Source organism: Streptomyces sp. CA-111067 (assembly GCF_050956065.1).
Taxonomy (GTDB): Bacteria; Actinomycetota; Actinomycetes; order Streptomycetales; family Streptomycetaceae; genus Actinacidiphila.
The window spans coordinates 4,933,718-4,988,934 of the sequence record NZ_CP192103.1; the positions used below are offsets into that span (position 1 = coordinate 4,933,718).

Annotated in this window: 55 protein-coding genes, 1 tRNA gene and 1 pseudogene (2 of these 57 running past the window's edge); 37 read left to right on the forward strand and 20 right to left on the reverse strand. The window is 70.9% G+C overall.

Annotated elements, in window-relative coordinates; all coding sequences use genetic code 11:
* A protein-coding gene (locus tag ACQPW6_RS21550; RefSeq protein WP_433891301.1) for a tyrosine-type recombinase/integrase crosses the window boundary here: on the forward strand, window positions 1–1,058 show its 3' portion. The gene continues 106 nt to the left of window position 1, outside the view; only the last 1,058 of its 1,164 coding nucleotides appear in the window; its start codon lies off the left edge, out of view; its stop codon occupies window positions 1,056–1,058.
* Between the two features lie 51 nt (window positions 1,059–1,109).
* On the opposite strand, the gene ACQPW6_RS21555 is transcribed toward ACQPW6_RS21550, so the two are convergent.
* Window positions 1,110–1,183: transfer RNA gene (locus ACQPW6_RS21555), tRNA-Gly, on the reverse strand.
* Window positions 1,184–1,510: 327 nt separating this feature from the next.
* On the opposite strand from ACQPW6_RS21555, the gene dcd reads away from it, so the two are divergent.
* On the forward strand, window positions 1,511–2,086 hold the full coding sequence (gene dcd, locus ACQPW6_RS21560) for a dCTP deaminase (protein WP_433891302.1): 576 nt from the start codon (window positions 1,511–1,513) through the stop codon (window positions 2,084–2,086).
* Window positions 2,087–2,118: 32 nt separating this feature from the next.
* On the opposite strand, the gene ACQPW6_RS21565 is transcribed toward dcd, so the two are convergent.
* Window positions 2,119–3,138, reverse strand: a complete 1,020-nt coding sequence (locus tag ACQPW6_RS21565; protein WP_433891303.1) for a Yip1 family protein — start codon at window positions 3,136–3,138, stop codon at window positions 2,119–2,121.
* A 150-nt stretch (window positions 3,139–3,288) separates the two neighbouring features.
* On the opposite strand from ACQPW6_RS21565, the gene ACQPW6_RS21570 reads away from it, so the two are divergent.
* Window positions 3,289–4,164 carry a DsbA family protein gene (locus ACQPW6_RS21570; protein WP_433891304.1) on the forward strand — a complete coding sequence of 292 codons (876 nt, stop codon included), beginning with the start codon at window positions 3,289–3,291 and terminating at the stop codon, window positions 4,162–4,164.
* A gap of 91 nt (window positions 4,165–4,255) precedes the next feature.
* Here the strand turns inward: ACQPW6_RS21570 and ACQPW6_RS21575 are convergent, their stop codons facing one another.
* On the reverse strand, window positions 4,256–6,601 hold the full coding sequence (locus ACQPW6_RS21575; RefSeq protein ID WP_433891305.1) for a (Fe-S)-binding protein: 2,346 nt from the start codon (window positions 6,599–6,601) through the stop codon (window positions 4,256–4,258).
* 252 nt (window positions 6,602–6,853) lie between these two features.
* On the opposite strand from ACQPW6_RS21575, the gene ACQPW6_RS21580 reads away from it, so the two are divergent.
* The 8 genes from ACQPW6_RS21580 to ACQPW6_RS21615 all read left to right on the forward strand — a co-directional run bounded on the left by ACQPW6_RS21580 (window position 6,854) and on the right by ACQPW6_RS21615 (window position 14,442).
* Window positions 6,854–7,681, forward strand: coding sequence for an LCP family protein (locus ACQPW6_RS21580; RefSeq protein WP_433891306.1), 828 nt, complete (start codon window positions 6,854–6,856; stop codon window positions 7,679–7,681).
* Between the two features lie 119 nt (window positions 7,682–7,800).
* Window positions 7,801–9,681: a molecular chaperone DnaK gene (gene dnaK, locus ACQPW6_RS21585; RefSeq protein ID WP_433891307.1), complete on the forward strand. Its 1,881-nt coding sequence runs from the start codon at window positions 7,801–7,803 to the stop codon at window positions 9,679–9,681.
* Entirely contained in the window at window positions 9,678–10,352 is a 675-nt protein-coding gene (grpE, locus tag ACQPW6_RS21590) for a nucleotide exchange factor GrpE (RefSeq protein ID WP_433891308.1), read from the forward strand. Before dnaK ends, grpE begins: the two co-directional genes overlap by 4 nt.
* Before the next feature lie 38 nt (window positions 10,353–10,390).
* Window positions 10,391–11,584 (forward strand): molecular chaperone DnaJ, encoded by a 1,194-nt coding sequence (gene dnaJ, locus ACQPW6_RS21595; RefSeq protein WP_433891309.1) that lies wholly within the window; start codon window positions 10,391–10,393, stop codon window positions 11,582–11,584.
* A 4-nt stretch (window positions 11,585–11,588) separates the two neighbouring features.
* Entirely contained in the window at window positions 11,589–12,083 is a 495-nt protein-coding gene (locus tag ACQPW6_RS21600) for a heat shock protein transcriptional repressor HspR (RefSeq protein ID WP_433891310.1), read from the forward strand.
* 153 nt (window positions 12,084–12,236) lie between these two features.
* The gene (locus ACQPW6_RS21605; RefSeq protein ID WP_433891311.1) at window positions 12,237–13,523 is read left to right on the forward strand and encodes an AAA family ATPase; all 1,287 of its coding nucleotides are present in this window, start codon (window positions 12,237–12,239) and stop codon (window positions 13,521–13,523) included.
* The gene (locus ACQPW6_RS21610; RefSeq protein WP_433891312.1) at window positions 13,501–13,896 is read left to right on the forward strand and encodes an RloB family protein; all 396 of its coding nucleotides are present in this window, start codon (window positions 13,501–13,503) and stop codon (window positions 13,894–13,896) included. Before ACQPW6_RS21605 ends, ACQPW6_RS21610 begins: the two co-directional genes overlap by 23 nt.
* A 138-nt stretch (window positions 13,897–14,034) precedes the next feature.
* Window positions 14,035–14,442 carry a hypothetical protein gene (locus ACQPW6_RS21615; RefSeq protein ID WP_433891313.1) on the forward strand — a complete coding sequence of 136 codons (408 nt, stop codon included), beginning with the start codon at window positions 14,035–14,037 and terminating at the stop codon, window positions 14,440–14,442.
* A gap of 10 nt (window positions 14,443–14,452) precedes the next feature.
* Here ACQPW6_RS21615 and ACQPW6_RS21620 read toward each other — a convergent pair whose 3' ends face one another.
* A complete protein-coding gene (locus ACQPW6_RS21620; RefSeq protein WP_433891314.1) occupies window positions 14,453–14,863 on the reverse strand; it encodes a pyridoxamine 5'-phosphate oxidase family protein in 411 nt (136 codons plus the stop codon).
* A gap of 138 nt (window positions 14,864–15,001) precedes the next feature.
* Complete coding sequence (locus ACQPW6_RS21625) at window positions 15,002–16,234, reverse strand: cytochrome P450 family protein (RefSeq protein ID WP_433891315.1); 1,233 nt, start codon at window positions 16,232–16,234, stop codon at window positions 15,002–15,004.
* A 259-nt stretch (window positions 16,235–16,493) separates the two neighbouring features.
* Here ACQPW6_RS21625 and clpB point away from each other — a divergent pair, with 259 nt between their 5' ends.
* On the forward strand, window positions 16,494–19,148 hold the full coding sequence (gene clpB, locus ACQPW6_RS21630) for an ATP-dependent chaperone ClpB (protein ID WP_433891316.1): 2,655 nt from the start codon (window positions 16,494–16,496) through the stop codon (window positions 19,146–19,148).
* A 68-nt stretch (window positions 19,149–19,216) separates the two neighbouring features.
* Entirely contained in the window at window positions 19,217–19,756 is a 540-nt protein-coding gene (locus ACQPW6_RS21635; protein ID WP_433891317.1) for a YbjN domain-containing protein, read from the forward strand.
* Window positions 19,757–19,795: 39 nt separating this feature from the next.
* Here the strand turns inward: ACQPW6_RS21635 and ACQPW6_RS21640 are convergent, their stop codons facing one another.
* Together ACQPW6_RS21640 and ACQPW6_RS21645 are read right to left on the reverse strand one after the other, a co-directional pair.
* Window positions 19,796–21,049 (reverse strand): glycosyltransferase family 39 protein, encoded by a 1,254-nt coding sequence (locus ACQPW6_RS21640; RefSeq protein ID WP_433891318.1) that lies wholly within the window; start codon window positions 21,047–21,049, stop codon window positions 19,796–19,798.
* A 127-nt stretch (window positions 21,050–21,176) separates the two neighbouring features.
* On the reverse strand, window positions 21,177–21,788 hold the full coding sequence (locus tag ACQPW6_RS21645; RefSeq protein WP_433891319.1) for a TetR/AcrR family transcriptional regulator: 612 nt from the start codon (window positions 21,786–21,788) through the stop codon (window positions 21,177–21,179).
* 494 nt (window positions 21,789–22,282) lie between these two features.
* Between ACQPW6_RS21645 and asnB the strand changes: the two genes are divergently transcribed.
* On the forward strand, window positions 22,283–24,124 hold the full coding sequence (gene asnB, locus ACQPW6_RS21650; protein ID WP_433891320.1) for an asparagine synthase (glutamine-hydrolyzing): 1,842 nt from the start codon (window positions 22,283–22,285) through the stop codon (window positions 24,122–24,124).
* A gap of 72 nt (window positions 24,125–24,196) precedes the next feature.
* Here the strand turns inward: asnB and ACQPW6_RS21655 are convergent, their stop codons facing one another.
* Complete coding sequence (locus ACQPW6_RS21655; RefSeq protein ID WP_433891321.1) at window positions 24,197–24,571, reverse strand: VOC family protein; 375 nt, start codon at window positions 24,569–24,571, stop codon at window positions 24,197–24,199.
* Between the two features lie 141 nt (window positions 24,572–24,712).
* On the opposite strand from ACQPW6_RS21655, the gene ACQPW6_RS21660 reads away from it, so the two are divergent.
* Window positions 24,713–25,162 carry a hypothetical protein gene (locus ACQPW6_RS21660; protein ID WP_433891322.1) on the forward strand — a complete coding sequence of 150 codons (450 nt, stop codon included), beginning with the start codon at window positions 24,713–24,715 and terminating at the stop codon, window positions 25,160–25,162.
* An 82-nt stretch (window positions 25,163–25,244) separates the two neighbouring features.
* Here the strand turns inward: ACQPW6_RS21660 and ACQPW6_RS21665 are convergent, their stop codons facing one another.
* Window positions 25,245–25,799, reverse strand: a complete 555-nt coding sequence (locus ACQPW6_RS21665; protein ID WP_433891323.1) for a hypothetical protein — start codon at window positions 25,797–25,799, stop codon at window positions 25,245–25,247.
* A 488-nt stretch (window positions 25,800–26,287) separates the two neighbouring features.
* Here ACQPW6_RS21665 and ACQPW6_RS21670 point away from each other — a divergent pair, with 488 nt between their 5' ends.
* Together ACQPW6_RS21670 and ACQPW6_RS21675 are read left to right on the forward strand one after the other, a co-directional pair.
* Window positions 26,288–29,671, forward strand: coding sequence for an ALF repeat-containing protein (locus tag ACQPW6_RS21670; protein ID WP_433891324.1), 3,384 nt, complete (start codon window positions 26,288–26,290; stop codon window positions 29,669–29,671).
* 225 nt (window positions 29,672–29,896) lie between these two features.
* Window positions 29,897–30,670, forward strand: a complete 774-nt coding sequence (locus ACQPW6_RS21675) for a vWA domain-containing protein (RefSeq protein ID WP_433891325.1) — start codon at window positions 29,897–29,899, stop codon at window positions 30,668–30,670.
* A 32-nt stretch (window positions 30,671–30,702) separates the two neighbouring features.
* Here the strand turns inward: ACQPW6_RS21675 and ACQPW6_RS21680 are convergent, their stop codons facing one another.
* The 5 genes from ACQPW6_RS21680 to ACQPW6_RS21700 form a co-directional block, all read right to left on the reverse strand.
* A complete protein-coding gene (locus tag ACQPW6_RS21680) occupies window positions 30,703–31,497 on the reverse strand; it encodes a hypothetical protein (RefSeq protein WP_433891326.1) in 795 nt (264 codons plus the stop codon).
* A gap of 3 nt (window positions 31,498–31,500) precedes the next feature.
* Window positions 31,501–31,788, reverse strand: a complete 288-nt coding sequence (locus ACQPW6_RS21685) for a hypothetical protein (protein WP_433891327.1) — start codon at window positions 31,786–31,788, stop codon at window positions 31,501–31,503.
* Between the two features lie 197 nt (window positions 31,789–31,985).
* Window positions 31,986–32,429, reverse strand: coding sequence for a type II toxin-antitoxin system VapC family toxin (locus ACQPW6_RS21690; protein ID WP_433891328.1), 444 nt, complete (start codon window positions 32,427–32,429; stop codon window positions 31,986–31,988).
* Window positions 32,426–32,686, reverse strand: a complete 261-nt coding sequence (locus tag ACQPW6_RS21695) for a CopG family transcriptional regulator (protein WP_433891329.1) — start codon at window positions 32,684–32,686, stop codon at window positions 32,426–32,428. Before ACQPW6_RS21695 ends, ACQPW6_RS21690 begins: the two co-directional genes overlap by 4 nt.
* Window positions 32,687–32,742: 56 nt before the next feature.
* Complete coding sequence (locus ACQPW6_RS21700; protein WP_433891330.1) at window positions 32,743–33,723, reverse strand: LuxR C-terminal-related transcriptional regulator; 981 nt, start codon at window positions 33,721–33,723, stop codon at window positions 32,743–32,745.
* A gap of 395 nt (window positions 33,724–34,118) precedes the next feature.
* Between ACQPW6_RS21700 and ACQPW6_RS21705 the strand changes: the two genes are divergently transcribed.
* From ACQPW6_RS21705 to ACQPW6_RS21780, 16 genes are all read left to right on the forward strand, one after another.
* On the forward strand, window positions 34,119–34,271 hold the full coding sequence (locus ACQPW6_RS21705; protein WP_433891331.1) for a hypothetical protein: 153 nt from the start codon (window positions 34,119–34,121) through the stop codon (window positions 34,269–34,271).
* A 54-nt stretch (window positions 34,272–34,325) separates the two neighbouring features.
* Window positions 34,326–34,610 carry a hypothetical protein gene (locus ACQPW6_RS21710; RefSeq protein WP_433891332.1) on the forward strand — a complete coding sequence of 95 codons (285 nt, stop codon included), beginning with the start codon at window positions 34,326–34,328 and terminating at the stop codon, window positions 34,608–34,610.
* Window positions 34,611–34,713: 103 nt separating this feature from the next.
* Window positions 34,714–35,943 (forward strand): ATP-grasp domain-containing protein, encoded by a 1,230-nt coding sequence (locus ACQPW6_RS21715; RefSeq protein WP_433891333.1) that lies wholly within the window; start codon window positions 34,714–34,716, stop codon window positions 35,941–35,943.
* Window positions 35,940–37,133, forward strand: coding sequence for an ATP-grasp domain-containing protein (locus tag ACQPW6_RS21720; RefSeq protein ID WP_433891334.1), 1,194 nt, complete (start codon window positions 35,940–35,942; stop codon window positions 37,131–37,133). Before ACQPW6_RS21715 ends, ACQPW6_RS21720 begins: the two co-directional genes overlap by 4 nt.
* 3 nt (window positions 37,134–37,136) lie before the next feature.
* Entirely contained in the window at window positions 37,137–37,550 is a 414-nt protein-coding gene (gene speD / locus ACQPW6_RS21725; RefSeq protein ID WP_433891335.1) for an adenosylmethionine decarboxylase, read from the forward strand.
* 39 nt (window positions 37,551–37,589) lie between these two features.
* A complete protein-coding gene (locus tag ACQPW6_RS21730; RefSeq protein WP_433891336.1) occupies window positions 37,590–39,011 on the forward strand; it encodes a coproporphyrinogen-III oxidase family protein in 1,422 nt (473 codons plus the stop codon).
* Window positions 39,008–40,201, forward strand: a complete 1,194-nt coding sequence (locus ACQPW6_RS21735) for an MFS transporter (RefSeq protein ID WP_433891337.1) — start codon at window positions 39,008–39,010, stop codon at window positions 40,199–40,201. Before ACQPW6_RS21730 ends, ACQPW6_RS21735 begins: the two co-directional genes overlap by 4 nt.
* A 47-nt stretch (window positions 40,202–40,248) precedes the next feature.
* Window positions 40,249–41,844 (forward strand): tryptophan halogenase family protein, encoded by a 1,596-nt coding sequence (locus ACQPW6_RS21740; RefSeq protein ID WP_433891338.1) that lies wholly within the window; start codon window positions 40,249–40,251, stop codon window positions 41,842–41,844.
* A gap of 3 nt (window positions 41,845–41,847) precedes the next feature.
* Window positions 41,848–42,345: a flavin reductase family protein gene (locus ACQPW6_RS21745; RefSeq protein ID WP_433891339.1), complete on the forward strand. Its 498-nt coding sequence runs from the start codon at window positions 41,848–41,850 to the stop codon at window positions 42,343–42,345.
* A 121-nt stretch (window positions 42,346–42,466) separates the two neighbouring features.
* Window positions 42,467–43,498, forward strand: coding sequence for an S-methyl-5-thioribose-1-phosphate isomerase (gene mtnA / locus ACQPW6_RS21750; RefSeq protein ID WP_433891340.1), 1,032 nt, complete (start codon window positions 42,467–42,469; stop codon window positions 43,496–43,498).
* Window positions 43,495–44,139 carry a methylthioribulose 1-phosphate dehydratase gene (gene mtnB / locus ACQPW6_RS21755; protein ID WP_433891341.1) on the forward strand — a complete coding sequence of 215 codons (645 nt, stop codon included), beginning with the start codon at window positions 43,495–43,497 and terminating at the stop codon, window positions 44,137–44,139. Before mtnA ends, mtnB begins: the two co-directional genes overlap by 4 nt.
* 18 nt (window positions 44,140–44,157) lie before the next feature.
* On the forward strand, window positions 44,158–44,784 hold the full coding sequence (locus ACQPW6_RS21760) for a 1,2-dihydroxy-3-keto-5-methylthiopentene dioxygenase (RefSeq protein ID WP_433891342.1): 627 nt from the start codon (window positions 44,158–44,160) through the stop codon (window positions 44,782–44,784).
* Window positions 44,784–45,491 carry an acireductone synthase gene (mtnC, locus tag ACQPW6_RS21765; protein WP_433891343.1) on the forward strand — a complete coding sequence of 236 codons (708 nt, stop codon included), beginning with the start codon at window positions 44,784–44,786 and terminating at the stop codon, window positions 45,489–45,491. Before ACQPW6_RS21760 ends, mtnC begins: the two co-directional genes overlap by 1 nt.
* A complete protein-coding gene (locus ACQPW6_RS21770) occupies window positions 45,488–46,324 on the forward strand; it encodes an S-methyl-5'-thioadenosine phosphorylase (RefSeq protein WP_433891344.1) in 837 nt (278 codons plus the stop codon). Before mtnC ends, ACQPW6_RS21770 begins: the two co-directional genes overlap by 4 nt.
* A gap of 104 nt (window positions 46,325–46,428) precedes the next feature.
* The gene (locus ACQPW6_RS21775) at window positions 46,429–47,190 is read left to right on the forward strand and encodes a class I SAM-dependent methyltransferase (RefSeq protein WP_433891345.1); all 762 of its coding nucleotides are present in this window, start codon (window positions 46,429–46,431) and stop codon (window positions 47,188–47,190) included.
* Window positions 47,191–47,287: 97 nt separating this feature from the next.
* On the forward strand, window positions 47,288–47,632 hold the full coding sequence (locus tag ACQPW6_RS21780) for a hypothetical protein (RefSeq protein ID WP_433891346.1): 345 nt from the start codon (window positions 47,288–47,290) through the stop codon (window positions 47,630–47,632).
* Between the two features lie 117 nt (window positions 47,633–47,749).
* Here the strand turns inward: ACQPW6_RS21780 and ACQPW6_RS21785 are convergent.
* Window positions 47,750–48,054: pseudogene (locus ACQPW6_RS21785) on the reverse strand (aminotransferase class I/II-fold pyridoxal phosphate-dependent enzyme); the annotation flags it as partial.
* A gap of 176 nt (window positions 48,055–48,230) precedes the next feature.
* Between ACQPW6_RS21785 and ACQPW6_RS21790 the strand changes: the two are divergent.
* From ACQPW6_RS21790 to ACQPW6_RS21805, 4 genes are all read left to right on the forward strand, one after another.
* Window positions 48,231–48,674 carry a DUF6416 domain-containing protein gene (locus ACQPW6_RS21790; protein WP_433891347.1) on the forward strand — a complete coding sequence of 148 codons (444 nt, stop codon included), beginning with the start codon at window positions 48,231–48,233 and terminating at the stop codon, window positions 48,672–48,674.
* A 146-nt stretch (window positions 48,675–48,820) separates the two neighbouring features.
* Entirely contained in the window at window positions 48,821–49,369 is a 549-nt protein-coding gene (locus ACQPW6_RS21795) for a Uma2 family endonuclease (RefSeq protein ID WP_433891348.1), read from the forward strand.
* Window positions 49,370–49,811: 442 nt separating this feature from the next.
* A complete protein-coding gene (locus tag ACQPW6_RS21800; RefSeq protein ID WP_433891349.1) occupies window positions 49,812–50,351 on the forward strand; it encodes a hypothetical protein in 540 nt (179 codons plus the stop codon).
* A gap of 371 nt (window positions 50,352–50,722) precedes the next feature.
* Window positions 50,723–51,844 (forward strand): DNA gyrase subunit B, encoded by a 1,122-nt coding sequence (locus ACQPW6_RS21805; RefSeq protein WP_433891350.1) that lies wholly within the window; start codon window positions 50,723–50,725, stop codon window positions 51,842–51,844.
* A 144-nt stretch (window positions 51,845–51,988) separates the two neighbouring features.
* Here ACQPW6_RS21805 and ACQPW6_RS21810 read toward each other — a convergent pair whose 3' ends face one another.
* From ACQPW6_RS21810 to ACQPW6_RS21830, 5 genes are all read right to left on the reverse strand, one after another.
* Window positions 51,989–52,495, reverse strand: a complete 507-nt coding sequence (locus tag ACQPW6_RS21810) for a DUF6907 domain-containing protein (RefSeq protein ID WP_433891351.1) — start codon at window positions 52,493–52,495, stop codon at window positions 51,989–51,991.
* Window positions 52,492–53,175, reverse strand: coding sequence for a hypothetical protein (locus ACQPW6_RS21815; protein WP_433891352.1), 684 nt, complete (start codon window positions 53,173–53,175; stop codon window positions 52,492–52,494). Before ACQPW6_RS21815 ends, ACQPW6_RS21810 begins: the two co-directional genes overlap by 4 nt.
* Window positions 53,175–53,612 carry an ATP-binding protein gene (locus tag ACQPW6_RS21820; RefSeq protein ID WP_433891353.1) on the reverse strand — a complete coding sequence of 146 codons (438 nt, stop codon included), beginning with the start codon at window positions 53,610–53,612 and terminating at the stop codon, window positions 53,175–53,177. The genes ACQPW6_RS21815 and ACQPW6_RS21820 overlap by 1 nt, the downstream gene beginning before the upstream one ends.
* 186 nt (window positions 53,613–53,798) lie before the next feature.
* Complete coding sequence (locus ACQPW6_RS21825; RefSeq protein WP_433891354.1) at window positions 53,799–54,344, reverse strand: flavoprotein; 546 nt, start codon at window positions 54,342–54,344, stop codon at window positions 53,799–53,801.
* Window positions 54,341–55,217 carry the 3' portion of a helix-turn-helix domain-containing protein gene (locus tag ACQPW6_RS21830; RefSeq protein ID WP_433891355.1) on the reverse strand. The gene runs 389 nt beyond the window's last position, so the window shows 877 of its 1,266 coding nt (coding positions 390–1,266); its start codon lies off the right edge, out of view; its stop codon occupies window positions 54,341–54,343. The genes ACQPW6_RS21825 and ACQPW6_RS21830 overlap by 4 nt, the downstream gene beginning before the upstream one ends.

Genomic DNA, 55,217 nt, shown 5'->3' on the forward strand with positions numbered 1-55,217 from the left:
CCTTCCGTACGAAGGCTGATGCGGATGACTGGCTGGCTGAGCGACAGGGGGAGGTCCGAAACGGGACCTGGCGGGATCCTGACGCCGGGAAGATCCCGTTCGAGGGCTATGCACTGACGTGGGTGGCTGAGCGCGGTCTCGCAGCGACCACGGATGAGCTGTATCGGCGCCTGCTGCGGATTCACCTGTTGCCGACCTTCGGCGGGCTCGACCTGGATGAGATCACCGCGCCGTGTGTTCGGGCCTGGCGCGCTGAGCGGCTGTCCACGACGGGGGCCGCTACCACGGTGGCGAAGGCGTACCGGCTGTTGAAGGCCGTTTTGGAAACGGCGGTCGATGACGAGCTGATCCGTCGGAATCCCTGCCGGATCAAGGGCGCGGGCAAGGAGGTGGCGGAGGAACGGCCGATTGCCACGGTGGCGCAGGTCGATGCCCTCGCCGACGCGATGGGGCCGCGCTGGCGCCTGATGGTCTACATCGCTGCGTACGGGCCTGCCCGACCGGAGGAACAGGCGGCGATGCGCCGGCCGGACGTGGATTTGGACAGCCTCGGTGTGTGGATTCGTACGGCTGAACCGGAGTTGACCACTGGCCGGCGTGCCCCTGGGGCCACCAAGTCGCAGGCGGGCAAGCGGTTCGTCGTGCTGCCCGGCTTCATGGCGGTTGATCTGCAACGGCATCTCGACTGGTACGCGGAGAAAGCTCCGGATGGGCTGCTGTTCGTGGGGGAGCGGGGCAAGCCGTTTCGCCGTTCCACCTTCGGCCGTAAGTGGCGCAAGGCCCGAGCGCTGGTCGGCCTGCCGGACGACTTCCGGTTCTACGACCTGCGGCACACCGGGCACACGCTCTCGACGCGATCGGGCGCGACGCTCAAGGACACGATGGTGCGCGCCGGCCAGTCCTCGGAGAAGGCGGCCATGCGCTACCAGCACTCAGACACCGAGCGGCAAAAGGAGGTGGCAAAGGGGCTGGACGCTCGGGTTCGTGCCGACCGCAGGAAAGCGAAGGCCCGGCAGGCGGATTCGGCATCGGGCACGCAACGGGCACGGGACGCCTAAATTGGTCCAGACAACAAACAAGGCCCGGGTCGCTGACCTGGGCCTTTGTCGTGGAGCGGATGACGGGAATCGAACCCGCGCTCTGAGCTTGGGAAGCTCATGTTCTACCATTAAACTACATCCGCCGGGCGCCGCGTGGGGCGCTGGTCTGGTGACACTGTAGCGCATCCGGGGTGGGCGGGGTGGGGTGCGGGGTGTTGGTGGGTTGATCCCCTAGTGTGTGGATTTGTCGTCCACGGATGGTGGGGAAGGGACCTGATGGAGCGCACCGTTGTTCGTTGTGCCGAGGGGCACGTGTTCAGTACCGGATCGTTTCCGATGCAGCATCTCGGAGCTGATCGGCTCGGGCCCGGGCGGTTGTTGAGGTGTCCGGGGTGTGGGCGGTTGCGGCAGGCCGTGCCGGTGGAGGAGCGGGCGCCGGGGGAGCGGCGGTAGGAGGGTAACCTCTTGGCGTGCTTCTCTCTGACAAGGACATCCGGACCGAGATCGACAACGGGCGCGTGCGCGTGGACCCGTATGAGCCGTCGATGGTGCAGCCGTCGAGCATCGACGTACGGCTGGACCGGTACTTCCGGGTGTTCGAGAACCACCGCTATCCGCATATCGACCCGGCGGTCGAGCAGCCGGACCTGACCCGGCTGGTGGAGCAGGAGGGCGATGAGGCCTTCATCCTGCACCCCGGTGAGTTCGTGCTCGCTTCGACGTATGAGGTCATCACGCTGCCGGACGACATGGCGTCCCGGCTTGAGGGCAAGTCGAGCCTCGGGCGGCTCGGCTTGCTCACCCACTCCACAGCCGGCTTCATCGACCCCGGGTTCTCCGGGCATGTGACGCTCGAGCTGTCGAACGTGGCCACGCTGCCGATCAAGCTCTGGCCCGGCATGAAGATCGGGCAACTGTGCCTCTTCCGGCTGTCCTCACCCGCCGAATTCCCTTACGGGTCACAGCACTACGGCTCCCGTTACCAGGGGCAGCGCGGGCCGACGGCCTCCCGCTCGTACCTCAACTTTCACCGTACGCAGGTCTAGGGGCCGTCCCCCCGGCGGAGCCCGGGGCCCGCTCAGATCAGCGGCAGCTTGAACAGCATCAGCAGCGCCACCAGTTGGATCGACGCCGCGCCGAGCGCCTTGTGCCACGGCAGGTCGTGCGACTTGCCCACCATCGACGTCAGCAGCGCCGCGCAGCCCAACCAGGTGATCCAGCCGAGCAGTTGGACGAAGCTGTTGCCGCCGCCGAGGAACAGGGCGAAGAAGAGCCGGGGCGCGTCGGTCAGCGAGGTGATCAGCAGCGACAGGCCGATGGTGGGCGCCCACGCGCCGTCGCCGCCGAGCTGGCGGGCCAGGGTGTGGGTGACCGCGCCGAGGGTCAGGCCGCACAGGACGACGGCCACGCCGGTGGTGAGCACCCACGGGATGCTGGTTGACAGGGTCGCGTTCAGGATGTCGTGCCGGGCCGCGTTGAAGCCGAAGACGGCGAGCAGGCCGTAGACGAACGTGACCGTGAGGGCGGGGCCCCACATGGTGTGGTCGCGCATCTGCCAGAACGTACGGCCGGGGCGCAGCAGCACGCCGCTCAGCAGCTGCTTCCAGTGCAGGCGCGGGCCGGCCGGCGGGGTGGCGGACTGGCCGGCGCGGTAGGTGGCCACGTTGCCGGTGCCGTAGCCGTCGTCCTGGTAGGGCTGGTCGTAGGACGGGGCCGGGCCGTCGGGGTACGCCAGCGGGGCCGGCTCGCCGAGCGTGAACTGGCGGGTGCCGCCGGGGGAGTCGTCGTAACCGCCGCCGTGAGCGTCGTACCCGGCGCCGTGGGCGTTGTAGCCGGGCTGGGCCTCGTAACCGGCCGGCCCCTGGCCCTGCGGCGCCGCCCGCCCGTGCTCCCACTGCTGCCCGTACGGCTGCTGCCCGTGCGAGGGCTGCGAGGCATGCGGGGTCTGACCGTACGACCGCGGCTGCTGCCCGTACCCACCCTGGGGGCCGCCTTGGGGCCCGCGGCCGTGCGACTGCTGTCCACCGTGCGGCTGCTGCGGCGGGTAGCCGTTCGGCGCGCTCCGGTCCTGCTGTCGTCGGTTCCTGAATCCGGCCATGCCTTCGAACGTACCCGGTACGCCGCCGGGCCGGGCCTGGCGGTCGTCGGCGGCCGGTGCTTTGCGGCCAACCTGTGACACGCGTGACACGCCCGGTAGCGTGCCGCGTACACGGACACGGCGTCCGAACGGGTGGGAAGGGACGTGCTGATGGGTCTGCCGAAACGCGAACGGAAACGCGAACCGAAACGCGGTCGGACGCGCGGACGGATACGTGCGGGGGCCGCCGCCGTCACCCTCCTCGCCACCCTCACCACCCTCGCCGCCTGCGGTGGCAGCGGCGGCGACCACAAGTCCAAGGCCATCCCCGGCTTCGAGCTCGGCCCGGGCGGCAGCGGCACCGCCACCCCGAGCGCGTCCGGCAGCGCGACCGACACGCCGCCGTCCCCGCCCCCTCCGCCGCCGGACTCGTCGGGCGGCACGACGACGACCGCGCCCCCGGCCGCGAAGGGCCAGCTGCCCGCCCGGGTGGAGGCGGACGGCGCCACGATCACCGTCGGCAACCCGTCGGCGAAGCACACCGTGCTGCTCTACGAGGACCCGCGCTGCGAGCCCTGCGGCGTCTTCGAGAAGGTCAACGGGGCCCGGCTGAACGCCCTCGCGCAGGCCGGCAAGCTGCGGATCCAGTACGCGCTGGCCTCGTTCGTGGACAACAACGACGACGGCAACGGCTCCAAGCGGGCGGTCAACGCGCTGCGCGCCGCCGTGGAGCAGAACGGGTTCCCGGCCTACCACGCCGTCGTCTTCGCCCACCAGCCGATCGAGAGCTCGGACGGCTTCACCGACGACCGCTTGCTCAGCCTCGCGGCGCAGGTCAAGGGGCTGGACACGCCGGCCTTCCAGGCGGCGGTCAAGTCGGGTGGCTACCTCGACTTCGTGACCCGCGCCGAGACCGCCTTCACGGCCTCGAAGGTGGCGGGAACGCCGGCCGTGCGGATCGACGGGGAGCTCGCGCGGAACAAGGTCGAGGATCTCGAAGACCCGGACCTGTTCAACACGCTGCTCAAGCAGCACGGCATCTCATAGCCCGCGCCCGCCCCGATCGCACCGCGCCCCGGCGGACGACAGCGCGCCCGTACCCCGGCGGGTACGGGCGCGCCGCCCGTCGCACCAGCGCTCAGGCCGTCTCGGCCGGCTCCCCGGCGGCTGACGCCGACTCCCCGGCAGCTGACGCCGACTCGGAGGCCGCCGCGTCCGACGCGCCGCCCGCGTCAACCCCCGGCCCCGCCGTCACCCCGACCGGCACCCGCACCGAATCAAGCAGCAACTGCGCCACATCCACCACCTGCAACGACTCCGCCGCCGCGCCGTCGTTCTTCTTCCCGTTCACCGAGTCCGACAGCATCACCAGGCAGAACGGGCACGCCGTCGAGATGATGTCCGGGTTCAGGGAGAGCGCCTCGTCCACCCGCTCGTTGTTGACGCGCTTGCCGATCCGCTCCTCCATCCACATCCGGGCGCCGCCCGCGCCGCAGCAGAAGCCGCGCTCCTTGTGGCGGTGCATCTCCTCGCTGCGCAGGCCCGGCACCTTGGCGATGATGTCCCGCGGCGGCGTGTAGACCTTGTTGTGCCGGCCCAGGTAGCACGGGTCGTGGTACGTGATCAGGCCCTCGACCGGTGTGACGGGTACGAGCCTGCCCTCGTCCACCAGGTGCTGGAGCAGCTGCGTGTGGTGGATGACCTCGTACTCGCCGCCGAGCTGCGGGTACTCGTTGGAGATCGTGTTGAAGCAGTGCGGGCAGGTGGCGACGATCTTCTTGGACGCGCGCGGCTTCGCACCGCCGGCGACCACCTTGCCGTCGTCGTCCAGCTCCTCGCCGAACGCCATGTTCAGCATGGCCACGTTCTCCTGGCCGAGCTGCTGGAACAGGAACTCGTTGCCGAGCCGGCGGGCCGAGTCACCGGTGCAGTTCTCCTCGCCGCCCATGATCGCGAACTTCACGCCCGCGATGTGCAGCAGCTCGGCGAACGCCTTGGTGGTCTTCTTGGCCCGGTCCTCCAGGGAGCCGGCGCAGCCGACCCAGTACAGGTACTCGGTCTCGGTCAGGTCCTCGATGTCCTCGCCGACGACCGGTACCTCGAAGTCGACCTCCTTCACCCACGCCAGGCGCTGCTTCTTCGGCAGGCCCCACGGGTTGCCCTTCTTCTCCAGGTTCTTGAGCATCGTGCCCGCCTCCGACGGGAACGAGGACTCGATCATCACCTGGTAGCGGCGCATGTCGACGATGTGGTCGATGTGCTCGATGTCCACCGGGCACTGCTCGACGCAGGCGCCGCAGGTGGTGCAGGACCACAGCACGTCGGGGTCGATGACCCCGTTCTCTTCGGCCGTACCGATCAGCGGGCGCTCGGCCTCGGCGAGCGCGGCGGCGGGCACGCCGGCCAGCTGCTCGGCGGTCGCCTTCTCCTCGCCCTCGGCCGTCTTGCCGCCGCCGGCCAGCAGGTACGGGGCCTTGGCGTGCGCGTGGTCGCGCAGCGACATGATCAGCAGCTTGGGCGACAGCGGCTTGCCGGTGTTCCAGGCCGGGCACTGCGACTGGCAGCGGCCGCACTCGGTGCAGGTGGAGAAGTCGAGGATGCCCTTCCAGGAGAACTGCTCGACCTGGGAGACGCCGAAGACGTCGTCCTCGCCGGGGTCCTCGAAGTTGATCGGGACGCCGCCGCTGACCATCGGCTGGAGCGCGCCGAGCGCCACCGGGCCGTCCGCGTTCCGCTTGAACCAGATGTTGAAGAACGCCAGGAAGCGGTGCCAGGCCACGCCCATGTTCGTGTTCAGGCCGAGCACGATCGCCCAGATCATGGTGACGCTGAGCTTGATCATCGCGACGGCGTAGACGAGGTTCTGCAGGGTGCCGGTGCTCAGCCCCCGGAAGGCGGCGACCAGCGGGTACGACACCCAGTACGCGGCCTCGTAGTGGTCCACGTCGTGCAGCGCGCCCTCAAGCGCGCGCAGGGTGAGGATGGCCAGGCCGATGACCAGGACCACGTACTCCACGAAGTACGCCTGCCAGGCCGTCGAGCCGGCGAAGCGGGACTTGCGGCCGGCCCGGGAGGGCAGGTTGAGCAGCCGGATCGCGATCAGCGTGAGGATGCCGAGCGTGGTCAGCAGCGTGATGAACTCGACGTACACCTCGTACGGCAGCCAGGTGCCGATCCACGGCAGGATCCAGTCGGCCTTGAAGAGCTGGCCGTAGGCGTTGACGATCGTCAGGCCCAGGGTGAGGAAGCCGACCGCGACGAACCAGTGGGCGGCGCCGATGACGCCCCACTTGTTCATCCGGGTGTGGCCGACGAACTCCTTGGTCAGCGTCTTCGTCCGGGCCACCGGGTCGTCGGTGCGGCTGCCCGCGGGCACCGGCTGGCCGAGCCTGACGAAGCGGTAGATCTGCGCGACGGCGAGGCTGATCAGCGCGACGCCGACCGCGGTGAGGACCAGCGACACGATGATCGCGGCGAGTTGCATGGGGCGCTCCTCGGGCGGGGCCTGGCTGGGCCGGGTTGGTTCTGACGGGGTGGGGCTCCACTGATCGTACTAAGCGGTAACTTACCCCGGTCTCCGCTGAGGTTACCCGTTATCCACAGGGCAATGAAGCCGCGCCACTCGTGATCTGTGTCGCGCGGCACGCCGTCGGAGTCGAAGCCTCTTCAAGGCGATTGAACCGCTGCCAAAGGTGACAGACATGGTGCAAGCGGACAGAAGGAAGGGGACACGCGGATGCGCGCCGTGCTGCGGTGGGTGGCGATCGGCGCCGGGCTCGTCATGATGGCGACCGCCGCGCTCGGGATGGCCGCCTACCGGAAGTTCAGCGGCAACATCCGTACCGACCAGGCCACCGAACGGGTGCTGGCGGCGGCCGAACGGGCCGGCGAGCGGCCCCGCGCCCTCGTCCCGCAGGCGCGCAACATCCTGGTGCTCGGCGCGACCGCCGGCCGGAAGAAGCCGGACGGGTCCCGCGCCGACGCGGCCGTCCTGCTGCACCTGTCGGCGGACCGCGGCCGGGCCGCCGCCGTCGGGGTGCCCGGCGGCCTGATGGTCAGCGCGCCGAGCTGCCCGCGGCCGGACGGCGGCGGCACCAGCCCGGCGGCGTACGAGCCGTTCGGCGCGGCCTTCGCCCACGGCGGAGCGGCCTGCTCGATCCGCGCCTTCGAGCGGCTCAGCGGCATCCGGGTGGACCACCACCTGGTGGTCGACGACGTGCCCGGCTTCGCCGGCGGCCGCCGGGACCTGCTGCGGACCCTCGCCCAGGAGGCGCGCGGCGGCTCGCTCACCCACCCGGCCCGGCTGTACGGCGTGCTGGACACCGCGACCTCGTCCATCACCGCCGACCCCGGGCTCAGCTCGCTGCCCGCGCTCTACGAGCTGGCCGGGCGGCTGCGCAAGGTGCCGGCCGACCGGCTGGTCGTCACGGACCTCCCGGCGGCGCCGGAGCCCGGAGCCCCCGGCGCGGCGACCCCCGCCGGCCGCCTCCTCGCCGCGCTCCGCGCGGACCGTCCGCTCACTGCCGGCGTCCGCGCCCGCCCCGATGACCAGCCGAAACGATGAGATGCGCGTCACACGCAGAGTAAAGTTGAGTCGCTGCGACTCACCTCTGTTGACAGAAATTCCGAGCTGAGGCACGCTTGAGCCAGATCCACTCAAGTCAGTCAGCAGGAGGACTCACCATGGCACGTGCGGTCGGCATCGACCTGGGCACGACTAATTCCGTCGTCAGCGTTCTCGAAGGCGGCGAGCCCACCGTCATCACCAACGCAGAGGGCGCCAGGACCACGCCGTCCGTCGTCGCCTTCGCCAAGAACGGCGAGGTGCTCGTCGGCGAGGTCGCCAAGCGCCAGGCGGTGACCAACGTGGACCGGACCGTTCGCTCGGTCAAGCGCCACATGGGCACCGACTGGAAGATCAACGTAGACGGCAAGGACTTCAACCCGCAGCAGATGAGCGCCTTCATCCTGCAGAAGCTGAAGCGCGACGCCGAGTCGTACCTGGGCGAGAAGGTCCAGGACGCGGTGATCACCGTCCCCGCGTACTTCAACGACTCCGAGCGGCAGGCCACCAAGGAGGCCGGCGAGATCGCCGGTCTGAACGTGCTGCGGATCGTCAACGAGCCGACCGCCGCCGCCCTGGCGTACGGCCTGGACAAGGACGACCAGACGATCCTGGTCTTCGACCTCGGCGGCGGCACCTTCGACGTGTCGCTGCTGGAGATCGGCGACGGCGTGGTCGAGGTCAAGGCCACCAACGGCGACAACCACCTCGGTGGTGACGACTGGGACCAGCGGGTGATGGACTACCTGGTCAAGCAGTTCCAGTCCGGCCACGGGGTGGACCTGGGCAAGGACAAGATGGCCCTCCAGCGGCTGCGCGAGGCCGCGGAGAAGGCGAAGATCGAGCTCTCCAGCTCCACCGAGACCACGATCAACCTGCCCTACATCACCGCGTCCGCCGAGGGCCCGCTGCACCTGGACGAGAAGCTCACCCGCGCCCAGTTCCAGCAGCTCACCACGGACCTGCTCGACCGCTGCAAGACCCCGTTCCACAACGTCATCAAGGACGCCGGCATCCAGCTGTCCGAGATCGACCACGTGGTCCTGGTCGGCGGTTCGACGCGTATGCCCGCGGTCGCCGAGCTGGTGCGCGAGCTGACCGGCGGCAAGGACGCCAACAAGGGCGTCAACCCCGACGAGGTCGTCGCCATCGGCGCGTCCCTCCAGGCCGGTGTCCTCAAGGGCGAGGTCAAGGACGTCCTGCTGCTCGACGTCACCCCGCTGTCCCTCGGTATCGAGACCAAGGGCGGCATCATGACCAAGCTGATCGAGCGCAACACCACGATCCCGACCAAGCGCTCGGAGATCTTCACCACGGCCGAGGACAACCAGCCGTCGGTGCAGATCCAGGTCTACCAGGGCGAGCGCGAGATCGCCGCGTACAACAAGAAGCTCGGCATGTTCGAGCTGACCGGCCTGCCGCCGGCCCCGCGCGGGATGCCGCAGATCGAGGTCACCTTCGACATCGACGCGAACGGCATCATGCACGTCGGCGCCAAGGACCTCGGCACCGGCAAGGAGCAGCGGATGACCGTCACCGGCGGCTCCTCGCTGCCCAAGGACGAGGTCGACCGGATGCGCCAGGAGGCCGAGCAGTACGCGGACGAGGACCACCGCCGCCGCGAGTCCGCCGAGACCCGCAACCAGGGCGAGCAGCTCGTCTACCAGACCGAGAAGTTCATCGCGGACAACAACGACAAGCTGCCCGAGGACGTCAAGTCCGAGGTCGAGGCGTCGATCGCGGAGCTCAAGGAGAAGCTGAAGAACGAGTCCACCGACGGTGACAACACCGCGGCGATCCGCGAGGCCACCGAGAAGGTCGCCGCGACCAGCCAGAAGCTGGGCCAGGCGCTCTACGCCAACGCGCAGGCCGACGGCGCCACCGCAGGACCCGACGCGGCCGACGCGCCGGCCGGCGACCAGGCCCAGGCCGACGACGACGTCGTGGACGCCGAGATCGTGGACGACGAGAACGCCAACAAGAGGGACGGTGCCGCGTGACGGAGGAGCCGAAGGGCTTCGAGTCGTCGGAGCCCGACGTCCCTTCCGAGACCGGCGACCAGAAGCCGGAAGCCGGGAAGGACGCCGAACGGGAGGCCGGGTCCGCCGAGGAGGCGGGCCCGGCGGCCCCGGCCGGGGACAGCAAGGAGCTGACGGCCCTGCGGGCGCAGCTGGACCAGGTCCGTACCGCGGCCAACGAGCGCACCGCGGACCTCCAGCGGCTGCAGGCCGAGTACCAGAACTACCGCCGCCGGGTCGAGCGGGACCGGGTCGCGGTCAAGGAGATCGCGGTCGCCGGGCTGCTCACCGAGCTGCTCCCGGTGCTCGACGACATCGGGCGGGCGCGGGAGCACGGCGAGCTGGTGGGCGGCTTCAAGTCGGTCGCCGAGTCGCTGGAGACCGTGGCGGCCAAGCTGGGCCTGCAGCAGTTCGGCAAGGAGGGCGAGCCCTTCGACCCGCTGGTGCACGAGGCGCTGATGCACAGCTACTCGCCGGATGTCACACAGACGACATGCGTGCAGATCCTCCAGCCGGGGTACCGCCTCGGTGAGCGCAATCTGCGGCCCGCCAGGGTCGCGGTGGCCGAGCCGCAGCCCGGCGCGCAGGGCAAGTCCGAGGAGAGCGCGGACAAGGCGGACGACGAGGAGACCGGTGGCCCGGACGAGGGCTGACGGCGTGGTGACGGTGACGGAGAGGAGGGACGTCGAGGATGAGCATCGGTAGGGACCTGTTGGAGAAGGACCTGTACAAGGTCCTCGGCGTCCCCAAGGACGCCACCGAGGCCGAGATCAAGAAGGCGTACCGCAAGCTGGCCCGGGAGTTCCACCCGGACGCCAACAAGGGGGACGCCAAGGCCGAGGAGCGCTTCAAGGAGATCTCCGAGGCCAACGACGTGCTGTCGGACGCCAAGCGGCGCAAGGAGTACGACGAGGGCCGCGCGCTGTTCGGCAACGGCGGCTTCCGGCAGGCTCCGGGCGCCGGCGGCGGCACCGGCGGCTTCAACTTCGACCTGGGCGACCTCTTCGGCGGCGCCCAGGGCCCGACCAGCACCGGCACCGGCCAGGGCGGCGGCTTCGGCGGCGGCCTCGGTGACGTGTTCGGCGGGCTGTTCAACCGCGGCGGCGGCACCCGGGTGCAGCCGCGGCGCGGCCAGGACATCGAGTCCGAGGTCACCCTCAGCTTCACCGAGGCGGTGGACGGGGCCACGGTCCCGCTGCGGATGTCCTCGCAGGCGCCCTGCAAGGCGTGCTCCGGCACCGGCGACAAGAACGGCACCCCCAGGGTGTGCCCCACCTGCGTCGGCACCGGGCAGGTCTCGCGCGGCGGCGGTGGCGGCTTCTCGCTCACCGACCCCTGCGTCGACTGCAAGGGCCGCGGCCTGATCGCCGAGACCCCTTGCGAGGTCTGCAAGGGCAGCGGCCGGGCCCGCTCCTCGCGCACCATGCAGGTCCGCATCCCCGCCGGGGTCACCGACGGGCAGCGGATCCGGCTGCGCGGCAAGGGCGCCCCGGGCGAGCGCGGCGGCCCGGGCGGCGACCTGTACGTCGTCGTGCACGTCGGGCAGCACCCGGTGTTCGGCCGCAAGGACGCGAACCTGACGGTGACCGTGCCGATCAGCTACACCGAGGCGGCGCTCGGCGGCGAGATCAAGGTGCCGACCCTCGGCGGACCGCCGGTCACTTTGAAGCTCCCGGCCGGCACCCCCAACGGGCGCACGCTGCGCGCCCGCGGTAAGGGCGCGGTCCGCAAGGACGGCTCGCGCGGCGACCTGCTGGTCACCGTCGAGGTGGCGGTGCCCGGCAAGACCGAGGGCAAGGCGCTCGACGCCCTGGAGTCGTACCGGGAAGCGACCGCGGAGTTCGATCCGCGGGCGGAGCTGTTCAAGGCCGCAAAGGGAGCGTGAACGGATGAGCATCGACGGCGGTGGGCTGCGCGGCCCCGGTGGTCCCGGTGGTCCGCGCGGTTCGGCGGGCCGCAACCCGTACCAGCTGACCGAGGAGTCCCCGGTCTACGTCATCTCGGTGGCGGCCGAGCTGTCGGGCCTGCACCCGCAGACCCTGCGCCAGTACGACCGCCTCGGCCTGGTCTCCCCCGACCGCACGGCCGGCCGCGGCCGCCGCTACTCCGCCCGCGACATCCAGCAGCTGCGCGAGGTGCAGCGGCTGTCGCAGGACGACGGCATCAACCTGGCCGGTATCAAGCGGATCATCGAGCTGGAGAACCAGGTCGCCGCCCTCCAGTCCCGGGTCGCCGAACTGACCGCCGCGGTCGAGGGCGCCGCCGCCGTCATCCAACAACGCGAGGCAGCCGTCCACGCCTCCTACCGCCGCGACCTGGTCCCCTACCAGGACGTCCAGCACACCAGCGCTTTGGTGGTCTGGCGCCCGAAACGCGACATCTGACGTCGGCCTTCCACGCAGGCCCGCCACCCGATCGGGTGGCGGGCCTGTTGCCGTTTGTGCAGACGTCGTACGCTTGTTACTAGGGAAGATCATGCTGACCTTGCGGATTTCCCGCACGAAACGGATTCTGACCGGCTGGACGGAGGGGTTCGGGTGCTGTTGAGCTTCCGGGTGGCCAACCATCGGTCGATCCGCGAGGAGCAGCAACTGCTGCTGTCCCCGGTGTACGACACCGACCGGCCGGAGGGCACCGCCCGCGAGGCCGTACCGGTGGTCGCGCTGTTCGGAGCGAACGCGGCGGGCAAGTCCAACGTGGTGGACGCGTTGCGCTTCATGGCGGACATGGTGCGCTCCTCCCACCGGAACGCCGAGCCGGGCTCCGGCATCAGCCGCACCCCCTTCCTGCTGGATGCGGCCTGCGCCGCCGATCCGTCCTGGTACGTGGTGGACCTGCTGCTCCAGGGCGTCCGCTACGTCTACGGCTTCAGCGTGGACGACGAGCGCGTGCGTGACGAGTGGCTGTACAGCTACCCCAAGGGCCGCAAGCGCACGGTGTTCCAGCGGGAGGGCGACGAGATCCACTTCGGCGACTCGGCGCCGAAGCGCGAGCTTGATCTCGTGCAGAACATCACCGAGCCGAACGTGCTCTTCCTGTCGATCGCGGCGCGGTCCCGGCAGGAGGTGGTCCTGCCGGTGTACGAGTGGTTCTTCCAGTCGCTGGGCTTCCGGCAAGGAGGGGTCAGCCGATCCACGCGCGGCATGGGACGGAGGATGGCTCGAATCCTGAGGGACGCCGACCAGGCGGCGGCGGTCGTGGCGCTGCTGCGCGCGGCCGATGTGGGGATCGAGGCTGCCGGTGTCCAGACGTTCGCCGTTGACGAGATGGAACTGATATTGGCAAAGCGTGCCGGGTTCACCGGCAACTTCGAGCCGTCGACATGGGTCTGGGTCGGGCAGCGCGGGCGCAACGGTCCGGTGCGGATGGGACTTGAGGACCAGTCGGAGGGGACGCGCGCCCTGCTGTCCTATGCCGAACCCGTGCTCGGGGCGCTGCGCGACGGCGGTCTGCTCGCCGTGGACGAGATCGACTCCAGCCTGCACCCACGGCTGACCGCGCACCTGATCAAGCTGTTCCAGGACCCGGCGACGAATCCCGAGGGCGCCCAACTCCTCCTGACCACGCACGACGCGAGCCTGCTCGGCCGCAGCGGCGGCGAGGACGTACTGCGCCGCGACCAGGTGTGGTTCGTGGAGAAGAACGAGTACGGGGAGACGACCCTGTTCCCGCTGTCCGACTTCAAGCCGCGCCAGGAGGAGAACCGTGAACGCCGTTACCTGGGCGGCAGCTACGGCGCCGTGCCCTTCCTGAGCGACGAGCGTTTCGAAGCGGCAGTGGCCGCCCGGGGGAGGGCGGACGGTGGCGCGGACCCCGAAGAGTAGCGGCCGGCCGCGCCCGGCGTTCGAGTCGGGCCTGCGCCGGAGCCAGGCGAGCCGGGAGGAAGCGAGGCGGCGCGGCATCGAGGTGGCGGTCTCGAACCCCTGCTTCGAGCTGTGGCTGCTGCTGCACTTCGCCGACCACACCGCGCACGCGGCCACCTACAAGGCGCTGCTTCCGTATCTTCAGAGGCACCGTCCCGGCTACGACAAGACCCGGGTGGACTTCGCCGACTACCGGGACGGCTGGCGGGCGGCGGGTGTCCGGGCCAGGCGGCTGGCGGACGAGGGGCGGGAGTGCGAGGTGAATCCGGCGACGGGGGTCTGGCGGCTTGTCGAGCGGATCGCCGACGGGAGCCGGCCGGATCGGACGGGCTGAGGGGCCGTCGGCGTTCCGGTCGTGGGGGGAGTGTGAAGGGGCCGGGGTGGGCGGGTGGGGTGGTTATAGTCCGTGCGGCGGTCTGCCCGATACGGGGCGGGGGCGGGGTTCGGGGTGGAGGGGCGTTCAGTGCATCCGTTGGCGGTTGAGCAGGAGTTCAGGGCACGGCTGGGGCGTCGGCACGGGTGGGGGGTCGGGCTGCTCGTGGTGGCGGCGCTGCTGTGGGTCTACGCGGGGTGGGAGATGTTCGTGCCCTACAGCGCGGACCGGTCGGGGCACTGTTCGGCTCCGGCCTTCGCCGACCATGACCAGCTCTACACCGACCCTGGAGTGGGCGATCCTGACGAGCACGACCACGACAAGGCGGTGTGGTGCGCGCAGGGGCGGGACTGGCCGCAGCCGCTTGCCGCGCTCCTGGTGTCCACGCCGCTCGGCATCACGGGCGCCATGCTGGCCACGTCGAGCACGCTGACGCTGCGGCTGCGGGAGCATGACGACGAGCGGCGCCGGGCGGAGAGTGCCGCCGCGCGCAAGGCGAAGAGCTGACCCGGGGGCGTCAGGCGTTGCCCATCGCGCGGGTCAGGGCGATCTCGATGACGACGCGGTCGGGGCTGGGGGCAGGGGTGCGGCCGTAGCGTTCGGTGTAGCGGCGGACGGCCTCCGCGACCCGGGCCGGGTCCTGGGAGACCGTGGCCAGGCCCTCCAGGGTGGCCCACCGGCGTTTCTCGACCTGGCAGACCGCGACCGGCGCGCCCGCCTCGCCGGCGGCGGCCCGTACGTTCGCCGCCTTCGCGCTGTGGGTGTTGGTGATCACCCGGGCGAGGCCGGCCTCCGGGTCGTAGGTGACGCCGACCGGGACGACGTGCGGGGAGCCGTCCGGGCGGTGGGTGGTGAGCGTGCACAGGTGGTACTCGCGCCAGAAGGCGAGATACCCGGGCTCGGGGGAGCGGGGATCGCGGCGTGCCATGCGGCCGACGTTAACCGACCGCCGGCCACCGTACGTACGCCGGCGGCCGGTTCAGCCGTACGGGCGGCCCCGCGACGGTCAGTTCGTCGTACCGGCACCCGGGCCGTCAGCTCAGCCCTACCGGCGGCCCCGCGGGCGTCAGCTCAGCCTTACCGGTAGCTCCGCCACACTCGTTCCGATGAATCCCGGCAGCGGCGGCAGCTCCTTGTCGGGGACGGCCTGGGTGATGCCGGGGTAGGCGGCGTACAGCGCGCGCAGGGCGATCACCGCCTCCAGGCGGGCCAGTGGCGCGCCCAGGCAGTAGTGGGCGCCGTGCCCGAAGGCCAGGTGCCGGGTGGCCGGGCGGGTGACGTCGAACCGGTCGGCGTCCGGCCCGTACTCGCGCGGGTCGCGCCCGGCGGCGGCGTACGCGGCCAGGACGGGGGTGCCGCGCGGCACCGTCGTACCGTCCACGACCAGGTCGGTGGTCGGGTAGCGGAACGGGAAGTTGGCCACCGGGCTGTCCCAGCGCAGCGTCTCCTCCACCACCGCGTCCCAGCTCACCTCGCCGGCCAGCACCATGGCGAGCTGCGCGGGGTGGCCGGCCAGCGCGCGGACGGCGTTGGTGATCAGGTTCAGCGTCGTCTCGTGCCCGGCGACGATCATCAGCAGCAGCGTGCCGGTCAGCTCGTCGTCGCTGAGCCGCTCGCCGCCGTCGTGCCAGGTGTCGTCGCGGGCGCCGATCAGCGCGCTGGTGAGGTCGTCGCCGGGGTCGGCCCTGCGGTCCACCACGACCTGGCCGAGGATCGCGTGGAGCTCGGCCTGCGCGGCCATCGCGTCGCCGGCCGCGCTCGACGTGCTGACCATCAGGTGGGTGAGCTTGTGCAGCCGGTCGCGGTAGGCCGGGTCGACGCCGAGCAGCTCGCAGATCACGCCCATCGGCAGCGGATAGGCGAAGTGCCGGCGCAGGTCCACCACCCCGTCGGCGTCGGCGCGGCCGGGCAGCGCGGCCAGCAGCCCGGCGGTCAGCTCCTCGATCCAGGGGCGCATCGCGGCCACCCGGCGCGGGGTGAACGCCTTGGTGGCCAGTCCGCGCAGCCGCCGGTGGTCGTCACCGTCGGCCGTGGTCATCCCGTTGACCAGGGCGAACGCGTTCAGCTGCCACTGCGCCGGAATCCGGCCCTCCTGGTGGGCGGCGAAGTGCCTGGCGTTCTTGGCGACCTTCGGATCGGCGAGGAAGTCGCGCAGCTCGCGGTGTCTGGAGATGATCATCCCGGGCACTCCGCCCGGCAGCATGACCGGGCAGGCCGCGCCGGCCTCCCGCAGGGCGGCGGCGTCCGCATGCACGTCGGAGCCGGTCGGGTCCATGGGGTGCGGGTGCGCTGTGGTCATGAGTGTCCTCACGCGCGATCGGCGGGATTCGACCAACTCCCTTGTGCTGCTGTGGAGTTGGAGCAGGCATTGTGTCACCGCGAACGCCGGTGATTCAACGTTCACGCAAAGCGGAAAGGGTGCCGGAACACGACCCAGCATAGGCTCCCGAATCAGCTCCCGAAACAAACTTGAGTGGAATAGACTCAACTTGGCTCATGTTGAGCCTGGCAAGGCAGAAGACAGACTGTTCGTACCAGTGGGAAGGACCCCGACGCCCGTGGAAGCCGAGCTGACCAACAAGAGCCGGGAAGCGCTGAACGCCGCCAACGCCCGGGCCCTGTCCGGCGGGAACCCGGACCTGACCCCCGCGCATCTGCTGCTCGCCCTGTTGAGCGGCACGGACAACGAGAACATCACCGACCTGCTGGCCGCCACCGGCGCCGACCCCGCCGCGGTGAAGACCGGCGCGGAGCGGCTGGTGAGCGCGCTGCCCTCGGTCCAGGGCTCCACGGTCGCGCCGCCCGCCGCCAACCGCGACCTGCTCGCGGTGATCGCCGACGCCAACCGGCGGGCCGCCGAGCTGGGCGACGCGTATCTTTCCACCGAGCACCTGTTGATCGGGATCGCCGTCAAGGGCGGTCCGGCCGGGGAACTGCTGGCCGGCCAGGGCGCCAAGGCCAAGGCGCTGCTGTCGGCGTTCGAGGACGCACGGGGAGGGCAGCGCGTGACCAGCCAGGATCCGGAAGGCACGTACAAGGCACTGGAGAAGTACGGCACCGACTTCACCGCCGCGGCCCGCGAGGGCAAGCTCGACCCGGTGATCGGCCGTGACCAGGAGATCCGCCGGGTGGTGCAGGTGCTGTCCCGGCGCACCAAGAACAACCCGGTGCTGATCGGCGAGCCCGGCGTCGGCAAGACCGCCGTCGTGGAGGGCCTGGCCCAGCGGATCGTCAAGGGCGACGTGCCCGAGAGCCTGCGCAACAAGCGGCTGGTCGCGCTCGACCTCGGCGCGATGGTGGCCGGCGCGAAGTACCGCGGCGAGTTCGAGGAGCGCCTCAAGGCCGTACTCGCCGAGATCAAGGACAGCGGCGGCCAGGTCATCACGTTCATCGACGAGCTGCACACCGTCGTCGGCGCGGGCGCCGGCGGCGACTCCGCGATGGACGCGGGCAACATGCTCAAGCCGATGCTGGCCCGCGGCGAGCTGCGGATGGTCGGCGCCACCACGCTGGACGAGTACCGGGAGCGGATCGAGAAGGACCCGGCGCTGGAGCGGCGCTTCCAGCAAGTGCTGGTCGCCGAGCCGAGCGTCGAGGACACCGTGGCGATCCTGCGCGGCCTCAAGGGCCGCTACGAGGCGCACCACAAGGTGCAGATCGCCGACTCCGCGCTGGTCGCCGCCGCGACGCTGTCCGACCGATACATCACCTCCCGCTTCCTGCCGGACAAGGCCATCGACCTGGTCGACGAGTCCGCGTCCCGGCTGCGGATGGAGATCGACTCCTCGCCGGTCGAGATCGACGAGCTGCAGCGCTCGGTCGACCGGCTGCGGATGGAGGAGATGGCGCTCAAGAACGAGACCGACCCCGGCTCCGTCCAGCGGCTCGACAAGCTCCGCAAGGACCTCGCCGACCGCGAGGAGGAGCTGCGCGGCCTGACCGCCCGCTGGGAGAAGGAGAAGCAGGGCCTGAACCGGGTCGGCGAGCTCAAGGAGCGGCTGGACGACATCGTCACCCGGATCGACCGCGCCCAGCGCGACGGCGACTTCGAGGCCGCGTCCAAGCTGATGTACGCGGAGAAGCCCAAGCTGGAGGAGGAGCTCGCGGAGGCCACCCGCGAGGAGCAGGAGGCCGCGGCGCAGGAGACGATGGTCAAGGAGGAGGTCGGCCCCGACGACATCGCCGACGTCGTCGCCGCCTGGACCGGCATCCCGGCCGGCCGGCTGCTCGAAGGCGAGACGCAGAAGCTGCTGCGGATGGAGGACGAGCTCGGCCGGCGGCTGATCGGCCAGTCCGAGGCCGTACGCGCGGTGTCCGACGCCGTCCGCAGGTCCCGCTCCGGCATCTCCGACCCCGACCGCCCCACCGGCTCGTTCCTCTTCCTCGGCCCCACCGGCGTCGGCAAGACCGAGCTGGCCAAGGCGCTCGCGGACTTCCTGTTCGACGACGAGCGGGCCATGGTCAGGATCGACATGAGCGAGTACGGCGAGAAGCACTCCGTCGCGCGGCTGGTCGGCGCGCCGCCCGGATACGTCGGCTACGAGGAGGGCGGCCAGCTCACCGAGGCGGTCCGCCGCCGCCCGTACAGCGTGGTGCTGCTCGACGAGGTCGAGAAGGCGCACCCGGAGGTCTTCGACGTCCTGCTCCAGGTGCTCGACGACGGCCGGCTGACCGACGGCCAGGGCCGGACGGTGGACTTCCGCAACGCGATCCTGGTGCTGACCTCCAACCTCGGCAGCCAGTACCTGGTCGACCCCGAGCTGTCCGCCGAGCGCAAGAAGCAGCTGGTGCTCGACACGGTCAGGGCGTCCTTCAAGCCGGAGTTCCTGAACCGGCTGGACGACATCGTGGTCTTCACCGCGCTGACCAAGGAGGAGCTGCGCCGGATCGCCCGGCTGCAGACCGAGCGGCTGGCGCTGCGCCTCAGGGACCGCCGCCTCACCCTGGAGATCACCGACGCGGCCCTCGACTGGCTCGCCGAGGAGGGCAACGACCCGGCGTACGGCGCCCGCCCCCTACGCCGCCTGGTCCAGACCGCGATCGGCGACCCCCTGGCCCGCGCGATCCTCTCCGGCGAGGTAACCGACGGCCAGACCATCCGCGCCGACCGCACCGACGACGGCCTGATCATCGGCCCGACCACCGGCCCGGACACCGGCCAGGAAGCCGGCCCCGACGGCGGCCAGGAAACCGGGCCCGACCTGACCAAGTAGCCGCGGGTTGCCATCGGCGGGGCGGGATGAGGGAGGATGGTGGGGAGACGTCACGAAGGGACTTCACGGTGAGCATCGACCCGTCCTCGATTCCGAATTTCGGGGGCCAGCCGGACCCCGAGCCGACCGGACCCGCCGGCAGCGTGGTCATCCCTGACCAGGACCTGGTCAAGCAGCTTCTGGAGCAGATGGAGCTGAAGTACCTCGTTGACGAGGAGGGTGACCTCGCGGCGCCGTGGGAGGAGTTCCGCACCTACTTCATGTTCCGCGGGGAGGGGGACCAGGCGGTGTTCGCCGTCCGGACCTTCTACGACCACGGGTACACCGTGGACGAGAAGCCGCAGCTGCACGAGGTGATCGACGACTGGAACCGGCGCACCCTGTGGCCGAAGGTCTACACGCACACGCACGACGACGGCAGCGTGCGGCTGATCGGTGAGGCGCAGTTGCTGATCGGGCTCGGCGTCGGGCTCGAGCACTTCGTGTCGAGCACGGTGAGCTGGGTGCGCGCGTCGATCGAGTTCGACAAGTGGGTCGGCGAGACGCTCGGCCTGGAGAAGGACGCCGAGGGCGAGCCCGGTGAGGGCGGCGAAGAGGGCAGCGAGTAGCTCCCCCCCCCCGCACTCACGGCCGTACGGCGGCCCCGCTCAGAGCGGGACGGTCACGACGGTCAGCAGGTAGGCCCCGTAGCCCAGTGAGAGCCCGGTCAGCGCGACCACCGTCACGGCGGCGGCGCGCGGCCGGGCTCTGGCCAGGGTCGCCGCGGCCGGCACCAGCAGCGGGAAGGCCGGCAGCAGGAAGCGCGGCTTGCAGGAGAAGAAGTTGGCGCCGCCCAGCGCGATCGCGACCAGTACGGCGGTGTAGGCGAGCAGCGGCAGCGGCATCCGTTCGAGTGCGGCGAGCACCAGCAGGATGACGGCGCCGGCGCACAGCGCGGTCGCCATGTAGGCGGAGAGGCTGTCGGGGCGCAGCACCAGGTGCTTGACGTAGTGCAGTGCGTAGTGCCCGAAGTCGAAGGTCGAACCCCACCGGGTCTGCACCTCGAAGTAGCCGCGCAGCCCGTGCCCGCTGTGCAGGCCGACCCAGGCCACGTAACCGGCCCATCCCAGCGGCGCCAGCACCGCCGCGGCCCACGCCCTTCGGTCCTGCGGCCGGCCCGACCGGCGCCGCTGCCCTGCGTCTGCCAGCACGGCGGCGATCACCGCGACCGCGACGGCGACGGCGTTCGGCCGGCACAGCCCGGCCAGTACGGACAGCACCCCGGCGGTCAGCCAGCGCCGCGCCACCACGGAGTAGAGCGCCCACGCCGCCAGCGCGGTCATCATCGCCTCGGTGTACGCCATCGACAGCACGATCGCGTGCGGCAGCAGCGCCCACAGGATGACGGTCGCGGTCGCGATCCGGCGCCCGTAGCAGCGGTCGACGACCGCGAAGACGCCCCACGCGGCGACCGCGGCGCTCACCCAGGCCACCAGCAGCGCCGAGACCACCGAGCCGACCGGGCTGACCACGTCCACCGCGCGGACGGTCATCGGGTAGAGCGGGAAGAACGCGAGGTCGTCGAAGCGCATGCCCGGGGCCTCGCCGGACGGGATGAACGTGCCGTAGCCCCAGCCGGCGATCCGGTGGTACCAGAGCGCGTCCCATGCGAGGCCGAGCAGGTTGCGCGGGTGGCCGCCGGTGCGGTGCGCGCACAGGGTGAGGACGGCGACGCCGGCGAGGCGGGCGACGGCGAAGGCGGTGACGGCGGGGGCCGCGCGGCGCCAGGCGGCGGTGAGGGCCGCCCGGCCGGACCGGGCTCCTGGCGGGGACGGGTCCGGGGCCCTTTCCGGGGCCCATTCGGGGGACGTTTCGGCGGGCGATTCGGGGGACGCTGAAGGTGCCGGTTCAGCGGTGAACAAGGAGACCGCTCCTCGGGGGCGAATCATGATGTCGTTCTCAAAGTCGGACAATCCGACTATCCGTGATCCCCGGAGTCCGCCCGGCCGGGACACGCCAGCGATCACGGCATTTCGCCGACCTGCGGGGTCAGCCCCGTTCCTGCGGGCGCAGGCCCGCGAGCGTCACGTCGACCAGCCGGTCGAGGGCGGGGGCGCCGGCCCCGCCGGCCCCGCTGCCTTCGGCCGCTTCCGCCGCGACAGCCGTCGCCGCCGTCAGCGCGTGCAGGGTGTACGCCGCCAGCTCGGCGGCCGGCACATCGGTCCGGACCTCGCCCCGTTCCGCCGCCTCGGCGATCAGCTCGGTGACGAACCCGTTCAGGTGAGCGTGCGCGCGCACCGCGTGCTCGCCCCGGTGCAGGCCGGCCGCCAGATCGCCGTGGTCGCGCTGCCCGTGCGCGAGTCCGGCGTACGCGCGCAGGACGGCCGGGAGCCGTTCGTCCGGCGCCGTCGACTCGCTGACCACGGCGAGGCTGTGCAGGTGCGCGCCGATCTGCCGGGCGTGCCAGGCCGCGAGGATCGACTCGATGTCGGGGAAATATTTGTACAGCGTGGCCCGGCCGATCCCGCTCGCCTTGGCGATCTGCGACATCGTCAGGCCGGTCAGCCCGTGCTCGGCGACCAGCTCGGCGGTGGCGTCCAGGGTGGCCTCGCGGACGGTGTCGCGGTGGGCCGCGATCGTCTCGCTCCAGATCCTCGGCATGTGCGCAGCATAACGCGCGGGCTGCCCGGGGTGGAAGCATCATGTATCGCTAGTGACACTATGTACCGAAAAACTGGAACAGCCCGCCCGGTCCCACCGCTGCCGCTCCCGGGTGGGAGCGTTTTAGGACTGTTCGAGGAGCCGGGGGCGTCCCCGCCGCCGCGGCCCCGTCGGCCCCCGGGCGCGGACCGGAACGCGGCGGACCGTATACGAAAGGGCGGCGGAGCTGCGCCGATGGCCCGGGTTCCGCCCCGCCCGCCAACAGCCGCCCCGGCGCCGGAAGTTCTGGCCTGACGATGTACGCAGCGTCAGAACGTCACGGCCGGCGACCCCGTTCTCGCAGCTCACAGCGCCGTTGGCCCGAAGTTGCCTTCACCAACTACCGTACGCCCAGGGCCCGTTGACGGGCCGCACAGCGCGCATGACGATCGCAGTTGGGTGCCCTTTACACACGAATCCGTGTGTCCGGCACCGACCGAAGCGGAGGAAGACGCATGTGCGGAATCGCCGGATGGATCTCCTACCAGCGCGACCTTGAAACGCAGCAGACCGCCGTGGACGCGATGACCGAGACGATGTCCTGCCGCGGCCCCGACGACCGCGGTACCTGGGTCCGCGGGCCGGCCGCCCTCGGGCACCGCAGGCTCGCCGTGATCGACCTGCCCGGCGGCCGGCAGCCGATGAGCGTGGACACACCGCGGGGCCCGGTCGCCATGGTCTACTCCGGCGAGGTCTACAACTTCACCGAACTGCGCGCCGAACTCGCCTCGCGCGGGCACCGGTTCGGCACCAGCTCGGACACCGAGGTGGTGCTGCACGGCTACCTGGAGTGGGGCGCGGCCGTCGCCGAACGCCTCAACGGCATGTACGCGTTCGCGATCTGGGACGACCGCGAGCAGCAACTCGTGATGATCCGCGACCGGATGGGCATCAAGCCGTTCTACTACGCCCCGACCCCGGACGGCGTGCTGTTCGGCTCCGAGCCCAAGGCGATCCTCGCCAACCCGCTGGCCCGCAGGGCCGTCACGGCGGACGGGCTGCGCGAGCTGTTCGCCTTCGTCAAGACGCCCGGGCACGCCGTCTGGGACGGGATGCGGGAGGTCGAGCCCGGCACCGTGGTCACCGTCGGCCGCGGCGGCATCCGCAGCCACGCCTACTGGTCGCTGGAGACCCGTCCGCACCCGCACGGCCAGCGCGAAACCATCGCGCACGTAAGGGAGTTGATGGACGACATCGTCAACCGGCAGCTCGTCGCCGACGTCCCGCTCTGCACGCTGCTCTCCGGCGGCCTCGACTCCTCCGCGATGACCGCGCTGGCCGCCCGCCGGCTCGCCGAGAGCGGCGAACGGGTGCGCAGCTTCGCCGTCGACTTCGTCGGCCAGGCCGAGAACTTCGTCGCCGACGCCCTGCGCACCACCCCCGACACCCCTTACGTGCACGACGTGGCCCGCGCCTCGCGCACCCAGCACGAGGACATCGTGCTCGACTCCGACCAGCTCGCCGACCCCGAGGTGCGCTCCCAGGTGATCCGCGCCCGCGATCTGCCGGCCGGCTTCGGGGACATGGACGCCTCGCTGTACCTGCTGTTCAAGGCGATCCGCCGGCAGTCGACGGTGGCGCTGTCCGGCGAGTCGGCGGACGAGGTCTTCGGCGGCTACCTGCAGTTCTTCGACCCCGAGGCGCGCAAGGGCCGCACGTTCCCCTGGCTGGTGCGCTTCGCCGAGCAGTTCGGCGACGACGAGAGCATCCTCACCGAGCCCGTCGGCAAGCTCCTCGACCTGGACGGCTACACCCGCGACAGCTACGCCACCGCCGTCGCGGACGTCCAACGCCTGGACGGGGAGAGCGACTTCGAGTTCCGGATGCGGACGATCAGCCACCTGCACCTGACCCGTTTCGTCCGGGTGCTGCTCGACCGCAAGGACCGGGCCAGCATGGCCGTCGGCCTGGAGGTGCGGGTGCCGTTCTGCGACCACCGGCTGGTGGAGTACGTCTACAACGCGCCCTGGGCGCTGAAGTCGTTCGACGGCCGGGAGAAGAGCCTGCTGCGCGAGGCGACCGCTGACGTGCTGCCCCGGTCGGTGTACGACAGGGTGAAGAGCCCGTACCCCTCCACCCAGGACCCGGCCTACGCGGTGGCGCTGCAACGCGGCCTGCGGGACCTGCTGGCCACGCCCTCGCACCCGGTCTTCGACCTGGTCAGCCGGGACTGGCTGAAGCGGGCGGTGGGGAACGCGGCCCCGCAGATCAACCAGGCGTCCCGGCGCGGCCTGGAACGGACCCTGGACCTGGCCCTGTGGATGGACATCTACCGGCCGACGCTTGAACTGACCTGAGCGAAGGGGCGACTTGGGCGCGTCGCTCACGTGCGGGCCGCTCACGCCCGGGCCGCTCACGTGCGGGCCGCGTTACGCGGGTACCTGCAGCACCGACAGCACGTTCCCCGCGGGGTCGGTGAACCACGCGATCAGCGGGCCGCCGCCGCGGAAGATGCCGTGCTCGTCGGTCTTCAGCTGGTCGTAGCGCTCGAAGCGCACGCCCTTGTCGGCCAGTTCGCGGACCGCCGCCTCGATGTCGTCGACCGGGAAGTTGAGGATCGTGAACGCCGCCGGGACGTGGTCGGCCTTGGGATAGACCAGGATGTCCCGCTCCCCGGCGATGTGCAGCGTCAGCATCCCGTTCTCCTCGGACACCCGCACGCCGAGCGTCTCGCCGTAGAACTTCCTGGCCGCCGGGATGTCGTCCACCGAGAACCCGCTGAAAGCCTTGGTCGTACCGAACATGATCGCCTCCTGTTGGATGTCTGTCCTCTTGCAGACCGGTCGGCGGCCGAAAACTCATCGGCGAGGAGCGGAGGCGGGTGCGGCCCCGGCCGTGGACGAAGGCCGGGGTTCGTACCGGGGGCGTCGCTATGCTCCCCTGCCATGCACATCAAAGACAGCGAGCTGGCCACCACTTTGTCGGAACAACTGGGCGAGACGCTGGCCGCGGCGTCGTACGCGCGGCTGAACACCGCGCTCAGCGCCGCGCGGATGTTCACGCCGCTCGGCAACTACCTGGTCGCGCGGCCCGCGGCCCGTTCCGCGGCCCGGAAGATCACCGACGCCACCGAGATACCGCTGGACGCGGCCATGGTGCTGGGGATCACCGCGGACGCGCTGCACGTGTGGAAGGCGGACCCGATGCTCAACCAGGTCCACGACCACATCGGTTCGGTCCCGCTGTCCCGCATCGCGGCGCTCCACGCGGAGGCCGGCCGCACCTGGCAGGACGTCAGGATCACTCTCGACGACGGCAACGAGATCACCCTCCAGGCCCGCGGCGCGGTCCACGCGATCGTGAGCGCCTACGACCAGCGCGCCGCGAGCGCCTGACGCGGGCGCCCGCACGCACGGCTGCCGCTGAGCCCTGCCCGCCCCTCGAACGCTGCCGGCGCGGACCGCGCCGGCAGCGGGGTCACCTGGACGTCCTGATCTCCACGAGCGCGTACGAGTCGGACTCACCGCCGCCCTGGCCCACACCGGTCCAGAGGTTCTTGGTGATGTCGTACGTGCGGTGCTCGGTACCGGCGGTCATGTCCACCTGAGTGGTGTAGTCGTTGCCCTTGATCGTGAAGACGTCGGGGATCTCCATGGTCAGCCAGCCACTGCTGCCGATGACGCTGAAACAGATGTCGCCCGCGGTCTGGCCGGATTTGATCTCCAGCAGCTCGCCGCTGCCCGCACAGTCGGCCAGGATGATGTGGCCGTCTCCGCGCTTGAGGGTGATGCCCTGCGCGGCGAGGATCGCGTCGGCACCGGGGTAGTTGTAGTCCTCCACCGCGAAGCCCGGCGAGTCGCCGGCGGCGGGCGCGGCGGCCAGGGGCACCGAGTCCGGCGACGACTTCGCACCGGACGAGCCGCCGTACGTCACCACGACCGCGACCAGCCCGGCCGCCGCGGCGGTACCGGCGATCCGCCACAGGAGCGCCCTGTGCCTCGTCCGCGGCTCGGCTGCAGCATTTGTGTCCATCTCGGTCCTCACACTCGATTCCCTTGAGTCGCCCAAGTCCGTGCGGTGTCCTGCGGCGCTGGCGGCGTGGTATGCAGAAAGTTTGAAGACCAGAGCAACATCGTTTCCGCGCGAGCCCATTGTCGCGGCCTCCAGAAGCATAGGGACGGTCAGCATCCCTTGCAATAGATGAATTCGCTCTCTAATCTGATGGCCGACGCCACGGAGGTGACGCCTGGGGTGGGATGGTCGCCGCTGCCGCACGGACGGCGACCCTGATGACCGGCGCAAAGGCCCGGGCAAACATTATTTCCGGGCAAGTCAGATGTCCTTTAGGGCCATGTATGAGGACACGGGTTCGCGGCATCGTCCGTGTCAATGAACTTGGAATTAACCATTCCAGTACGCGGAATTCTCCATTCCGCTGGGATTCGCAGCTTCTCCAGCGCCGACCAGTAGGGCCAGTAGGACCGGACTCCGTCCGGCGCCGCAACGATCCGGAGGAACACGTGAACAACCCCTATCTGAGCAGACGTCATCTGCTCGGTGCCTTCGCCGCCACCACGGCCGGTGTCCTGGCCTCCAGCCTGGTTCTCAACCCCACAGCCGCGTACGCCGACGATCCGCCGGCGGACCCGGACATCCTCGGGCTGCCCGACACGGACCGGGGGCAGGTCGTCAAGGCGTGGATGACGGGTGGGCCGGCCGTCAAGGCCGCGGCGGAGGCCGCCGTCACCGGCTCTGACTCCGATGTCCAGGCGTTCCTGGCCGGCGGCCTCGCCACGGCCGCGGCGGCCGACAACCGTGCCGCGGTCATCACGGTCATGGCCAAGGCCGCACCGCGCATGAGCAGCGCGGCGGCCACCGCACTCGACGGCGATGACGACGCCGTCCTCGCCTTCCTCCAGGGCGGTTTCCAGGCCGCCTACAACACGGACCTGTCCATCACCACGGCGAATCTGATCGCGGCGGGCGGCAAGCGGGTGGCCGCCGCCGGCAGCGCCGCTCTGGACGCCGGCACCCAGGACGCCCTGGAGGCATTCGTCGGGAACGGGCAGTTCACGGCGGCCCTCCTGGACATGCAGATCCAGACCGCCAATCTCTCGGTGGGGGCGGGGCCCGAGGTCCGGACGTACGCCTCCCGGGCACTGGACGGCACCGCCACGGACATCGAGTGGTTCCTGGACACCGGGCAGTTCATCGCCCGGGCCCGTGACCAGGAGGCGGTGGAGATCGGCGAACTGGTCGCGGTGGTCCAGCGGGAGGCGGAGCGGGCGGCCAACCAGACGCAACAGGCCGAGGACGCCTCCGCCCGCGCGGTGCAGGCCGCGGACAAGGCAAAGGCCGCCGCCGCGACCGCCGCCGCGGAGGCCGCCGCCGCCGCGAACGACGTCACCAAGGCCGGCAACGCCGCCCGGAAGGCCGCACAGGCGGCCAGCGGCGCCGCCGACGCGGCACGGGTGGCCATCAGTGCCTCGGCCGCCGCCATCGACGCCTCGCGCCGTGCCTCCCGCGCCGCCATGTCCGCCAGCCACGCCGCCTCCGTGGCCGGCTCGGCCGCGGCCAACGCGTACAACTGCGCGGTCGCCGCGTCCAAGGACGCGTCGAAGGCCGCGGCGGCCAAGGCCGCCGCCACGGCGTGCCGCACCGCGGCGGCCGGCGCCCGTACCACCGCGTCCGCCGCCGAGAAGGCGGCCGGCATCGCCGACAGGGCGGCTGCCGCCGGCAAGTCCGCGGCGACCGCCGCCAACCAGGCGGCCTCCGCCGCGAGCGCCAGCGCCCAGGCGGCCAGCTCCGCCTCCGGTGTCGCCCAGGCCGAGGCCGCCGAGGCCGCCCGGCAGGCACAGATCGCCAGCAGCAACGCCGCCATCGCCACCGACGCCGCCGCCAAGGCCCAGTCCTTCGCCAACCAGGCGGCATCGGCGGCACGCGCCGCCCGGGACGCCGCGAACGACGCGGCAGACCATGCCGACGCCGCCGCCGACGCCGCCGACTGGGCCGCGCAGTACGCCGGCAAGGCCATCGACTACGCGAACAAGTCCACGGCGTTCGCCAACGCGGCCACCACCGCCGCCAACAACGCGCTGGCCGCGGTCACCCAGGCCGCGGCGGTCGAGGCGGCGGCACGCCAGGCCGAGTGGGACAGGCTCGCGCAGGACCAGACCCAGGCCATGAAGGACTGCCGGCAGATCGCCCTGCTGGACACGGTGCAGGGAGCGGTGCTCAGGGTCCAGCGGACCCAGGACCAGCGGACCGCCGCGGCGACCCTCGACCTCATCTCCCAGGCCGAGGCGGCGCTGGCCGCCGACAACCTTGACCAGGCCACCGCGGTCGGACGCAAGGCGGCGGTCGCCGTCATGAACTCCGGCGCCGCCTGGTCGCGTGAGGCGGCCCGCTTCGCGCTGGCCGGCGCCGACACCGACGTCCACACCTGGATCGGCGCCGACCGCGCCCTCGCCAAGGACCAGGACGACCGCGAGACCGTCCTCGCCATCGCCCAGGCCGGCAGCGCCGACGTCTGCAACGCCGTGGTCACGGTCCTCGGCAGCGACCAGGCGGGCGCGGCGGCCACGTTCCTGGACACGGGCATCAAGGACGCCACCCGGACGGGCAACCAGATCGGCATCGCCCGCATCCTCGCCGCGGGGCCCGGCCGGCTGGTGAAGCAGGCCGCGAACGACGCGCTGGACGCCAACACCGCCCAGGCCGCCTTCGACTTCTTCCAGACGGCCCTCCCGGCGGCCCAGATGCAGGACGACGCCGTGGCCACCGCGAACCTGCTCGGCTCGGCGGGCCCGTACACCAAGGCATACGCCCAGGCCGCCATGGAGGGGCCGGCCTGGATGCGCCGGCACTTCCTGAGCACGGTGCAGTACACCAGCGCCCAGCTCGACTACGACTCGGCCACGCACATCGCCGCCATGCAGGGCGCCATCTTCGCCGCCACGAAGCTCGCCCACACGGCCCTGCAGAACGCCTGCCTCGCCCAGGAGGCCGCGGCGAACGCCCGGAAAGCCGCCGCCGACGCCCAGAAGTACAAGGACCAGGCGGCGAAGTCCGCCGGCGACGCGGCCGCGGCCGCCGTGCAGGCGAACACCCTGGCCGATGCCGCCGAGCAGTCCGCCCAGGACGCCCAGGCGTCGGCCAACCAGGCGGCGAGCGCCGCCACGTCCGCCCGCACGGCGTCCCGCATGGCCAACTACTCCGCCAACAACGCCGCCGCCTCCGCGCGCAGCGCCGTCTCCTCCGCCACCTCGGCGCAGGCGTCGGCCGTCTCCGCGCGCGCCTCGGCCGTCCAGGCCGGCAAGGACGCCGCGGCGGCGGCGCAGGCGGCGAGCGACGCGCACAAGAGTGCCCGGGAGAAGCGCCAGAAGGAGATAGAGGCGGCGGCCCTGCAGCGGGCCGTGGACGCCACCAACCAGAAGAACCCGATCGACACCCCGGACAACGACAACCGCGACGACGACGACATCCCGAAGTGGCAGGAGGACGCCAGGAAACTGGCGGAAGCCTGCGAGGCGAACAGCGCCACGGCCAGCAGCATGGCCGGGATCATCGCCCTGGAGGGGGTCTTCTTCGCCGAGGTCCCGGAGGCCGCCGCCGTCTTCGAGACCGTCGCCGGCGCCGCGTCTCTCGTCTCGATCGGGCTCGACGTCACCGCTGTCGTGGCCGCCTACTTCGGCTGGGGCCCGGACAGCCCGGAATTCCGCAAGGTGGTCGGCAGCTCCACCTTCGCCATGATCACCTTCGGCGCCGGCAAGTACCTGAAGACGCTGGACGAGGCACTGGACCTCCCCGGCCTGAACAGCGCGAAATCCGTCATCAAGATCGCCGACGGCACGATCGAACTCGGTTCCGGCATCGTCCGCGGCATAGGCAGCTGGTTCAGCTAACTCCCCCCGCCCGGCCACGCCCTCCCCGTCCAGGAGCGGGCCCCCTCAAACGCGAGGGGGCCCGCTCCGCCGTCCCCCGGGGACCGCCGGGCGGCCCGGTCAGGTGATCTTCATGCCGCGGCCCGCGCACAGTCGCCGGCTGCGGTGCCGTCGCCGTTCGCCGTTCGCCGGGAGAATCTTGCGAAAGCGGACGCGCGCGGCTCGGCCCGAGGACAATCGCGGTGCATGACCATCGACTACCGCAAGCCGTCGCGGATCGACTACCGCAAGAGACCCCGGGGCACCGCCTCCGCCATCAGCCTGGAGAAGGTCGCCGATCACGCTCCCGGACTGGTCAGTCTGTACAAGACCGCCGCGGTCTCGCTGGTCAAGAACCAGGTCGGCGGGGAGCGGGCCGCCGTCTATCTCGTGCTGGACCGCTCCGGCAGCATGCGCCGGTACTACCGCGACGGCTCCGTGCAGCACCTGGCCGAGCAGACGCTCGCGCTGGCCGCCAACCTCGATGACGACGGGGTGGTGCCCGTCGTCTTCTTCTCCACCGACATCGACGGGACCGCCGAGATCAGCCTCGACGCGTACCGCGACCGGATCAGCCCGCTGCATGACTCCATGGGCCACATGGGACGTACCAACTACCACCTCGCCATGCAGGCCGTCATCGACCACTACGAGAAGTGCGGCGCCGAGGACCCGGCCTTCGTCGTCTTCCAGACCGACGGTTCCCCCACCTCCAAGGCCGCGGCCGAGCATGTCCTGTGCACGGCCGCCCGGCAGCCGATCTTCTGGCAGTTCGTCGGGTTCGGCGACGACGAGTTCCGCTTCCTGCACCGACTCGACGATCTCCCGGTGCCGGCCCGCCGGGTGGTCGACAACGCGGGGTTCTTCGCCGCCGGGGGCTCGCCCACGTCCATCTCCGACGCGGACCTCTACGACCGGCTGCTTCAGGAGTTCCCGCAGTGGCTGGCCGCTGCCCGCGCCGCCGGCATCGTCAAGAACTGAAAGCCGCGGTCGGGGTCGACGCCCGCCCGGGTCTACGGGGCGGTGCCGCGGCAGGACTCGACGGTGCCGACGTAGTCGAGCTTCTTTCTGAGGACGTAGCCCGTGGCGCTTCCGGAGAGGGGCTGGTCGACGGTGCCGTAGTAGCGGTCGTAGACGGGCGCGGGGTAACTCGCCACCTCCTGGCGGAAGAAGAGGGTTCCCGACGACACGTCGCCGATGTGCTCGCCCTCGGCGTTCCACACCTGGGCCTTGTTCGTCAGCCGGTACTCGTCCCGCGACGGGCAGGGGCGCGCCGAGGACGGCCGGGGCGCTGGGGTCGTGGAGGCCGCCGGGGCCGCGGGGGCCGCGGGCGAAGCGGGCTGGGCGGACGGGGCGGATTTGGCGGGCGGCCGCGTGGCGTGAACCGTCGGCAGGGGTCCGGGCGGGAGGCCCGGCTCCCACGGTGACGCGTCCGGCGGACGGCCCGGGCCGGGGCCCGGCGCAGGACTCGTCCGATGGCTCGAAGCGGGGCCCGGCGTGGTCGGCGAGGCCGACGGCGGCCCGGGGAGCGCGGACGAGTCGGGCCGGGCGGACGCCGCGGGGCCGTCGTCGCCATGGAACAGGACGACGGCCAGCGCCACCAACGCGGCCAGCGCGGTGACCGCGGCCACCGCGGCCACCGCCACCAGGACGGTGGTGCCCTTCGACTTGGCCGACGGCTGGTGCTTGGGCTGGGACTGGAGGTCGTTGTGCTGGTCGGCCTCGTTCCCGAACACCGCGGTCTTGATCTTCTTGGCGTGAACCGTGTAGTGGGAGCCGCCACCCCCGCCGGAGCTCTTTTCCGTCACGGGTCAGTGGAAGTGGTTGTTCTGGCGGGCGTTGTCGCCCAGTACGACGCCCCTGATCTCGTGCGCGACGATCGTCGCGGGGCGCCCGGCCCGGCCCCTGCGGCAGGGCCCGTCGCCGGACGCGGCCGCCTCGTCCGGTCCGCCGGCCGGCTGCTCGGCGGCGCCCCGCCCCCGGCCCACCCCTGCGGTGACCCTGCGCCACGCGTCCCGCGCGACCCGCTGCACCGTCTCGGAGAATCCGGCCGTCGCCCCCGCCGCCAGAGCCGCGGCCACCAGTTCCACCTCGGACATCGTTCCCCCTCCACCCCGCGCCACCGACCGACGCGGCCCCATCACGCCAGTATCGTCAAGCCCACCCCCACCTCAGCCCCCACGCCCCCCGCCCCACCCCCTGACCACGGCAAACGCCCACCGCGTTCCCCCGCACGAGTGACGCCCGACGAGCAGCCGCCGACCGGCGGCCGGACCGCGGTCACGCACTCATGCGGTCACAGGGGCAAGTCGTCGGGGAGAAGCCGGAAGCACTTGTGCCGTCCCAACGGGCGCACCGCGCGGAAGTCGCGCCGATCGAGGGTGAGAACCGCGTCCGTGTCGTAGTCGGATGCGAGAGCGACGTTCACCGCGTCGGCGAGGTCGAGGTCGAGCGATGCATATCGGGCCCGCAGGGACTGTGCCGTCTCCAGGTGGGACTCGGTGATCTCCGGGACGACGATCCGGCTCACCCGCATCCACCGCCGGATGTCGTCGATGGCGCTGGAAGCGGCCTGCCGTCCCAGCTCGCGGGTGGCGACATGGTCGATCTCTGCAAGCAGCAACGGGGACATCACGAGGAGGCCGGCGGCCATCAGAGCCTCGTTGGCTCCTTGGTGCTCCGGGTGCGCCGAGTCGAGAGCGGCCAGCAGGCCGGAGGTGTCGGCGACGACGACGATCATGCGGCGGTCCCGGATTCTCCCTCACGCAGGACGGCGTCGGCCACCGCATCGCGCACGTCCTCCTTGGAAGGAGTGCGTCCGGGCCCTTCAAAGGTGCGCGAGAACAGAGGCTCGTCCCAGACGCGGCTGGCCATGGCGGCGAGGTGGATGCCCTGGCGGATGATCTCAGCTTCGCTGATGCCGCGACGAGCCGCCGCTTCCTTGATGATCGCGAGATCCTCAGGATCCGCGTAGACGTTCGTGCGCTTCATGGACATGTACCAAGAGTAGTACACATGCCTCGGGTGCGACGGCGGCGGCAGCGCGGCCGGGGTCAGAGCCAGCCGGAGCGGGTGGCCAGCACTCCGGCCTCGAAGCGGCTTCTCGCGCCGAGGCGGCTCATCAGGTCGGAGGCCGCGCGGCGCACCGTGCGCAGGGAGACGCCGAACTTGCGGGCGATCGCCTCGTCGGTGTGGCCGGTCGCCAGCAGCCGCAGCAGTTCCTGGTCGCGGGCGGACAGGCCGTTCTCGTTCGGCGGCGGCACCTCGTTCCATGGCGTCGCCACCGACCAGAACTGCTCGAAGAGCGTGCGCATCGCGGTCACCGCGCCGGGGCTGCGGAGTTCCAGGGCGCCGCGCCGGCCGTCGTCCGGGTCGAGCGGTACGAGCGCCGCCTCGGAGTCGACGATCACCATCAGCATCGGCAGGCTCGGCACGGTCCGGGTCCGGCCGCCGAGACCGCCAAGCCAGCGCACGTACTTCAGCGTCTCGGGGTCGTTGCGGAAGCTGTCCTGGTACAGCGTCCGCAGATCCACCCCCCGCTCCAGCGCCTGCTGGTCCAGCGGTTTGCTGGCCTCCATCGTGTCGGGCATCTGGGCGCCGCCCGGAAAGAACGACAGGCACTCCACCCGCGCCGACTCGGCGAGATCGCTCAGCCGTTTCCGCACGGCGTCCAGCCCGACCAGCTGGTGGACCACCTCGGGGGCGTATTCGGCGTCCGCGCGGTACTGGGACGCCAGCGCCGCCACCGCGCTGCGGGTGGCCTCGATCTGGCGCTGCCGGGCGTTGAGTTCGACCTCGCTGCGGGCCAGCAGCGCGGTGAGTCCCACGTCGGGGCTGACCGGGCGCAGCCGGTTGCTGCCGTCGCCCGCGGGGAGCAGCAGGTGCAGGTCCGCCAGCCGGTCCAGCGCGTCGTGCACTTCGGACGGCTGGACGCGCAGCTCCGCGGCGAGTTCGTCCGGTCCCATGGCCGGATTCTCGAGCACCAGGCGGTAGATCGCCTCCACGTGCGGTTCCAGGCCCAGTGGCTCCAGCATCAAGCGCTCCCCCTCACGCGTCCGCGTGGCCATGACTCTTGTACAGGATGGTGGAGCGGCACCGGTATCGGACCCAGGTGACGGGAACACGCCATTAGCGGAAGTGGTCATTCTGCTGTCGGGGAACGCACACGCCTTACCGGAGAACTCCCGCGCCCTGGCACGAGGGTGCCAGTCCGCTTCAGGACACGGGCCTGAACGGTGCTGGTGAGCGGCGTGATCAGAACGCCGGCCAGGCTGTCACCCTTCTGCCAGGCACTTTGGTGTAACGCGTAAAGCAGTGACACCGGTGAGTGGCCCATCGAGACTCCATGACATCGCAGAAAAGCCGCCGACTGCAAAACGAATCAGCGGCCAACGGCAATCAATCCGCTCTTCGTCAAGGAGTGTCAGCCATGCGCGATTCGTGGATCATCCGTTCCCTTGCCACCACCCTTCTCCTCGGCCTTCTCACCGCCGGCGTCGGTACCGCGACCGCGATCGCGGCGCCGGCGCACGGAACCTCCGCGGTGGCGGACGGTGGCGACGACGGCTTCGGGTGGGGCTGAACCAGACCTGGCCAGCATCCGCACGGGGGCGCTCCGATAGGAGAGACCGTGTACATGGTCGCAGTCTCACTGGCCGTGCCGGCCGCCCGGACACACGCCGTCGCCCCGGACGTCCTGACAGACATCTACTGGTCACTGGCGGTGCCCTCCGACGGGCTGAGCCACGTACGGGTCGGGCGGGCCGGCGACAGCCGGATCGCGCTGGTGCTCTTCATGCAGGCGGCCGGTCCCCAGCAGGCCAGTGCCGCGGCAATCGAACTGTCCCGGCGGGTGACCCGTACCGCTCCCTACTGTGCCCAATGGCACGTGTATTCGGCTTCCACGATCGACCGGCAATGAGAATCCCGAAGTCAGCCAGCGCACTGGAGGCAGCATGAACAGCCGGACCGCCGCGGCAGGGAAATCGAGTGGTGTCGTACTCGTCGACCCGATTCGCAGCGGTGTGCAATTCAAGACAGCCGTCCGTGCCCGGGGCCTTGACGTGATCAGCGTCTACACCATCGCCAATCCGAATCCGGACGATCTCTCCTACGGCACGGGTGACGATCTCTCCCTGCATGAATACGACGGCGCCATCGAGTCCATCGCCGCCGCCGTCACCGGCCGCTTCCGACCGCGCGCCGTGATCGCCTGCACCGAGCCCGCGGTCCCCACCGCCGACCGGCTCGCGGCGCTGCTCGGCCTGGCCGGCAACCCGGTCGAGACGACGGCTGCCCGCCGCGACAAGTGGCACATGCGCCTGCTGGCCGCCGAACGCGGCGTGCCGACGCCCACGTTCCACCTGGTCGGCTCGCCCGCGGAGATACCCGCCGCGGTCGCCCGCACCGGCTACCCCTGCATCATCAAGCCGACCACCGGCGCCGCCTCGCACGGCGTCACGCTGCTGACCTCGCCGGCGGACAGCCTGGACGCGCTGCCGGAGCGGGACGTCTTCGGCGGGCCGGTCGCACAGCGGCTGGTCGAGGAGTACGTGCACGGGCCGGAATACGCGGTCAACACCTTCACCCGCGACGGCCAGCACACCGTGATCGACGTGTGGCGCAAGCACCAGCCCGACGACCGGCCCTACGACCAGCCGTACTGGAACGCCTGCCAGGTGCCCGCCGACGACGCCGTCACTCCCTCGCTGCGCCGCTTCGCCCACCAGGTGCTCGACGCCTTCGACATCCGGCACGGCCCCTGCCACATCGAGCTGAAGACCGAGAACGGCCGGCCGCGGCTGATCGAGATCGGCGCCCGGCTGCCCGGCGCGCACATCCCCGAACTCTGGCTCTCCGAGGGCGGATTCGACGCCTTCGGTGCCTGCGTCGATCTGCTGCTGCGCCGGCAGGTGCCCCATCCGGTGCTTCGCCTGGCCGGTCTCGGCGGCGTGGGCGACGACGTGCTCGGCCAGTGCTTCATCGGGCACGCCGGCCCCGAGGCCGTGCTCCACGGCATCGACGGGCTCGACGAGGTCGCCCGGCTGCCCGAAGTGGTGGCGGTGCACCGCAACGCGCTGGTCGGCCGGCCGCTGCGTACCACCAGCGACCTGGAATCGGTGGCGCTGACCGTCGCGCTGCGGGCGAGCGGCCCCGAGCACTTCCTGCGGCTGTGCGACCTCGTGCGCGCGACCGTCGTCCTGCGCACCGAGGAGCGGATTCCCGCCGCCGTGCCCGGAGGTGGCGCGCGATGACCACCGTGCTGCTCGACCGGGTGCCGCGGGCCGGCACCCCCGTGGACCGCTGGCTCGCCGGCCTCGACGACGACGTGGTGCTGCTGACCAGCGAGGAGGCGGCGCCCGGCTACCGCCCGCACCTGCCTGACGTCCGCGCCTTCCCCGACTACGACGACAACCCCGCGGTCGTGGCCGAGCTGCGCGCCCTGTGCGCCCGCGGCGGTGTGCGGCGGATCGTGCACCTCACGGAGGGGGACCTGCTGCGCGCCGCCCGGGTGCGGGACGAGTTCGGCATCCCCGGCCCCTCGTACCGCGACCTGCTGCCGTACCGCGACAAGATCCTGATGAAGCGGCGGGTGCGGCAGGCGGGCCTGGCGGTGCCGGACTTCGCCGCGATCGGCCATGACCCGGACGCCGCAAGGGAGTTCGCCCTCGCGCACGGCCACCACGTGGTGATCAAGCCACGGGACGGCGCGGCCTCCCGCGGTGTCACCGTCTGCCGTACCGAGGACGAGGTCGACGCCGCGCTCGCCGGTACGTCGGACGGCCGCTGGATGATCGAGAGCCACGTCCCCGGCGGCATGCTGCACATCGACGGCTTCTGCCACGAGGGCGTACTGCTGAGCTGCGCCGTCTCCGAGTACGTGCACGGATGCCTGGCCTTCCAGGAGAGCCGGCCGCTGGCCAGCGCCCAACTCGACCCGGAGGGCGATCTCCACCTGCGCGCCCAGGCGTTCGCGGCCCGGGTGGTCGCCGCCCTGCCGCCGCTGGACCGGTCGCCCTTCCACCTGGAGCTGTTCACCCGCGAGGGCGGCGGCCTGGTCTTCTGCGAGATCGCCGCCCGGCTCGGCGGCGGTCACATCGTCGACGTGCTCGCGCTGTCCTCGGGCGTGAACCCGGCCGCGACCACGGTCCGCGCCCAGGCCGGGCTGCCCGCCGAGATCCCCGTCATCCGACCGGAGACGCGCTACGGCTTCGTGCTCGTGCCGCCGCGGGCCGGCACGGTCACCGCGGTGGACAGCCCGCGGCCGCACGACTGGCTCGACCTCTTCAGGGTCGCGACACCCACCCCACGCACCTTCACCGGCGCGGGTGCCAGCACCGACACCGTCTGCTCCTTCGTCTGTCACGACCAGACCAACCTGATGCTGCGCAAGCGGCTCGACGAATGCATCGGGATGTCAGCGACACTCACACACTGGGAATGAAGAATGACCGATTTCCAATACGCCGGCACGCACCTCGTGTGCGACGCCTATGACATCGACCCGGCCGTCATCACCCACAACGACCGCATCGTCAGCGAGATCTCCTCCGGCATCCGAAGCTCCGGCGCGACGCTCTGCGGCATCCAGATCAAGGAGTTCGACCCCGCCGGGCTGACCGCGGTGTTCCTGCTCGCCGAGTCGCACGTCTCGGTGCACACCTACCCCGAGCACCGCGCCCTGTTCGCGGACGTGTTCACCTGCGGCAGCACCGTGGACCCGAGACGGATCCTGGAGGCGCTGCTCGAGTCGCTCGGCGACTGCTCGTACACCGCCAGCGTCATCGACCGCGGGATCAGCCTGGACAGCGCGCACTCCGCGGAGACCTTCGTCAAGGGCGACAAAGTCCTCGTCGGCTGACCGACATCCACTTCCCGCACGTGTTCCAGGAGGGACGCCATGCCGAAACTCAACACGGGTTCACAGAGCCTGATCAAGTTCGACTCCCAGTTCCCGGTCTACAACTGGATGCACCCGGTGCGCGGTGAGGAGCTGGGCGCCGTCACCTTCGACGAGGTGGCGCCGGAGCTCGACCCGACGGGGGTGCGCGAGCGCGCGCTGTACTTCCACATCCCGTTCTGCGACACCATCTGCACCTTCTGCACCCTCAACCGCGGTCTCGGCAGCGAGGGCGACGAGGCGCTGGAGCAGTACACCAAGGCGCTGGTACGGGAGATCCAGCTCAAGTCCGAGGACCCGTGGGTCGCCGGCGCCCCGGCCCGCACCATCTTCTTCGGCGGCGGCACCCCGAGCGTGCTCTCCGCCGACCAGCTGGAGCGGATCTGCCAGGCCATCCGGCAGTACCTCGACCTCAGTGACCTCAAGGAGTGGATCTTCGAGATGGAGGTCAAGTCCGTCACCGAGGAGAAGTGCGCGGTGCTCGCCGAGTACGGCGTGAACCGCTCCCGGTACGGCATCCAGACCTTCGACCCGCAGTACCGCGAGCTGTTCAACATCACCGCCACACCCGACCAGGTGCACAAGGCCATCGACATCGCCGGCCGGCACTTCGAGTCCCGCAGCATCGACATGATCTACGGGATGCACGGCCAGTCGTTCGCGTCGCTGTCCCGCGACATCCAGGGCGCCATCGACGCCGGCACCGAGGCCATCGACTTCTACCCGATCACCAACATCGCCGCCCAGGGCTCGCTGCACAGCGGCTACGCCAAGCGCGGCCTGCAGCCCACCCCGTACATCGACAAGATGGCGATGACCGCCTACCTCGACCGCTACCTCCAGGGCGCCGGCTTCCGCCGCCACAACGGCCACGGCTACCTGCGCGGCGACGACCCGGCCGCCCCCGCCCCGTACGACCGCAGTTACCGCAACTACTACAACTCGGTGGCCATCTTCGGCCACCACGACTGCGACGTGGTCGGCTTCGGCTCCAGCGCGATCTCGCAGAACGGCCGGCACGTCCTCCAGAACGACCCGAACCGCACCTCGTACATCCGGTCGATCATGGACGACGGCGAGCTGACCGTGCGGCACACCGTCAGCGACCGCGAACCGTACGACCGCGGCCTGGTGATGAACCTGCCGTACATGGGGTACGTGGACAAGTCCCGCATCCCGTGGGACAAGGTGCCGGCCGGCACCCTGGAGCGGCTGGAGACGCTCAAGGCCGAGGGGATGGTCACCGAGACGAGCGACCAGTGGCTCACCACCGAGCTCGGCTGGCTGTGGTACGTGAACCTGATGTACTTCCTGAGCTCTCCAGAAGACCAGCAGACCCTCGACGACATGGTCGGCGCCCGCAGCCGCAACAAGGCCCTCAGCGACGGCGACCGCAGGATGATCGACCTGGTGCTGACGTGATCGACACGGTGGCCCCCGACGAGATCAGGGTGGGCCGGGCGCAGCAGGCCCAGACCATCCTCGTCACCGGCAAGTTCCTGACCTCGCTGGCGTACTTCGCCACCCTGCCCTATCTGACCATCTACCTGTCCGACCACGCCGGGCTCTCCAAGCCCGCGGCCGGCGCGATCGCCGGGCTGGTCGCGCTGATCTCGGCGCTCGGCGGCTCCGTCGCCGGCGGCTGGATCGACCGGTGGGGCGCGGTCCCGTTCATGACCGCGGCGATGATCGCGTACGCGGGTGTGTACGCCGGACTCGCCTTCCTGCGCACCACCGGCGCCGTGGTGGCGCTGCTGGCGCTGATGGGCGTGGTCAGGATGGTGCTGGAACCGGCCACGAAGAAGCTGATGTCGGCGACGGCGGGCGGCGCCGCCGCGAACATCTTCCGCATCCGCTACATGGTCGTGTCCGCCGGAGCCATCGGCGGACCGCTGATCGGCGCTCTGCTCTACCACCTGGGGCCGAAGCCGTTCTTCCTCATCCCCGGCTGCGCGCTGGTGGCCTACCTGGTGCTGATCGTCGCCCGCAGGTCGGTGCTCACCGGGCACGAGGAGCCGGACACCGACCAGGGGCCGCGTTCCTTCCGCAGCGCGCTCCGCGACCGCAGACTCCTGCTGATCACGGCGACCGGCCTGGTGTTCTTCACCGTCTTCGGCCAGTTCGACTCGATGCTGCCGCTGCTGCTGCACGACGTCGAGGGCGGCCGGGCGGTCGGGATCTACTCGGCCGCGCTGATCGCCGACGCGGTGCTCGCCATCGGGCTGCAGAAGCCGATCGTGGTGTTCGCCGACCGGGTGCCGCGGCGCACGCTGGTCACCTGGGGCGCCGCCTGCATCGCGGCCTCGTTCCCGCTCTTCGCCGCGTCGGGCACCAGCCTGCTGCTGCTCGCGGCGGGCGTGCTGCTCTTCGCGCTCGGCGAGTCCGTGCTGATGCCGATGCCGGACATCTACCTGCACGAGACGGCGCCGGCGGCGGCCCGGGGCGCGTACTTCGGCTTCGGTGAACTGCGGTACCTCGGCTTCTTCGTCGGTCCGGTGCTCGGCGGCTGGGTGCTGAGCGCCGGCCACCTCGCCTTCGGAGTCGTCTTCGCCCTCGCCGCGCTCGGCAGCCTCGCCCTCTTCCGGACCTCCGAGGCCCGCATCACCGACTGAACTTGATCTCCCGCTTCCGTCACCCCCTGTGCACTGAAGGGAAAATCATGGACGACCGCATCAGGAAACTCGTCATACTCGGCGGCGGCACCGCCGGCTGGATGACCGCCTCCTATCTCGGCAAGGCCCTGCACGACTCCGTCGACATCACCGTCCTGGAAGCACCGTCGGTACCGAGGATCGGCGTCGGCGAGGCCACCATCCCCAACCTCCAGACGGCCTTCTTCGACTTCCTGGGCATCGAGGAGTCGGAGTGGATGAGGGAGTGCAACGCCAGCTTCAAGCTCGGTATCAAGTTCATCAACTGGCGTACCGCCGGCGAGAGTGCGCCGCTGCCGCGGGCCACCGCGGACGGCGGCGTGGACGCCTTCCACCACATCTTCGGGCAGCTGCCCACCCACGACGGCGTGCCGCTGTCGCACTACTGGCTGCGGAAGCGGAACCAGGACCCGAACACGGCCGACTTCGACCGCAGTTGCTACAAGGAGCCGCCGCTGTTCGACCACAACCTGGCGCCGCGCACTCTCGACGGCACCCGGGCCACCAACTACGCCTGGCACTTCGACGCCCATCTCGTCGCCGACTTCCTGCGCCGCTTCGCCACCGAGAAGCAGGGCGTCACGCACATCGAGGACGAACTCGTGGAGGTCGTGCAGGACGAACGCGGCTTCGTCACCGCGCTGAAGACCAAGGGCGGCCGCACCCTGGACGGCGACCTGTTCGTGGACTGCTCGGGCTTCCGTTCGCTGCTGGTCAACAAGACGATGGGCGAGCCGTTCATCGACTCCGGCGACCACCTGCTGTGCGACCGGGCCATCGCGAGTTCGGTACCGCACGACGACGAGAACGACGGCGGCGTCGAGCCCTACACCTCCTCGATCGCCATGGACGCCGGCTGGACCTGGAAGATCCCCATGCTGGGGCGGTTCGGCTCCGGCTACGTCTACTCCAGCGACTTCACCTCCGACGACCAGGCCACCGAGGACTTCTGCCGGCTGTGGGGCCTGGACCCCTCGACGGCCAAGCTCAACCACGTCCGGTTCCGGATCGGCCGCAACCGGCGGGCCTGGGTGAAGAACGTCGTCGGCGTCGGCCTCGCGTCCTGCTTCGTCGAGCCGCTGGAGTCCACCGGCATCTACTTCATCTACGCCGCGGTCTACCAGCTGGCCAAGCACTTCCCCGACAAGCGCTTCGACCCGGTGCTCGCCGACCGCTTCAACCGCGAGATCGAGACGATGTTCGAGGACACCCGGGACTTCATCCAGGCCCACTACTACTTCTCGCCGCGCGACGACACCGAGTTCTGGCGGGCCAACAAGGAGCTGGTGCTCGGCACGGAGTTCGAGGAGAAGATCACGACCTATCTCGCCGGGCTGCCGGTCAACATGCCGCACGCCGACTCCGACTCCTACTACCAGAACTTCGAGGTCGAGTTCGGCAACTTCTGGACCAACAGCAACTACTACTGCGTGCTCGCCGGCCTCGGCACGGTGCCCGAACGCCCCATGCCCGCACTGGAGTTGCGAACCGACTCGCTGCGCACGGCGGAGAGCAGGTTCGCCGACATCGCCCGGCAGCAGCAGGAACTGCTGCGGAAGCTGCCGACCAACCACGAGTTCCTGCTCAAGCTGCACCAGGGCTGAGCCATGGACATCACGAGCCTGATGGCGGGTTTTCCCACCGGCGTCGCCGTGATCACCACGTTCGCCCGCGACGGCACTCCGTGGGGTATGACCTGCTCCTCGCTGTGCAGCGTGACGCTGGAGCCGCCGACGCTGCTGGTGTGCCTCAGGCGGGGCAGCCCCACGCTCCGGTCGGTGCTGGAACACCGGGCGTTCAGCGTCAACCTGCTCGCCGAACAGGCCCGGTCCACCGCGGAGTTGTTCTCCTCGGGAGAGCCGCGCCGCTTCGACCGGGTGCCGTGGGTGGGCAGCGCCGAGCAGGACGCGGGCCCCCATCTCGTGGACTGCGCGCACAGTTTCGCCGACTGCGAGCTGATCGCTGACCGTGAGGTCGGCACCCACCAGGTGCTCTTCGGCCGGGTACTGGACGTGCGGCGGCTCCGCGAACCGCGGCCGCTGCTGTACGGGTTGCGCACCTACGCCGGGTGGCCCGGCCGCGACCGGGCGTCGGCGGGCGTGTGACCGGTCTTCGTGACCGCCGTTCGTGACCCGGCTTTCTTGACGGGGCTTTCCTGACCCGCCGTTCGTGACCGGCCCTTCGTGCCGCGCCCTTCCTGACCGACCTCACAGCGAGGAGGAGACCATGGAACGCACCATCGACTGGGACGAGGGTGCCGTCGTCACCATCGACCAGCGGGCACTGCCCGGCGCCTGCCGCACCCTGCGGCTGACCGGGGTCGGCGAGCTGGTCGACGCCATCACCTCGCTCGCCGTGCGCGGCGCGCCCGCGCTCGGCGCCGCCGGGGCGCTCGGTGTCGCGCTCTCGGCGCACCGCCACACCGGTCCCGGCGGGCTGGACCGCGCCGCCGTACGCGAGGACGCCGCGCGGATCGCCGCCGCCCGGCCCACGGCGGTGAACCTGGCCGGCGGCGTCGAGCGGGCGCTCGGCGCGCTCCCGGGCGGCGCGGCGGCCGTGCTCGCCGAGGCGCGGCGGCTCCTCGACGAGGACGAGCGGATCAACCGGTCCGCCAGCCGGCGCGCCGCCGACCTGGCGCGCCTGCTCGGCCCGGGCCGGCCGCTGCGGATCCACACCCACTGCAACACCGGGCGGCTGGCCACCGTGGCGTGGGGCACGGCACTCGGCACGATCAGGGAGCTGGCCGCGGCCGGCGACCTCGCCGAGGTCATCGCCGACGAGACCAGGCCGCTGCTGCAGGGCGCCCGGCTCACCGCCTGGGAGCTTGCCGAGGACGGCATACCGTTCCGCGTCTGCGCCGACTCCGCCGGGCCCTGGGCCATCGCCTCCGGGCTGGTGGACGCCGTCGTGGTGGGCGCGGACCGGATCGCCGCCAACGGCGACACCGCCAACAAGATCGGTACGTACGCGCTGGCCGTCGCCGCCCACCGGTCCGGCGTCCCGTTCCTGGTCGTCGCCCCCGAGTCGACCATCGACCCGGCGACGGCGACGGGGGCGGACATCGAGATCGAGGAGCGGGACGGCGCCGAAGTCACCTGCTACGCGGGGCATGCGGTCGCCCCGCCCGGCACCCGCGCGTACAACCCCGCCTTCGACGTGACCCCCGCGGAGCTGATCACCGCCGTGGTCACCGAGCGCCGCGTCCTGGTCGGCGGCGTCGAGCGGCCGGCCCACGAACCCACCGGGAGCCCGTCATGACCACTGCCGTACGCGAACCCGTCACCCGATCCGTCGGCGCCGAACTGGCCCACTACAGCGCCGCGTTGTACGCGCGCGGCTGGATGGAGGGCACCTCGGGCAACGTGTCGGTGCGTACCACCGCCGGCCCCGTGCTGATCACCGCCAGCGGCCGCAGCAAGGGCGAGCTCACCCCCGGCGACGTGGTGAGCGTCGCCCCGGACACCGGTGAGGCGATCAACGCCGACGACCTCAGGCCGTCCGCCGAGACCGCCATCCACCTCGCCCTCTACCGCGCCGACCCCGGATGCCGCGCGGTCATCCACGCCCATCTCCCGTACGCCACGGCGCTGTCCGTCCGGGCCGCCGAACGAGGCGAGGAGGGCGTCCACTTCGCCGACTACGAACTGCTCAAGGGGCTCGGCCTCCAGGACCCGTCCGCGACCACCGTCCCGGTCTTCGCCAACCACCGTGACGTGGGCGCCATCGGCCGGGACATCGCCGCCCACTTCGGCCGCCCCGGGGCCGGCCGGCCGCCGCTGCTGCTCATCGCCCGGCACGGCGCCACCGCCTGGGGCCCCGACCTCGCCACCGCCCGCAACCGGCTGGAGTGCCTGGAGGCGCTCAGCCAACTCCTCGTACTCGACCGGCAGTTCAGCTGAGCGACATCGGAGCATGACATGGCAACCCTGCACATCTTCCCGGAGAACGACCCGGGCACCGCCGAACGCGTCACCGACCTGGGGCAGATCGCCGAGGCGCTGGCCGGCCACGGCGTCCGCTACGAGACCCATCCGGCGGCCGACGCGGCCGACGCGGCCGACGCGGCCGACGCGGCCGACGCCGCCGACGCGGCCGACGCCGCCGACGTCGCCGGCGACGTCCTGGAAGCGCACCGTCCGTTCGTCGACAGGCTGTGCGAGGAGGGCGGTTACCGCTTCGTCGACGTCGCCCGGCTGCACCCCGACCCCGGCGACCCCGACTGGGCCGGGAAGGCCGCCGCCGCCCGGCGGAAGTTCCTCACCGAGCACCGGCACGAGGAGGACGAGGTCCGCTTCTTCACCGCCGGCCACGGCTGCTTCTACCTGCGTCTTGGCGGCAGGGTGTACGCGGTCGTCTGCGAGCGCGGCGACCTGCTGTCGGTGCCCGCGGGCGTACGGCACTGGTTCGACATGGGCTCCGTGCCGGACTTCTGCGCCATCCGGTTCTTCCGCGAAGAGGACGGCTGGGTAGGGGACTTCACCGGCGACCCGCTGGCTGAGCGCATCCCCGCCCTGGACGAGCTGCTCGACTCTGCGGCCGTCTGATGGTCCGCGCCGTCGTCCTCGACATCGAGGGCACCGTCAGCTCCGCCCGCTATGCCGAACGCACCCTCTTCCCGTACGCCCACCGCCGCATCCCCGGCCGGATCCGCCGCGGCGGCCCGGAGATCGCCGCGATAGCCGGCGAGACCCGGCTGGCCGCCGGCCTCGCCACCGCTGACCGCGACGAGATCACCGCCGCGTTGCAGCACTGGAGCAGCGCGGACGAGAAGGTCGCTCCGCTCAAGACCCTGCAAGGACTGATCTGGGAAGAGGGCTTCGCGGCGGGCGAGTTGGCGGCGCACGTGTACGAGGACGTCCCGCCGGCACTCGCCGCCTGGCGCCGGCAGGGACTCGGGCTGCACATCTACTCGTCGGGCTCGGTCGCGGCCCAGCGGGCCTGGTTCGGCCACACCGCCTACGGTGACCTGCTGCCGTACTTCGGAGGGCACTTCGACCTCCGCAACGCGGGCGCCAAGGACGAGCCCGACTCGTATCTGGCCATCGCCCGCGCTCTGGGCGAGAGCCCCGGTGATCTGCTCTTCCTCTCCGACGCGCAGCGCGAACTCGACGCAGCCCGGGCGGCCGGCTGGCACACCGTCGGCGTCCGCCGCCCCGACGACGAGGCGGCGCCGCCCGGCGGCCACCTCGTCGTCCCCGGCCTGAACCCGCTCACCCCGCTCCCGTCCGGCTTCCCGGAAGGAATGTCATGACGAACACCATCAGCGCCGCCACCGCCGGGCCGCGTGCCGACATCGGCGTCATCGGCGGCACCGGCCTGTACAGCCTGCTGCCCGACACGGTGGACGTGCGGGTCGACACCCCTTACGGGCCGCCCTCGGCCCCGATAGCCGTCGCCGAGATCGACGGGCGCGGCGTCGCCTTCCTGCCGCGGCACGGCACCGGACACGCGCACCCGCCGCACCGCATCAACTACCGCGCCAACCTGTGGGCGTTGCGCTCGCTCGGAGTACGCCAGGTCCTCGCGCCGTGCGCCGTCGGCTCGCTGCGGGCCGAGCTGGGTCCCGGCAGCCTCGTCGTACCCGACCAGGTCGTGGACCGGACCAGCGGCCGGGAGCAGACCTACTTCGACGACGGCGCCGTGCACGTCTCGCTCGCCGACCCGTACTGCCCGGCCGGCCGAACCGCCGTGCTCAAGCAGGCCGGTGAACTCGGCCTCGAACTCACCGACGGCGGCACCACCGTGGTGATCCAGGGCCCGCGCTTCTCCACCCGCGCCGAGTCCCGGTGGTACGCCCGGCAGGGCTGGTCGCTGGTGAACATGACCGGCCTCCCGGAGGCGGCGCTCGCCCGCGAACTCGCGCTCTGCTACACCTCCATCGCCCTCGTCACGGATGTGGACGCGGGGGTGGACGCCGAGTCGGCGGTCAGCCAGGAGGACGTCTTCGAGATCTTCGGCCGGAACATCGACCGGCTGCGCACGCTTCTCGCCGCCGTCGTCCCCGCTCTGCCGGCCGAGGCCGAACGCGACTGCGTCTGCGCCCGGGCGCACGACGGCCTCCAACTGCCCTTCCCGCTGCCCTGACGCCGGGCCCGCCGTCCCGACGCCGGGCCCCGCCGCTTCTCCCACCGGGTTCCGCCGTCCTGGCGCCGACGCCCGCCGATGCCGCACCACGGAGGTGGTCCCTGATGCTGTACGACGACCCGGAACTCTACGACGAGATCCTGCCCGTCTCCGCCGAACACGTCACGTACTACGAGCGCCTGGCCGCCCGCCATCCCGGCGGCGTCCTCGAACTCGCCTGCGGGTCAGGCCAGTTACTCGTTCCGCTCGCGCACACCGTGCCCGAGGTGTACGGACTCGACAGCTCGCCCGGCATGCTGGCGGCTGCCGAGGCGCGGGCCCGCACCGAAGGAGTCACGGTCACCCTCGCCGAGGGTGACATGCGCGACTTCGACCTCGGTCGGCGGTTCTCGCTGATCTTCATCGCCAGGCACTCGCTGCTGCACCTGCTCACCGAGGACGACTACCGCCGGTTCTTCCGCTCGGTCGCCCGGCACCTGCGGCCCGGCGGGGTGCTGGCCTTCGACATCTTCAACCCGGACCCGGCGGAGCTGGTCCGCGGCGCGGGCGAGCGGACCCCGTTCACCTGCGTCGACTCCCCGGTGTTCGGCGACCTGATCGTCGAGGCGACGGACGAGTACGACCCCGTCACCCAGGTGGACCGCGCCACCTGGTACGTGTCCACCCCCGACCGCGCCGACGCCTGGGTCCTGCCGGTGGACCTCCGGATGATCCTCCCGGCAGAACTGACCCACCTCCTGACCGCCAACGGCTTCCACCTCCTGCGCCGCGACGGCAACCTGACAGGCACCCCCTGGACCCCGACCAGCCCCCGCCAGTCCTGCATATGCACCCCGACCCCGCCGAACGCGTACAGACAGCCATGAGCGCCGACGCGATCGGGCACACCGAGTGGGTGCGCCGGCGAACGAGAAGGCCCCATGGCCTCGCTCCGCTGTCAGTGGTGGTCGCCACCATGGAGGTATGACCAACCCGAACCTGGCCGCCGGCAGCATCTGGCGGCTCCACAAGGGCGACCAAGAGATCGCCCGGCTGACCGTGACCGGCGCCGACATGCCCTGGACTCACGCCGGGATCGAATCGCTTCCCGGTTTCGAGGAGTTCCGTCCCCTCTTCTCGGAGCAGGAGCGGGCCGCCGACGAGGAGGACTGGGAGCTGTTCGACGCCTGCTCCACCCGGATCTGCGCAGCCCTCACCATGACGTTCCCCGACGGCGGTCGGGTCGCCGAGTTCATGCTGCGCATCTACGACGACGGCACCGCGGGCTGGCGCTGGCACGACGAGCCCTTCGACCCGGTGTACTCCTGACCTCGCCGGCTCCGCCGTCCACAGCTGTGGACAATCTTCCGCGGGGACCGCTTGCCAAGTGGGAGCGGACGGGAAGCCCACCACAAACGGGTGCGGCGGCCGAACGCCCGCGAGCGGTTACCCGCGGAGTCGGGCGGCCGCTTCCTTGAGGATGTCCTGCTGTTTGCAGAAGGCGAAGCGGACTTGGGTGCGGCCCACGTGCCCCGGGGTTCGTACACGGTGAAGCCGGCGTCGCGCAGGCCCGCGGCCAGGAGGTCGCGCTTCGCCTGGAGGTCGTCGCGGAAGTGGGCGTAGTAGGTGTCGGGGAGGGTCAGGGCCTCGGCGATCGCGTACTGGAACGGGCCCGAGGCCACGTACGTCAGGAACTGCTTCGTCGTGCGGACGGCCGCCACCAGCTCGGGGGAGCTGGTCACCCAGGCCACTCCTCGTTCATGCACTCATTCGGGTGAGGGCTCGCTTGTCCGTTCTCTCAGTAGACAGTGTCTCTATCCATGGATACTGTCTACTGAGGGAGTAGATGGCGTACCGGGTGAGAGGTCGGGCCGTGGAAGACCGAGACCGGCAGTTCGTGTCCGTTCACGTGCCGCAGGAGTACGTCATGAAGGTGTACGCGTTCATCGCCGCACTGGACGGGCGCGCTGACCCCGGAGCGGTGAGCCCCCTGCCAGGAGGTACGAAGGGCGCTGATCCCGACGCGAAACGGCCGTATGTCGAGTGGGAGGTGGCAGACCTCCGTTCCTTGGCCGCCGCCAAGTTGCCATCGATCAGCCGGGTCACGGCGGTCCTCGACGTGTTGGCCGGGCGCCCCGGTACAAGATTCAGCACGACGGTCCTCGTCGACCGGCTCGGTATCGAGCGTGATCAGTTGCGCGGATCGCTGGCTGCTCTCACACGGCATATCCACGCGCACTACGGCCGCGGGAACTGGCCCATGACCTTTACCTGGGGTGGGGAGGTGGACGGCAAGCAGACCGCGGAGGCGTTCTACTCGGTGGATGAGACTGCCGCGGCACGCTGGCTTGAAGCACGGACCGCCCACTGACTCATGCGCTCACGCGAGCGGCGCCTGTCGGTACACGGCGGTCGGCTTCGTCTGCCTGGCGCGATCGATCGCGTTCCCGGCTCATCGGGTCCGGTGGTGCCGGGGCTGTCCGCCGTATTCTGACCACACACGGGAAGGAGCCGTCCATGAGCGTCGATGCGATCGTGCACACTGAGTTCCCCAAGGGGTACACGGTCCTGTTCGGGGCCGACGGAAAGGTGATCATGACCCCGCAGAGCGAAGAGCACTCCAGCACCATCAGGTCGATGCAGATCGACTCGGCTCTCGCTCTCGGCCGCCACGCGAAGGTCACCTCCGACGTCTACATCGATTTCCCCGCCGACGAGAACTCAGCTCCCGATCTGGCGATCATCCGCGAGGACGCTTATCGGGAAGGCACGCGCTACAGCTTCGAAGACGTCCTGCTGATCTCGGAAGTGGTCTCGACCTCCTCGGCCCGCAAGGACTACGACGACTGCACGGCGAAGTACGGCCGCTACGGCATTCCCGCCTACCTGGTGGTCGACCCGTACACCCAGGAAGTCGTCCTCCATACCCAGCCGACCGCCACCGGCTACATTGCTGCGCATACCCACAAGTACGGCACCGGCAAGCTCTCCATCCCCCTTGCCGACGGCCGCACCTTCACCCTGGACCTCGACGAACTCCCGCGCCCCGACACAGACGCCCACTGACGAAGGTCCATCCGACCCAGGACCGGCTCAGGAACCGCGGCCCGGCCGCGCATCCCAAGTATGTGAGGGTACTCCCCGACTGCCCTAGCAGCGCCGGATCCGCGACCGCCTCACCGCCACCGACCCGGCCCCGGCAATCGGCCCGCGCCGGCCCAACCCGTGGCACCAGGCCACTGCCGCCACCGAACGCATCCCCCACCACCTGGACCAGAACGACGACGCAGCCTCGCAGGCCCACATCGCCGCGGTTGCCGAAGCTCTGGACGCCCTGCCCTTCTACGCACCCGCGCAGATACTCCCCCAGCTCCGACAGGCCGCGGTCGACTTCGAGCGCGCCAGCCGCTCCCGCACCACCGCCGACCACCAGCACGCCCGCGCCCTCCGTAACGCCATCCGCACCATCGCCCGCCAACCCACCACCGGTGACGGCGCCACACTCGCGATGTTCCTCGACGCCACGATCCTCGCCGTAATCGCCGCCCGCCGTTGGTACGCCGCCCGCCACCACAACCAGCAAGTCGAAGCCACCCACCGCACCCTGGCCCACCTCCAAGCCGCCTACGACCAAGCTGCTGCAGCACCCCTGGCCACCCTTGCCCAGCGCACACCACCACCGCCGGTCACCGACCACCACGTTGAACGGGTACGCCAATCGATCCCGACCCACGCCCAGCAAATCGTGACCGACCCCGCCTGGCCCGCCCTGGCCACCGCCCTCACCGATGCAGAAACCGCAGGCCACGACCCTGCCCGTCTCCTCCGTCAGGCGGCCGACCAACGCGCCCTCACCGACGCCCGCTCACCAGCCCAGGTACTGGTCTGGCGCCTCCAACGTCTGTCAGCCCGCCCGGCCCCGAGCCCCCGGGCCCGCGCAGCCCAAGCCCGCAGCACCTTCAAGGTCGACCGAACACCACGCCCGGCCGAGCCGACCCGATCATCCAGCCCCGAACCGCCCGGACGCCCACCGCGCCATCACCGCTGAGTACGAGCCCTTGTCACCCGCGCATGCGGCACTGATCTGATGCTATGACTGCCATCCGTGCGGCTGCGGAGTGTAGATCGAGTGACAGTCCGTGCCAGGCGACGCTGAGAATTGGGGAGCTACGCGCCGCCGGAGTAGGGGTCGTGCGGGGCCTCGGCCAGGGCACCGCCGCGTTCGGACTGTTACCGGCGACTCCTGGTCCGGACGTATCCGGGCAGGCCCTCACGCGCCCGCCCCTGCCTTCTTCGAAACAGCCCTGACCTGCTGTTTTCCGCGATTTCACCTACGCTTGGCAGCTCTGCTGAACGCGGTCTGAGGGGGACTTCGTGAGTGAGGACGCCAAGAGGTACGACGCCTCCGCCATCACGGTGGTGCACGGCTGGGAGGCCATCCGGCGGCGGCCCGGGATGTACGTCGGTTCGACCAGCCAACGCGGCCTGCACCAGGCGGTGTTCGAGGTCGTGAGCCGGGCGGTGAACGAGGTTCTGGCCGGCCGGGCGAGTGTCGTCGAGGTCGTTCTGACGCCCGGCGGCGGCGTGAGTGTCGCCGATGACGGGCCGGGGGTTCCCGTTGAGGCCGCCGGGGACTCCGTCGGGCCGGGCCTGGAAGCCTTGCTGACCCGCATGGACGACTGGCGGGAACCCATCGGCCACAACGCCGCGCTTGTGGGCTTCGTGTCCATCGGCCCCTGCGTCACCAACGCCCTGTCGAGCCGCCTGACCGCCGAGGTGCGGCGCAAGGGAATCCGTTGGGTCCAGGAATACGCCCACGGCGTCGCGGTCGCCCCGCCCGCCGCCGTAGGACGGGCGACCGGAAGCGGGACCACCATCGCCTTCCGGCCCGACGCCGACATCTTCGAGACGGTGGAGTGCTCGTTCGACGTGCTGGCAGAGCGCTTCAGGGAACTGGCCTTCCTGAACCGAGACTTGGACGTCTCCCTGACCGACACGCGGCCTTCGGGTGAGCCTCGATCGGTGCAGTTCCGATTCCGGGGCGGAGTACGAGACTTCGTCGCCTCCCTCGACGCGACGGCCGGAACGTTCCTACATCCGGACGTCATCCACTTCGAGTGGGAGGATCCGCGGATGGCCGGGACGGCGGAAGTAGCCCTGCGGTGGTGCGACACCCGCGAAGAACGGGTCCGCGGCTTCGCCAACAGCCGGCCCACCCCCTACGACGGCACGCACCTGGCGGGCTTCCACGACGGGACGGCGGCTGCGATCAATGCCCACGCCCGGAAGTGCGAACTGCTTACCGCGGCCGACCCCGACCTCAGCCCAGACCAGATCGGCGAGGGCCTGACAGCGGTGGTGTCGGTGAAGCTGGACCATCCCGAGTTCGAGGGCGCCACGCGCAACGTGCTGGGCAACACCGCCGTACGCACCTACGTCGGAGAGGGTGTGCGGGAACACCTCGGCAGCTGGCTGGAAGAGCACCCCGAGCAGGCCGCGGACATCATCGGCCGCATCACCGGGACCGCCCGAAAGAGCTGAACGGCCGCGACCCACCCCGCCGGTCTCGCGAAAGGGCCCGGCGGGGCGATCGACGCGAAGGCAGCGGGCGACTTTGCTGGCCAGCCGCCCTGGGCCGCCTTTCGCTCGCCGGGCGCCTGAGGCGACTCCGCGGATTTGGACTGCTCAGGCGCCGTGGTGAGCGGCCCAGTCCCCGCGGGCCGCGACGAGCTGAGGAAGTACCTCGTGTTCCATGTGGTCGGCCTGGGCGCGGAGTTTGGCTGCGAGGTCGGCCAGGTCGTCGGGGTCGAGGCCGTTGATCCAGTAGTCGTCGACGATCGCGATATCGACGACAGGGATCCGCGGCTCCTGGTCCTCAGCGTAGGGGCGGCAGCCGATGGCGCCCCAGAGGACGCGTTCCTCGCGGAGGCCGTCGCCGTCGCGTTCCGGCGACCACACCGGAACGAGCGGCCCGTCGAACGCCGCCCGGTGGCTGACGTCGGCCAGCACGGCGTGCAGCCGCTCCAGCGGCACCCCGATCTCGGACGGGTCGTGGTCCGCCCAGGCCGGCAGATAGCCGGCGGCGGTGAAGCCGGCGGTCGTGGTGACGGTCCAGGTGGCGGCCGAGGACTCGGAGTCCGAGCTGTCCGCTGTGGCGGCGTGCTCGGGACGTGTGATCGATATCGTGCTCACGGCTGTAGTTCCTCCAGGTTGACGACGGTGAAGTCGCTGATGCGCATGATGAGTTGGCTGGCCAGCACCCAGGGGATGCGGGCGCTGTGGAACGGGACGTCGGCGGCGGTGACCGTGACCGGGGCCGGGTCAGCCGGCTGGTAGAGGATGCCGTTGACGCCGTAGGGGATTGCGGTCCGTACGCGCAGCGCCACCCACTCGGGGCGCAGGTGCGGGCAGGCGCGGACGGAGCGGTGGGCGCAGGGCAGGCAGACCGGCGGGTGGGTGGTGATCTCGCCCATCAGCAGCAGGCTGCGGGCATGGGCGTCGATCAGCCACAGCGTGCCCTCGGCGGTGCGGTCGGCCGGCCCACCGCAGATCTGGCACAACAGCCGCTCCATACACAGGCGTTGCCGCTGGCTGTGGACCTTCCCGTACTCCGGCCGCCCCATCCCCTGCCGCGAGACCGCCCGCACCCACAGCACCCCGTTGGCGTCCCGGTCGAACGCCCGCCGGTCCGCGTACGCGATCCCGGTCCACTGGCCGCCCCGTGCCACCACCGGCATCGGAAGGTTCCGCTCCCCGCTCCACCGCGCGATGAACGGCACCAGGTTCGTCTGCGACGTCAACTCCCGCGTGCCGATGCGAGAGCCGACCTCCGCCCGTCCGCTGCTCCGCGCGTGAGCCGATGAGCCGCCCATCACCGCGGTCCTTCGTCAGGCCGGCCGCCCGTGACAAGTGCCCAGACGGACTTACCGGCTTCGCCGCACTCACTCACACCCCAGCGGCCCTCCGTGATGTCGTCGACGAGAGGCAGTCCGCGCCCGGATTCCGCGGTCAACGAGTCCCTGCGCATCACCGGTCGGACCGTGCTGGCGTCGCGCACCTCGATGCGCACCCCTGCTTCGGCCGGCTGATAGCGGGTCTCGATCTGGTGCCCAGGCGGGAGACAAGCGTGCAGCAAGGCGTTGGTGAAGAGTTCGGACAGGACCACCTCGGCGGCATCCGTCAGCCGGCCCAACCCCCAGCCTTCGAGGTCCCTTCGTAGTTCCCGCCGAGCCGTGCGCACACATCGGGCGCGGCCCGGCCACCCCCTCACCACGGTCGGCGGTTCGTCGTCGCTTCCGGAATCCGTCATCAGGTCTCCTCCCTGAGCAACTGTTGATGCGTCTCAGGAAGACCAAAACGGTTCGGGTGCCTCGCGGGCCACGCCCGATGCACATGGAGCTTCCGCCCATGCAGGGCACGCATACGGCCGCACAGACAGTGGTGAACTCAGTCACGGAAGGCGGCGAAGAGGAGTGAGCAGACGAAGCTCGTGCCGTCAGCCCTTTTCGTGCAAGTCAGGCGCGAGCAGTTCCAGTGCCTCTTCCCACCGGAAACGGTCCGCGCCGCCGCCCGACTTCGGCAGGTGCGGCTCGTAGCCGCTGACCAGGACACCCATCGCGCGCAGCCGGTCCAGGCTCTCGCCGTAGGCCGGGTGCGCGGCCATCGCGCTGTTCACATACGGAAGCACCGCCGTGGGAACCCCCAGCCCGTACGCCTCGCACAGAATGCCCAGCGCCAGGGTGTCGGCGATCCCGGCCGCCCACTTGTTGACCGTGTTGAACGACGCCGGCGCCACCGCAATCGCATCAGCAGGAGGCAACGGCCGCACGTCACCGGGCCTGCGCCAAGCCGACCGCACCGGGAACCCCGTCTGCGCCTCGACCGCATCCTGGTCGATGAACCCCAGACCCATCGGGGTGGCGACCACGCCCACACCCCAACCCCGCGCGTGCGCAGCCGAGATCAGCGTCCCCACGTTCCCGGCCACCCCGGCCGCGCACACCACGACGTACAGGAACGGCCTCTTCGGCTCACCGCTCACGCGGGCACCCCCAGCTGACGCGCGAAGTGATGCAACTCCGGCAGCGTACGGCGCCGATCCCGCGCCGCCATGTCCGCCACCAGCTCCCGCACCGCCGGACGCCGTACGTCCTGGGCGGCGCAACCCTCCGCGATCCGCAACGCCTGGTAGCCGTCGGCCAGTCGGCCCTGCTGGCTGTACGCGCGGGCGACGTCCGTCCACAACGCGGCCCGGCGCTCCGGAACGGGAATGTGCCGGCGCATGAGCGGCCGTGCCGCGTCGAGCGCCAGGCCGGCGTCGCCGAGGACGACGGACGCGTTCACCGCGTGCAACTCAACGTTGATTGTGCCGAAGTTGGACCACCTGTCGGGAGCCCCATCCGGCACCAGGCCCGCAACCTCCCGGGCCTCGGCCAGGAAGCCCTGGACGGAGCTGCGGTCGCCTCCCAGAGCGGCAGCCGTCACCCCCCGAAGGAGAAGCATCCCGAGGACCGCCAGGTGGCGTGGCGACCGACGGTCGTACGACCCCGACATCTGGTCCACGGTGTGCCGGACCAAGCCGACAGCCTGGGCAGCGTGGCGCTCCCTGGCCAGCAGGTGGGCATGCAGGCGAACGCTGGAGGCGAGGACGACCGGGTCGCCGGACCGTTCGGCCTCCGCCATCGCCCGGCCGACGGCGAGCCACGCGTGCCCATGATCGCCGTGCTTGAGCAGAAGACTCGCCGAGGTCTGATACGCGGCTGCCAGAAGGCCGGTCGCCTCCGAGGAATCGGCGGCCACCCGTCGGAGGTCACCGATCAGCGAAGGCAGCTGAACCTCCAGGCGTCCGTAATCGCAGGCGGCGAAGAGCGCACGCAACCGAACCATTCTGTCGGCCAGTTGAGGCACGCTCTCC

Bases quoted from the DNA above. Each gene is read 5' to 3' on its own strand.
- ACQPW6_RS21665 (WP_433891323.1), bottom strand. From the start codon at position 25,799: ATGGACACAAATGCTGCAGCCGAGCCGCGGACGAGGCACAGGGCGCTC.
- ACQPW6_RS21770 (WP_433891344.1), top strand. From the start codon at position 45,488: ATGACGAACACCATCAGCGCCGCCACCGCCGGGCCGCGTGCCGACATC.
- mtnB (WP_433891341.1), top strand. From the start codon at position 43,495: ATGACCACTGCCGTACGCGAACCCGTCACCCGATCCGTCGGCGCCGAA.
- dnaJ (WP_433891309.1), top strand. From the start codon at position 10,391: ATGAGCATCGGTAGGGACCTGTTGGAGAAGGACCTGTACAAGGTCCTC.
- ACQPW6_RS21600 (WP_433891310.1), top strand. From the start codon at position 11,589: ATGAGCATCGACGGCGGTGGGCTGCGCGGCCCCGGTGGTCCCGGTGGT.
- ACQPW6_RS21620 (WP_433891314.1), bottom strand. From the start codon at position 14,863: ATGGCACGCCGCGATCCCCGCTCCCCCGAGCCCGGGTATCTCGCCTTC.
- asnB (WP_433891320.1), top strand. From the start codon at position 22,283: ATGTGCGGAATCGCCGGATGGATCTCCTACCAGCGCGACCTTGAAACG.
- ACQPW6_RS21795 (WP_433891348.1), top strand. From the start codon at position 48,821: ATGAGCGTCGATGCGATCGTGCACACTGAGTTCCCCAAGGGGTACACG.
- ACQPW6_RS21705 (WP_433891331.1), top strand. From the start codon at position 34,119: ATGCGCGATTCGTGGATCATCCGTTCCCTTGCCACCACCCTTCTCCTC.
- ACQPW6_RS21800 (WP_433891349.1), top strand. From the start codon at position 49,812: ATGTTCCTCGACGCCACGATCCTCGCCGTAATCGCCGCCCGCCGTTGG.
- ACQPW6_RS21820 (WP_433891353.1), bottom strand. From the start codon at position 53,612: ATGACGGATTCCGGAAGCGACGACGAACCGCCGACCGTGGTGAGGGGG.
- speD (WP_433891335.1), top strand. From the start codon at position 37,137: ATGACCGATTTCCAATACGCCGGCACGCACCTCGTGTGCGACGCCTAT.
- ACQPW6_RS21570 (WP_433891304.1), top strand. From the start codon at position 3,289: ATGGGTCTGCCGAAACGCGAACGGAAACGCGAACCGAAACGCGGTCGG.
- ACQPW6_RS21730 (WP_433891336.1), top strand. From the start codon at position 37,590: ATGCCGAAACTCAACACGGGTTCACAGAGCCTGATCAAGTTCGACTCC.
- ACQPW6_RS21710 (WP_433891332.1), top strand. From the start codon at position 34,326: ATGGTCGCAGTCTCACTGGCCGTGCCGGCCGCCCGGACACACGCCGTC.
- ACQPW6_RS21740 (WP_433891338.1), top strand. From the start codon at position 40,249: ATGGACGACCGCATCAGGAAACTCGTCATACTCGGCGGCGGCACCGCC.
- ACQPW6_RS21580 (WP_433891306.1), top strand. From the start codon at position 6,854: ATGCGCGCCGTGCTGCGGTGGGTGGCGATCGGCGCCGGGCTCGTCATG.
- ACQPW6_RS21685 (WP_433891327.1), bottom strand. From the start codon at position 31,788: ATGTCCGAGGTGGAACTGGTGGCCGCGGCTCTGGCGGCGGGGGCGACG.
- ACQPW6_RS21660 (WP_433891322.1), top strand. From the start codon at position 24,713: ATGCACATCAAAGACAGCGAGCTGGCCACCACTTTGTCGGAACAACTG.
- ACQPW6_RS21655 (WP_433891321.1), bottom strand. From the start codon at position 24,571: ATGTTCGGTACGACCAAGGCTTTCAGCGGGTTCTCGGTGGACGACATC.
- ACQPW6_RS21695 (WP_433891329.1), bottom strand. From the start codon at position 32,686: ATGTCCATGAAGCGCACGAACGTCTACGCGGATCCTGAGGATCTCGCG.
- mtnC (WP_433891343.1), top strand. From the start codon at position 44,784: ATGGTCCGCGCCGTCGTCCTCGACATCGAGGGCACCGTCAGCTCCGCC.
- dnaK (WP_433891307.1), top strand. From the start codon at position 7,801: ATGGCACGTGCGGTCGGCATCGACCTGGGCACGACTAATTCCGTCGTC.
- ACQPW6_RS21565 (WP_433891303.1), bottom strand. From the start codon at position 3,138: ATGGCCGGATTCAGGAACCGACGACAGCAGGACCGGAGCGCGCCGAAC.
- mtnA (WP_433891340.1), top strand. From the start codon at position 42,467: ATGGAACGCACCATCGACTGGGACGAGGGTGCCGTCGTCACCATCGAC.
- ACQPW6_RS21720 (WP_433891334.1), top strand. From the start codon at position 35,940: ATGACCACCGTGCTGCTCGACCGGGTGCCGCGGGCCGGCACCCCCGTG.
- ACQPW6_RS21690 (WP_433891328.1), bottom strand. From the start codon at position 32,429: ATGATCGTCGTCGTCGCCGACACCTCCGGCCTGCTGGCCGCTCTCGAC.
- ACQPW6_RS21815 (WP_433891352.1), bottom strand. From the start codon at position 53,175: ATGGGCGGCTCATCGGCTCACGCGCGGAGCAGCGGACGGGCGGAGGTC.
- ACQPW6_RS21575 (WP_433891305.1), bottom strand. From the start codon at position 6,601: ATGCAACTCGCCGCGATCATCGTGTCGCTGGTCCTCACCGCGGTCGGC.
- ACQPW6_RS21645 (WP_433891319.1), bottom strand. From the start codon at position 21,788: ATGCCGAGGATCTGGAGCGAGACGATCGCGGCCCACCGCGACACCGTC.
- ACQPW6_RS21745 (WP_433891339.1), top strand. From the start codon at position 41,848: ATGGACATCACGAGCCTGATGGCGGGTTTTCCCACCGGCGTCGCCGTG.
- ACQPW6_RS21625 (WP_433891315.1), bottom strand. From the start codon at position 16,234: ATGACCACAGCGCACCCGCACCCCATGGACCCGACCGGCTCCGACGTG.
- ACQPW6_RS21675 (WP_433891325.1), top strand. From the start codon at position 29,897: ATGACCATCGACTACCGCAAGCCGTCGCGGATCGACTACCGCAAGAGA.
- ACQPW6_RS21780 (WP_433891346.1), top strand. From the start codon at position 47,288: ATGACCAACCCGAACCTGGCCGCCGGCAGCATCTGGCGGCTCCACAAG.
- ACQPW6_RS21775 (WP_433891345.1), top strand. From the start codon at position 46,429: ATGCTGTACGACGACCCGGAACTCTACGACGAGATCCTGCCCGTCTCC.
- ACQPW6_RS21700 (WP_433891330.1), bottom strand. From the start codon at position 33,723: ATGCTGGAGCCACTGGGCCTGGAACCGCACGTGGAGGCGATCTACCGC.
- ACQPW6_RS21760 (WP_433891342.1), top strand. From the start codon at position 44,158: ATGGCAACCCTGCACATCTTCCCGGAGAACGACCCGGGCACCGCCGAA.
- ACQPW6_RS21790 (WP_433891347.1), top strand. From the start codon at position 48,231: ATGAAGGTGTACGCGTTCATCGCCGCACTGGACGGGCGCGCTGACCCC.